At 49.2% G+C, this 57,671-nt stretch carries 18 protein-coding genes (2 of these 18 only partly in view); 13 read left to right on the top strand and 5 right to left on the bottom strand.

Annotated elements, in window-relative coordinates:
• Positions 1-38,478, bottom strand: the 5' portion of a protein-coding gene (locus ABEA14_RS07020) for an Ig-like domain-containing protein (protein ID WP_345339186.1). Its footprint begins 261 nt before the window's first position; the window shows 38,478 of its 38,739 coding nt (coding positions 1-38,478); the start codon lies at positions 38,476-38,478; the stop codon falls past the left edge of the window.
• 1,049 nt (positions 38,479-39,527) lie between these two features.
• On the bottom strand, positions 39,528-40,553 hold the full coding sequence (locus ABEA14_RS07015) for an integrase domain-containing protein (protein ID WP_345339185.1): 1,026 nt from the start codon (positions 40,551-40,553) through the stop codon (positions 39,528-39,530).
• 736 nt (positions 40,554-41,289) lie between these two features.
• Here ABEA14_RS07015 and ABEA14_RS07010 point away from each other — a divergent pair.
• From ABEA14_RS07010 to ABEA14_RS06965, 10 genes are all read left to right on the top strand, one after another.
• Entirely contained in the window at positions 41,290-41,727 is a 438-nt protein-coding gene (locus ABEA14_RS07010) for a hypothetical protein (RefSeq protein WP_345339184.1), read from the top strand.
• A 44-nt stretch (positions 41,728-41,771) separates the two neighbouring features.
• Positions 41,772-42,056, top strand: a complete 285-nt coding sequence (locus ABEA14_RS07005; protein WP_345339183.1) for a pyocin activator PrtN family protein — start codon at positions 41,772-41,774, stop codon at positions 42,054-42,056.
• Between the two features lie 421 nt (positions 42,057-42,477).
• A complete protein-coding gene (locus ABEA14_RS07000) occupies positions 42,478-42,861 on the top strand; it encodes a DUF3718 domain-containing protein (RefSeq protein ID WP_345339182.1) in 384 nt (127 codons plus the stop codon).
• Positions 42,862-43,057: 196 nt separating this feature from the next.
• On the top strand, positions 43,058-43,522 hold the full coding sequence (locus ABEA14_RS06995; RefSeq protein WP_345339181.1) for a chemotaxis protein CheX: 465 nt from the start codon (positions 43,058-43,060) through the stop codon (positions 43,520-43,522).
• Entirely contained in the window at positions 43,519-43,944 is a 426-nt protein-coding gene (locus ABEA14_RS06990; protein WP_345339180.1) for a secondary thiamine-phosphate synthase enzyme YjbQ, read from the top strand. Before ABEA14_RS06995 ends, ABEA14_RS06990 begins: the two co-directional genes overlap by 4 nt.
• A 61-nt stretch (positions 43,945-44,005) precedes the next feature.
• Positions 44,006-44,773 (top strand): type 1 glutamine amidotransferase, encoded by a 768-nt coding sequence (locus ABEA14_RS06985; RefSeq protein WP_345339179.1) that lies wholly within the window; start codon positions 44,006-44,008, stop codon positions 44,771-44,773.
• Between the two features lie 29 nt (positions 44,774-44,802).
• On the top strand, positions 44,803-45,768 hold the full coding sequence (locus ABEA14_RS06980; RefSeq protein WP_345339178.1) for a M61 family metallopeptidase: 966 nt from the start codon (positions 44,803-44,805) through the stop codon (positions 45,766-45,768).
• 80 nt (positions 45,769-45,848) lie between these two features.
• Positions 45,849-46,886, top strand: coding sequence for an acyltransferase family protein (locus tag ABEA14_RS06975; protein WP_345339177.1), 1,038 nt, complete (start codon positions 45,849-45,851; stop codon positions 46,884-46,886).
• Between the two features lie 132 nt (positions 46,887-47,018).
• Positions 47,019-47,420 (top strand): VOC family protein, encoded by a 402-nt coding sequence (locus ABEA14_RS06970; RefSeq protein ID WP_345339176.1) that lies wholly within the window; start codon positions 47,019-47,021, stop codon positions 47,418-47,420.
• A gap of 213 nt (positions 47,421-47,633) precedes the next feature.
• A complete protein-coding gene (locus ABEA14_RS06965) occupies positions 47,634-49,655 on the top strand; it encodes a methyl-accepting chemotaxis protein (protein WP_345339175.1) in 2,022 nt (673 codons plus the stop codon).
• 65 nt (positions 49,656-49,720) lie between these two features.
• Here ABEA14_RS06965 and sstT read toward each other — a convergent pair whose 3' ends face one another.
• Positions 49,721-50,938 carry a serine/threonine transporter SstT gene (sstT, locus tag ABEA14_RS06960; RefSeq protein WP_345339174.1) on the bottom strand — a complete coding sequence of 406 codons (1,218 nt, stop codon included), beginning with the start codon at positions 50,936-50,938 and terminating at the stop codon, positions 49,721-49,723.
• A 265-nt stretch (positions 50,939-51,203) separates the two neighbouring features.
• Here sstT and ABEA14_RS06955 point away from each other — a divergent pair, with 265 nt between their 5' ends.
• Positions 51,204-51,395 (top strand): MbcA/ParS/Xre antitoxin family protein, encoded by a 192-nt coding sequence (locus ABEA14_RS06955; RefSeq protein ID WP_345339172.1) that lies wholly within the window; start codon positions 51,204-51,206, stop codon positions 51,393-51,395.
• A 328-nt stretch (positions 51,396-51,723) separates the two neighbouring features.
• Here ABEA14_RS06955 and ABEA14_RS06950 read toward each other — a convergent pair whose 3' ends face one another.
• Both ABEA14_RS06950 and ABEA14_RS06945 read right to left on the bottom strand, forming a co-directional pair.
• A complete protein-coding gene (locus tag ABEA14_RS06950; RefSeq protein ID WP_345339171.1) occupies positions 51,724-54,987 on the bottom strand; it encodes an alpha-amylase family glycosyl hydrolase in 3,264 nt (1,087 codons plus the stop codon).
• 197 nt (positions 54,988-55,184) lie between these two features.
• On the bottom strand, positions 55,185-56,720 hold the full coding sequence (locus tag ABEA14_RS06945) for a helix-turn-helix transcriptional regulator (protein ID WP_345339170.1): 1,536 nt from the start codon (positions 56,718-56,720) through the stop codon (positions 55,185-55,187).
• Between the two features lie 164 nt (positions 56,721-56,884).
• Between ABEA14_RS06945 and ABEA14_RS06940 the strand changes: the two genes are divergently transcribed.
• Both ABEA14_RS06940 and ABEA14_RS06935 read left to right on the top strand, forming a co-directional pair.
• On the top strand, positions 56,885-57,430 hold the full coding sequence (locus ABEA14_RS06940; RefSeq protein WP_345339416.1) for a DUF1287 domain-containing protein: 546 nt from the start codon (positions 56,885-56,887) through the stop codon (positions 57,428-57,430).
• Between the two features lie 111 nt (positions 57,431-57,541).
• Positions 57,542-57,671 carry the 5' portion of a LysR family transcriptional regulator gene (locus ABEA14_RS06935; RefSeq protein WP_345339169.1) on the top strand. The gene runs 752 nt beyond the window's last position, so 130 of the gene's 882 nt are visible here — the first part of the coding sequence; its start codon is at positions 57,542-57,544; its stop codon lies off the right edge, out of view.

The following is a 57,671-nucleotide window of genomic DNA, read 5'->3' as shown; positions in this document are numbered from 1 at the left end:
AAGCCACATATCACCTCGGTAATATCTGTCGATAGAAACGGCATACGAGCCTGCTTCCGTTACCGTGAATTCAACAAAATCGACGCCATTGTATTCAACATCACGAGATTCTTGAATCAAGATATCCCTCACAGGAAGAGATGGGCGGGGAGCCGGAGCAGAGACGAGTAAGTTACCCACATCTAACTCACGTGTATTACCAGAGGCATCAACCACAATAGCCCAAACAGAGTAACTGCCCGTTGCAGACACACTCATCGGTAAAGAGATTTCAATAGACTCAGTTTCACTCTTAACAAATTGAGACATCCAAGCCGTTACTTCAGTGTCAGAGTGGCACATAACGCCAGTGTCACATTGACCAACATCTTTTATGGCGGACATTTCGCTGAGCAGTGAGATCTGTCCATCAAACTCAGCAAAGAGACCTATATACAAAGCATCCATATCGCTATCAGACAATGTCACATCGACAGTTCTGGTACTGTTTTGCTGAAGCTTAATGTCACCCACGGAAGCGACTTCTGGGGCCTGATTTGCAACAAGCTCCAGTGGCAATGCCAGCTCGAAGTACTGCTCACACTCTGTGTATCCATTGACTCTTATCGTTCCGTCGACAATAGCCTGTTCGAGCACATCAAACGTCTCAGTGAAGCGGAACAACTCACTATTTTCACGCTCGAAAGAGACCGACTTATCGATACCATCGACCTCATAAATGAGATTGAGCTCCATAAGTGGCGAAGTCTCTAAATAGAAATCAGGCAAAGCGCGACTAACAAGCGAAGCTTCTCGCAAATCCAATTCGGACAGCGTGTCTGAAAGATAGTGGCTGGCTGCTACAAACTCAGCTCCTACTGATGTGGGATCTAGGTTAACCCCCCATCGACTATCAACCACACCTTGAGCAAAAGCCTCTGGAACTCTTATATCGGCAGCCAAACAAGCGCTTCGAGGTAAAACATCAATCGCTCCGATAGGGAAATCTTGCGAACGATCCGAGCCTGGACTCATGTCCGTCACCCGAAGCGTAGCCTCTTTACCCGAATCCGTATGCTTGACAACATATGGTGCGACAGCAGAGGCGCTGATGATATAAGGAGAAGCCACATTCCCAGAGGAGGTAAGGCTCATCCAATGGTCACCGCCTGACGTCAACGCCAATACCGAATCGTAGACCCCCTGACCAACCGTTGATTTCAACCAGGAAGTTCCACCATCAGTAGATACAAGCACGCTGTTACCTTGGCCTGCCATCCATGTTTGACCGCCTGCATGGGTTATTATTTTAGACTCTTGAGTCGAACCAAGGCCGTAGCTTTGGGGCATCGCCTGCCACGTTGAACCGTTATCGTCAGAGCGCGCCAAATAGGCTTCGTATCCTACAACGGCTATCCAGGCACCAGAGCCATCGGTATCAATACTCCTGATATCGCCATACGGGGCACCGCTGTTAAGGTAATCAGGCAAAGGTGTCCACGAGAGTCCATCATCAATGGAAATCGAGGCTTTTCCGTATGCTACGGCTATCCAGCGACCATCAGCCCCCGGCACTACCTGACTCAGGTAGTTGAGCGAGTTATTAAAGCCTTGAGCAATCGCTTGCCATGTCAAAGCATTATCCGTAGAGATTGCCGCATACCCATCTCTAAAGCTTGCTATCCAGGTGCCAGCGTTGTTAGTGGTCAAAGTCTGAAGGTAAGAATAACCAAGCTGTTCAGCGCCGCTATTTAGTTCTGGAGGCAGTAGCTGCCAGTTGTCACCATCATTATCACTAACATACATACGATCATCGGATAAACGAATGACCCAGGTACCGTTTGAGTCCGTTACCAATTCATTAATGTAGCTGCCTTGTAGGTCTAGTGTTTCAGCCAGTGGCAGCCAGGTCTCGCCATCGTCAAAAGATCGATAACCAGGGCCACTTAACATCCATGTGCCCTTGCCATCTGTAGCGATAGCAGCATAGTCCGCGCCATATGGCATGTCAGTGGGTTTTGGAACAACCAATGGTGACCAAGTATTGCCGTCATCGTTAGAGCGATAGGCTAAATAGTTACTGCCAACCTCCCCACTGTAGTAGGTATACACTATTGACGTACTTCCAGACACAACCAGGCCGTACCCAGGCTTAAACACACCTTCTATGCCGGGATAGTCGCCCAACATTCTTGTGCCCCACGTGTCAGTAACGCTCACAGAAGGCATTTCTGTTATTGGCACATACGATTCGAGCTTTTTGTATGAGTATGAGGTTTCAAACTCACTGTAATGGGGAGCATATTGTTGTATCGCTACCGACTTTTCACCGTAATTTCTAACAGGTACACCATCGAGTAACAACTCAACTTTAAGTTGGCTGTAACTAGGGTCTAAAACTGTATAGTCGAGGCCGAATAGTTCACCTTCGACAAAAGTAGTAGAGGCGTCAGGCTCATCGAGAACAAGTTCAATCTCGGGGACTTCCAATACTGGAATGTTAACTGTGACCGTTTGAGGTACATAGACTTCCCCCCCATCCTCGTAGTCGACTAAAACTCGAAGTTTAGCTTGAAGCTCGCCTAGGGCACCAACATTATGACCATAAGGCAAATGGAGTACATAACGGTTGGATTGAACAGGGTAACTATCTGAGGCATCAGGATTAACATTGCTATTATGCTGCATTTCAGCATACACAATCACCTCGGAGTTAGCGTAACAGGACCTATATGGGTCAGATTCTCTGACACAATAGTACTGATTGACAGCTAGTTCTGCTTCATAGTCATCAAACAGGAACCCTTCAACATAAAACTGTGTGTTTGCTTCGATATCAAAGGTAACTTTGCTCAAACCCCTTCCCTGATAGAGAGCTAGTTGGTCTGCTGCCCCCGCCAACTTGATTCTAGCCTGACGCTCCACTTTGGCAGGAACAGGTGCTTCACTACCTAACCAGCACCCATCCTCCTGTCTGATGCTACTGGTTACGCCGCTAGCACAGTTTTCTATGACAAAATCGAAACTACCACCAAACAATCCAGGGTTGCTTCCCTCCAACGCATCCTCAAAACTGAAGTTATATTCACCCAGGTAAACTCTATAGTTGCCAGCATCGAGCTCTAAGAACAATGAGGCACGGTCACCAAATCTATCATCACTGCCAGCAATAAGCTGACCGTCGCTATCCACGACATAAAACTGTGAGTCAAAGTCAGCAGACAGCACTTGGAAATTTAATACTGCTGAGTCTTCCAGTGTGAATTCATAACTAAGAACATCACCTTCAGATAAAGAAGCACCAACTCGAAGGACCTGCTCTCTGATACTGTTTTGCACCTCCAGTGTACCTATTTGCTCAGATGTAACGTGTCCAGTGGTGTCGACGACAACCGCCCACAACGGATAACGCCCTTCTCTAACATCAGTTTGTACCGGCATAGCAACATCAATAGACTGAGTTTGATTATTGATGTACTGATACCAATTTCCGCCTTCCTTCTCTTCTATTCCGGAAATTTCTCCAAGCAAACGATACTGGGAGTCCTCGTAGTCAAGCGAAATAGATTCGTCGTACAAGAACAGACCTGAGTAGATTATGTTCTGCCCTTCATCTCTCAAACTTAAGTTTAAACTGGAGGCAGTCAAACGATTTATAACCACATCACCAACATCAGACACCAGAGGTTGGCCGTCCTTCTGAACAAGAAGAGGCAGTTGCAGATCAAACGGCTGCTCACATTCTCCATAACCCTTGACTCTTATCTGTCCATGCTGGGCTGCAAAAAGGAGTTGCTCAAATGTCCCTGTGAATTCATAACGTTCAGGGGAAACCTTCGTAAACGCTATGTTCTCCTCAACACCGTCGACTTCATGAACCAAATTCAACTCCATCAGTTCAGAGGACGACTTCAGATAGAAGTCAAATCGTTGGTACGACAAGCTTTCACTTATGGGGAATAGCAAGAAGGACTCTAGCTGAGAAAGGAACTGGCTCTCACGTCTTGCCAATACGGCTTGATCCCAATCGCTTGGCGTTTCGGTTCCCCAATCCCCCTCTATAACACCACCAGAATATACAACTGGGAGAGTGATGACAGGAGCTGGGCAACTTGCCTGAGGTTGAACGTCGATTGCACCCAAATCGATGATTTTGGTTCGGATGCCACTAAAGGTCTGCTCTTTAACCTCGAGAGAAATCTGTTTGCCATTGTCATCAATCGAGAATTGATACGGCTGAGCAATCTGGGAAGCGTTAGCTCCACAGTCTGGAACAAACGACTCTCCATACCTACCTCCGGAACTAAACCAAGAGGCATCACCACTAAGATGCAGAGACATGTCATAAGAAGCTTGCGGGCTCGGCAGTAATTGTTCAGCCCACTGGTCACCGTCGTCGAGCGTCAGAACCAGTGCTTTGACATTATATGATTCATCTCTTGTCGTTGTTGCTAGTAGCCACCCGCCAGCGCCATCAGTAGCTACTCCGAGAACAAATGTATTCACTACAGGCAAATCAACATTGCGCCACGTTTGTGCATTGTCAGAAGAGGTGACTAGCTCTCCGCCCATATAGGCGAACCAAACTCCACCAGAGCCTTGCACGATACTTAGCTCGGCATCAACGACATCAACAATACCTAAGCTGTCAGGCAGCGCGCTCCAAGTCGCTCCTCTATCAGCAGAACGATATAGCCCATGAGAAATCGTTTGTGCGACGATGACATCATCGAGCCCACCATATAGCTGTGATACATAGATATCAGGGTTGATAGCCTTGAGGCTATTTTCATAAGCCCATGTCTGTCCATTATCGAAAGAGCGAACCATTTCTCCGTCAACTGACATCAGCCATTCATTAGCCTGCAAGGCAACTATTGAAGTGATAACCCCGTCAAGGCCCAAGCCCAGTCCATCAGGCAGAGGCACCCACGAACTTCCGTCATCATTCGACACCAGCCCTTCACCAGCGAGCATCCACGTTTGACCACTTCCATACACTGGCGCACCTATGGTATTTACCCCCTCCCACTCACCATCACCGGCGACGATAACCCAAGCCGATGAGTCTAGATCGTAGCGGTAGATGCTATAGCCGCCGTAGGCCATTTCGACTGCTGCAAGCGCGGCAGTGTCAGAAGTTGCAATAAACGCAACGCCTTCTGGATAACGCCCTATCACATCGAAAGTCCAAGCTTTTGATACATCACATGACTTATAGACATTATCTAGTTGGTAAAGACGCGCATTTTCCAATGCGCTATATGCTGCATTGGCGGTTGCGACATACCCTTGAGACTCGTCACCGATGAATAGCTCTACTCGAGTCGAGTTCATGCCTTGGTCTGTAATCGCAATGCGATCGTTGAAGAATTCGCCCGAGTTAACGACATAGGCGGGCGTAATATCTCGATCAATGCTTATTTGAGCTTCAGGATCTTGCTCCAAAGGCAGCACCACAGACACGGGCGATAAGTACTCAGTTCCAGACAGGTCCTGTTGCAAATTCAGTATTGCAACAAGTTCACCCGCAACATCAGATGGGACACCCTCCGGGAACTCCAGTACAAATCGACTTGCTTGCGTATAATCCCAGTTCCAACCAGAAATGACATCTGGAGTGTTACTTTGTTGATCCACTCGTACAATGACCGACGGATTGCAATCAATACATAGCCACTCTTCATGATCACCATCTCTCGACAAAGTTACACCATCAAACTGGAACTCTTTTACCGTGAATGGCATATCAGTAATAAGTTCAAAAGCTATATAGGCATGATCACTACCGAGATACAGGGTGTGATCGACGTTCGAGCCAAGCAATTCGATTCTGGGTGTTTGTTTAACCGGTTCACTAGCGGCGTCAACGGTTAACTCAATAACACTGCTTAGCGATGGATTTTCAAGCAAGGACACTGTCAACTGAGCCTGCCCATCTTGAAAAACCTGCAACAATGCTCCGGGTTGCGACAGGTCAAAGTCAGCGACATTCGAGTTATCACTGTACAACTCAAGCAAGTCATAAGTGTTGTTCAAACTAACGCCATAAAACACTCTGTTATCAACTTGGACCGTAGCCGTAACGTTTAACTGATGACGGTTGTCACGATCCGCTTCAAATTCGAGAACCAACTCAGTTGGAACGACCTCCAAGTCGATGATATAGAAGGGATCAACTCTCGCGTCCAACACATTTGTAGGATCAGAACCGATGTTAACTTCAACATAATCAGGTACACCATCACCATCACTGTCAGCCACCAGTGGATTGGAGCCATAAATGACAACTTCTTCATAATCATTCAGGCCATCGCCATCAGTATCAGCAACAATTAGTGAGGAACCTGCGTCAATCTCATCAAGGTTCGACAAGCCATCACTATCTAGGTCATCTAATCCATCGGCAATGCCATTACCGTCTGAATCGACGACAACAGGGTCAAGGCCATTAGTAGAAAACTCCAGCTCATTGCTGAGGCCATCTCCATCATAATCACCACCGATTTGAAGTACGCGGTAACTGATGCGGTTAGTTGCCTGGTAGCTTTCTTCAATCGCATCATTAGAGGCGGCCAGGCGCAAATAGATCAAGGAGCCATCATCTGCGCCAAGCGGCGCATGCATAGGCGCGTTCAGGCGGATATCGGTAATATCAACATCAACATCGCTAGGTACAGATACGGCAGATTCAATCGAGACACTACCGCTTAGCTGTGCGAAATCGAGTTCATCTGCCACTTGTGCAGTGAATGTAATTTCACTCCCCTCAAGCACGGCATTGTATGCCGGGATATCAGAACGTAACGCCGCGACACAAGTATCAAGCAGCTGTGGTAGCACTGGATCGTTCGCCGCTTCACCCCAAAGTGAGGAAAGCTGAGTATCAATGCTGTAACAGCTATTCAACTGCAAAGGTTGCTCTGGCGTAAACAGGACAACATTGTTTTCAATGCTCCATTCACCGTCGACGACCTCGTCGTTGAGGCTCACAGACGCGATATTGCCGTCTATCAGATTTCCAACTTCAACCGTTTCATTAAAGGTCAACGATATTGGGTTGATTTCACTGTCATCAACAATAACAACTTGCGCAGATTCAATTGCCGGATACGGTTTCAAGAACTCAAGATCGAGCTCTCCCAGCGCCAACAGGTTGTCAGGCCCATCAAGCACTGAGACACCACGTACTTCTACGGTTTCAGTCGCTATGGCGCTAACATCAGCTGTCGCTGTACCACTTATGATTTGAACTGGCGCAGTTGTAGCAATGCCATCAATCGTTGCACTTCCTGTCACGCTGACGTTTAACGCAAAGTTTGCCGGCGTCAAATCGCCAGGCGTGAGCGTCGTTACAGGGTTGTAGTACTGATCACGCAGGGTCAATCGCAATGTGGCGACTTCACCCGCTTCCAGTCGGTCAGCGACACCTAAAGGTAAGTTGGTTTGAGACTCTTTCTCAAAGGTAATCAACGCAGCGGCATCAGGAACAACTTCAACCGGCAGGCTGGAAGCCAGAACATACTCTTCTGCTCCCATAAAGTCGTAGTATGTTTCAACGCCACTGAGGGGATCTGTCATGCTGAGCTGAGCACTATAGTTTCCAGATGTCGTTGCCGCAGTGACAGGCACTGTTGCAACACCATTGCGCAGTGTGATTGAGGCACTTTGCCCCGCATCATCCAGCGGTGTCACAGTGACTGCATCAGCAAATCCAAAATAGAAGCCGCTGTATGGCAGAGTGACTGTTACGTTGGAACTGCTATCAGCGGTGACAGGGTTATTACCCGCATCTTTTGCTCGTAACGTAAGCTCAAACACGTGGCCAGCAACAACCGCTGGCTGATGCGCAAATTCAATTTTGCTTGTTGCACCAGGCTGAACTCGCAAGCCCATCGAAACAGAAATACCTGATTCGGATGGGTCGGCATCAACCCAGGCCGCATTGAGCAATTCTGCGGTCAGCTTGTAGCGCCCCGCCGTCAACGCTGAATCAAATGCTAAACGTGACACCCCACCGGCATCAGACGCTTGTTGACCAAGCTCAACTGGCGCTCCCAGCTGCTCACCGGATGCCGTCTGCAAAGTCCAACGAACCGATTGCATCGGAATACGGCGGCCAGTACGGTCAAGAACTGCGGCGTGATACTGCGCGGCATCCCCTACGGTCACATAACTAAGGTTGACACCTTCGGCCTGCAAATCATTAACGAACTGGAGGCTATTCGGGCGGAACCAGAGCGGAATAGTGAATTCGTCCGACACCGCACTTTGACCCAGGTGATCAGTCAACTGGACCTTGAAGCGGTATTCGTTACCGGCCACTTCCTGCTCTGGCATAGGCAGAGTCAGTCTCAGAGGCTGAGCGGAATCGTCCGCCCCATACGGGGCATGATCGACTGCTATCGCTTCACTGTCTAAAGGCCAGGTGGGGATGATAGTAACCTTCACCTGATCCTTGCCGTCATTGGCCAAACCAAATTCGGTAAGTTCAAGACGGGCAATGCCACCATAGAATGACGCAGGGTCGTGCACCACACTCAACTTGGTGGTATCAGGTATCTGATCGCGCAGCACAGTGACTGGTTGACGGCGTTCTGCGACCTGACCTAAGTCGTCGGTCACGCGTAAAACTATCTCAGTAGCTAAGTCATCTACCAAGCGTTCCGCTCTTGGATCTCGCAGGCTTAACGCCAGGGTATCGCTGGAACCTGATACCGAAACTGGCGTAACAAAGCCGTTCCACTCAATTTCGGCACTGGCCAGCGCAACATCATCCTGCAGGTCCGCAGTAACGTTGAAAGAGCCCTGCTCCAAAATCTGAAGCGGCTGAATAGAGAAGTTGCTAACGGACGGAATAGTATCTTCAACAAACTCGTAGCGTTTAGTCTGAATCGCTGTGTTACCGGCTTTATCGGTGACAGTCAGTTGATATTCATACTGTTCACCAGCAATTGCACCAGACTCATTCACTTCAAGCTGTCCAGCACTGAACTGCGCAGCGATAATAATATCGTTCCGCTTAAGTATCGCTGACTCGATACCACTCTCAGGGTCATCAACTGACACCGCTAGCTTGAAGCCATGCTTTTCAATAATCTGGGTATCAGACACCATAGGACCAGTGACAACATAAGCGCCAATACGCGGCTGTATCGCATCTTCTTCTCGGGTAAATGCCACAGGAATCGAATCTGTTGTATTACCAAATACGTCTACTGCACGCACCTTAAGGAACTTGCCACTATCCTCAACACGGTAGTCACGATACAACACAAACTCAGGGCCATAGTGCTTACCAATCATCCGGAAAGGACCGTCGGCGCTGTCTGATTCGTAGTATTCGACCTGATAAACAGGGACTGTTACGTCGTTTACTTCGGCACGAATCTCCAGGGGCTTGGGCACATAAGTCGAAACACCATGGATTGGGTGCGTTAAGGCTACGCTGAAGGCATTACCAGGAAGATCTTCGCCCTGCAGCACCACCTTGACTGGCGCAGACTGATGCACTGCACCGGACACCAGCTCAACGGTTGCCTGCACTTCAAATGGCTGACCATTACGCAGACTTGGCGGCACCATGCTGGATGCAGTGAAAGGCGCGACATTAGAACCAGCGACCTCCATGCCGTTGACGAAGTAACGCGCCGCAACAACATTTTCGGTTTCACTGATGGCAAACTCAATCGAGTCTCCCTGAATAAACGAATGCCCTTGCACCGGAGACACCAGATCAGGCATGGCGAGTTGATAGCTATTGTTCAGGTCAATGACCTTCACGCCTGCGTCACCAAGCCCGGCCACCAATCGACCGTATTCAGCATCCAGAGAGGTAACAGCAGCATCGAATTCAAACGTATTCGAAGACTCCAGCTGCCAGTCACTGGCATCAACAACAGCGAGCAGACTCTGAGTCGCAGTACGGTAGGCCACGAACAGATGCCCTCTGTGATACTTGATAGCATCAACGGTCTGCAGACCCGGGATGTTCAATGTGACATCGTCGTAGTTAAACAAGCTCATACGGTGAATGTCGCCAGCCATAGTGAAGTAAAGCGCACTAGCTGACGCATCCAGATGCTCGATCGGTTCAACCGCTGCGTCGATAACACTGTCGACAAATTGGTTGATCGGCTCAAATGGCAGGCTACCGGTCGTAATCTTATAGAGTCGACGGTTAATAGTGGTTGCGAAAACCAGATCCCCCTGGCTGGCAACAGCTATCACCTGTTCACCCGCAGGCAATTCGACAACACCTTGCATGGTCAGGTCATTTCGTGATGCAAAGTGCAGTGAATTTCCATAGGCGGCAACGATGTGTGACTCTGTCAGTATCAGCTCACTCGCAGCTATGTCGTCAAACACAACCTCAATAACATCATTACCCTGAGCAATATCCTGATGACTTACTCTAACCACCTGGTTCAGCTCTGGCTGAGCGAGGTAGCTGAACTGGTGGTCAACAGCAACCGCGTCAATCGACAGGTTCCAACCCCTTTCCGGATAGCTGATGGTTGACCAGTTGTTGCCTAATCGGCTGAGCTGATAACTACCGTAGTAACTCGCAGCAGCCATGCTCTTACCACCACGGCTAGCCACATCCGCCACATAACCGCTGGTATCAACATTCAGTGTTTCTGATGGTTGCGCTTCCGGAAGCGTCAATAGCAACTGGGTGCCTTTCTGCCCACCTAACCAAAGCTTACCGTCAAACCATGATGCTACATTCGCGCTATGGTCTGCAGCGAACTCGAAGCTTCCATTTAGCTCAAGATGCTCTGGATTTGTTGCATCAACAATGTGAAGCACACCGTCCAGTGGGCTTACTGCCAGAAGGTAATCGCCAAAACGAACCAACTGATTACCGTTAGGCACATGCAGTTGTCCCAGGCGTTGTGGGCCTATGGCAGACACAATCTCGCCATCAGACGTCAGGTAATATGCAACCGAATCTTTATGCTCAATGCTGATGACATCCTGGATATCAGGGCGCATTGCGTCGCTTTCGATCAGTGCCTGATCAAAGACCATGACATAGTTCGCTGACGCGGCTGCAATACCTTGCTCTGTCGCACGGATCGCTGAAATGTCGCCATACTGATAGAAATCTGAAACGGTATTGCCTTGTTTCGTCTTAAGCTCTGACAGCTCGAGCGTATTACCCTTAATGGTGTAGGCCTGAATCTCTCCATTCACCAGCACCATCAAATGACTACCCGTTACAGCGAGCTGTGTAACACGCCCTTCTATCGTGGTAGTGCTGAGAATCTGGAACTGCTCTTGCGGGTCGACGATTTGCAAGCCAACGCCTTCTATCGCCAGAAGTAATCGGTCCCCTACTCTCACCATGGCTGTTATATCACCGTCGAAAGTAGCAACCCTGACATTCTGATGATCAAACAAGTCTCGTTCTGAGGACAGCCATGCCTGGCCAGCATCAGACAACATGACATCAAAGGCTGCGACATCAGCCGCTACTTCGAACTCAACACCGGTTCGTACCGTCACCCGATAATGGCGTTCAGCACTATTACCCTCATCGTCTCTGAGGGTTGCAACCAGCGTGAGGAACTGGGTGTCATCCGGTACTGTCAATTCAATCGTTGTCGAGTCAGACACCAGCAACGTATTTTGGCTGTCTAAAACGCGTAGCTCTCCTGTCAATCCCGCTGGCGGTGTCACCAGACGGTAGGAAACATCAGAGCCCGCGATGACGGTTGAAGATACACCCACAACTTCAGGTTGAGGAATACGGTTTCTGGGTAGCAGCTGAACCGCAATCTCACTGACATTGTGGTACGCGTGTTCACCCCAGTAACCGGTCGTGCGAACGTAATAGGTATCACGACTATCAACGGTTGGCATCTTAACTGCCAGGTGACCGTCGGCGTCAGCCATTAGCGTCCGAGACACGAGGTTTCTGTTGAAGTCGAGCAGCTCAACTGCAACATGGGTCAGTTCAGCCTTATGCTGCCCTGTCACCAGGTAAGCAATATCAATCTCCTCACCACTCTGTGCAACGATGTTGTTTGAAGGAGACAGAATCGTCACACCAAGCCCATCGGGCTGATTAGGCACAACAGTCAAAGACGTGCGACTGTAACTTTCCTGATTCAAGGTGAGGTCAAGCTCAATGTCACCGACTGCAGGCACCTTAATCCAACCAGATGCTGACGCAGAGGATGACGGTGCAAGCGCTTCTTGCACGCCATCGATACTCGCTTCCTGAGCGTTAACTTGAGCACCAACAGACATGGCCACCTGCAGAGGAAGAAGCGCTTTTTCAGCCAGTGTCTGACCAAATGCCGGACGCTGTTCGCTGACATCTGCTATTGGCGAAATATCAATGTCCAGGTTTTCTGAAACCTGACCATCATGACTCTTAGCCACCAACGTCAATACATTGCTATTTAACAGGCTACGAGGGATATTCACCTGGTAAGGCTGAGGCGCGCCCCACAAATCAGAGGCAACACCAAGCATCCTGTCACCACTGTACAGCGCGAGTTCGACACCTCCCGCAGGTTTAGACAACAGGCTTATATCTGCGATGACCATTGTCGGATCTTGCGAAACAGCAAAATCAACACTCAATGGGTTCGAGCTGACGGTAATTGCCCGCTTCGATAGGGTTGGTTTATCAGCGTTTCGTTCTGAGAAGTACATAGAGCCCGGAGCAAAGGCCACAATTTCCTGCTCAACAGGTAAGAACCCTGCCAGTGCATTATCTTTTATGGCTGCCCACTGAACTACGTTGTCACGGACTAGTTCAACCCAAACAATATCGCCATCGCGCTTAACATCGGTGACCTTTCCAGGCAACTGGACTTTATCACCGATAATGAGCGAACCATCTTCCAGTAACTGGTAGAAAGCAATTTCGCTATCGGCCCAGGTAACCAACGCCTGGTTATCAATATCGAAACCATCAAGCTGGCCAGCGAATGAGACAAACGAGTCCTTGATTACGCGAAGCGCAGGGTCAGCTGCAATGCCTAACTTGTATATGCCTGCGTTAGTCAACAGCATGAGTGTTCTGCCGTTTGACTCAGCAGAGACGATACGTTCCGAACCAAAAGATGTACCTGCGACTGGTACCAGTGTGTCTCCGGCATCTAAAAAGGCGACAACGGCTGATCCCTGCTGCAACCATACGACATCCTGAGATACCGCAAGCAGACGCCCCTGAACAGGCGCAGTTAAATCAGGAACACTGTCGACATGACCGGCAACGACATCAAAGCGTCTTAGCGTATTAACTCCGGCATCAACACTTTCCAGATAGATGCCCGATAAGCCCTGCTGAAGTGACTTCGCGGTACCTGTCGGCATTGCAAAAACCTGAGCGTCAGCGTTGACCAGCCGATAACCATTGGTTGCGGAATCAAATGCAACCAACAATCGTTTACCATCAACAGCGCCTGCGACAGTGGCAGAACCCACCAAGCGCTCATCCGAATTGTTGGCCTGAATGACCTGCTCAGGGCTGACATCTGCAAAGTATGGGGTTTTCGAAACCAAATACGGCTCACGTTTCTCGTGGGACGAGCGATCTCTGAGTACAGATTCAAACTTAATGTCACTACCCAGAGCTGTCACATCTACCAGGTTCGCATCGCTGGCACTGATTGAATATGCATCTTGTGAATCAGCGGGGTCACTGACGTCAATGCTGGATTCATCACTGAAATCTGGCATATCTGCAGGCAGGTTAGCTGTCACAAGAACCTGAGTACCCGTCAAGACTTGCAATTCAGGCTGGAGAGTTAGCGTCATCTGCTCATCAATACCGTCATCATTGACCACATTCAGATAGCGGTACCCTTTCAGATTCGCTTTCTGAATTCGGGCGAGCACAACAATATTTTCACTGACATCCGGCATCGCCAGCGTCACAAACTGGCGTTCGCTGTCTTCATTAGTGCGCGATACAGTGGCAACGGGAACTACCGATTCAACACCACCAATATCAAAGTAGATGTCGGCATCAAGCACATTACGCAACTGAACTTCGAATGTGACCAGCTCAGATTCGTGGAACGTTGCGCCGTTTGCAGGTGCCAGGAAGTCTACTTTAGGGGCACCCGCTTCAGCATCATATGGATAGATCTGAATACTCGCTGTGCTGCTCTGGTTGCCATTTGGATCAAATGCCCTAGCTTCGACCAGAATACCATCAGCTAAATCATCCGCAGTGGGCACGAGGCTGTACTTGGTAGGATCTGGAAGCACGTTCCAGATTCCGCCATTCACTCGTACTTCGACGGATTCAATCCCATATTTATCGAAGCTCTTAATCAGAACATCAGTGCGTTCATCTAATGCTACAAAATCCCCATCTCCAGGCGACACGATCTCTATTGTTGGAGGTGTGCGATCCAGATACAGGGTGTAAGGCATTTCAAACAATTTGGTCGCACCAAACCCATACTGCACCTTCAAGCGAGCATTCATTTCGACAGGGACGATATCCGCGCCTTCAGGCAGAAGAGATTTGATTTTAGGATTCAGGAACGAACCAGAAACTGAGCCATTAGCCTTGCTGTAGCGCGCGGTAACATCGACAGGAAAACCGCGATCAATCTGTTCAACGCTGATCTCAGCAGCGTAAACCATGTCAATATCGCCAAGCAGATCGAAGTTGATTTCAGCCCTGACGGACTCTTCAGGCTCTGTAGGGTTGGTAAAGAAGGCTTCCAGCTCTACCAGCGGATCCCTCAATGCTGAGCGTGCGATTTGTTCAGCAAAGTTGCCCGCGCTATCGGTCGCTCTTGTACGGAATTCAAGGTAGTCGTAGTTCTCTCTGATCTGCTCTGAGAACGTCAAATCATTGTTCACGCTCACCCACGGAGTCTCAGCCGCGTCGAATGCAGTCGAACGGCGGTAACTGTAGGCAATCTCACTGCCGTAGTTATCTGTCGCCTCAACACTAAACGCTACCGTCCGTCCGCGCGTCAGCAACATAGCTGGCGTAACTGGCTGGTGATCTGACAAGCGACTAACCAACACGTTTCGTGGTGCCAGAGTATCCGGAGCCAGGTAGTTGTACTCATAACTACCATTGCTGACACCAGTGCCAATAGCCAGGTTGTTCGCCTCATCAACGATGCTCTCAACCCGCACGCTATAACTAGCGTTGTTATCCAGTACCCCGTCTTTCAGGCGAAGCTGGAGGCTGTTGTCGGTGATATTCAGCAGCTCAAACCTGTTTGAGATATCGAGGTCATCCCGGTCCGTGTAGTCGAGGTAAGTCTGGGTCACGCTAAATACAGCAGATGTCACAGGCTCATTAAATGTCAGCGTTAGCGGCCGGATCACGGTGAGCCTATTAGCGTCTGCCAAGTTCGACATAATAGGGGCGGTGTCATCGATACCCACCAGTAACAGCGGCACTGGCGCATAAACAGTTTCACTGGTTGAATCTCTTACCACCACTACTTGATAACTCTCTTCCGGATTAACCACAGGAGAGTGCTGGATCACGATCTCATCACCAACCAGCCTGTGAGCCAACGGAGCAAGATCTTCAAGCTGGTAGCCTTGATCATATGGAAGCAGATATACCTTGAGTTGCCCCTCTAACCCAGCGCCCTGAATTCGGATGGTATTCGCCCCTGAGTCACTCAGCGCTTTATCGCCCCCCTTGGCGTTGTTGGTCACAACATCATTCAGTTCAATCGCCTGAGTGATCAGCAGTGCTGCTGGCAGAGACTTCTGTTCGTTATCATTGGCAAAGTGAACGTTTACCGAGTGAATACCGGCAATGCTAAAGCTTGCACTGAAACGTAACTCAGTACCGTCTGCCGATACGTTGAACTGTCCACTGTCAAAGGTGTGCCCACCTACGGTCAGGGATTCAACAGCAAACAAACTTTCCCCATACAGAACAAAGTCAGTCGCTCTATCCGTGATGGAGCCGGACGGGTACAAGTTGAACAGTCGAGGTTCAGTAACACCGAACACTGGCGCAGTGGTGAGCGCCCAAGGTATGTCTACATTTACCTCGGCGTTAGCAACACTATGGTTCGGCTGGTTAAACAGTGACAGTCTATAGGTCTGCCCTAGCACATAGTCATCATTGAAGTTCTGGAAACGAAGCTCTCGTCCGACGACATTAGTGCCACCTGCGACTGGAGTTTGTTGCCCATCAGCAATGATATCCAACGCGACATCCAGCCAATCCGTCACCTCTCCAGCAATAGTTGCCTGAATCAATTGATTCGCTGAGGTGATTCTGTTTGGTGCGACCTGAATCAAATTACTTAGTGGCAGAGCCAGGTTTCCGTATTCTGAACCATCAACCCACTCCAATAAGTCTCCGGACATTGCCCACGAACCTGGATCCGACACACCTACAACGTCGGTGATATGGTTGAGAACAAGTTGTTCTCCGACTTTATCCATATCAAACACGGCTAATCGCTCAGGGGCTTGCTGCATAACCAGCATCAACTCCCCAGCAATGCGCACATCTTCCTGACTTAACAGCGCCTTACCAAGTTGGCTTGGTTGCTCGGCGACAAAAAGATTCAGGTCAAACAATTCCAGCTCACTGGCAGAGCGAACCATCAATCGTTTGCCGTCTAAGACAAGCGCTTCGGGCGCAATAACCGAATGTTCCAACGTCTTCACATCGTTGAAGTGCTCTGCAACCCGGTACTCTACGCGGTCACCGTACAGGATGAAGATGCCATCCTGGTCAGTCACAGCATCCAGAGCGCCATTGTTCCAGGACGTGACTTTTGCAATATCCCCCTGAACAGGCGAGACAACAACTTGATTGCGATTGAATCCGAACCAGATATCTTCATGCAACCCAAGAGACTCAAAGGCAACCTGCTGAGTATTGGTGAACGAACGCACAACCACTGGTGCATAGATGTTCGCAAGGCTGTAAACATTCACCTCCGGCGTCACCCCGCCAAATGCGACAGCAAGATAATCGCTGTTCATAGCGACTGCGATAATGTCAGCGGATTCACTGCCTGTTGCCAATAGCTGCGGTTCATCAGCTTCAAGTGTCGACAACAATTGCCAGTTTTCGGCGTTGTATGTGACTAAGTTATGCCCAAATCGGGTCATACCAGACACATCCGAAAGCTTCGTCTCACCCTGAAGCACAACGGCTAACTCTTGGTTGCTGGCAGTGGCCAATGGATCCGAATTGCTGAGCTCAATATGTAACGGGCCCAGGAGATCGGCTGGTTGCCTGAACGTAATTGTGTTTGGCCCGACTAATTGAACCTCTGGTGCCAGCTCACCATTCACGTACAGGCGAGTCTGTGGGCTCAAGCCCCGTCCGTTGATCGCCAGCATTTCCTGGTTGCCAAAGAGCAACTGCTGGTGATTAGGGTTCAACACACCATTGTTCCAGACACCAACCTCATCGATCGCTGGATCGGCAATGTAAATGTAGGCGCCTCTGATACTGTCTTTGAGTTCACCATTACGCACCGACACTGACACCGGGAGGTTATCTGAAGGAGAAGCGGCGATCGCTGGCACTACAACGCGTACTTCATACTCACTGAGGACATCAACGTCATCACTCTGAAGCGTCTGGTTGCCTATTGAAACCTTGGTTTCATCTGTAAAGCCGCTACCAAAAATGCTAACTGCCTGGCCACCGCGCCAGGACCCGAACGCAGGTAGGATTTCTGAGATAGCAGGCTGAAGATCAGGCGCAGCGGTGAAGGTAAAGCCGTAATCTGAACCTAGTAGCTGCCCATGCAGATCCTTCAATCCTGCAGACAGATTTACGAAATAGCGCTTATCTGAAACAAATGGGGTATCTGGCGTAAACGTCAGTCTTGTCCCTACTGATGTGACTTGAGCATCAACGTTGCCCGCAACCTTCGCACCATCTAAGCGAATCTCAAACAGATCTGCCCCAAACTCCTGCACCAACTGAGGATCCAACAAGCGATTAAACTGAATCGAAACTGGCTCCTGATTAGGCCATATCGCACTCGCCGCTGGCGCATGCTCAGTAATCATCAACAGGTCATTCTGAAGTGTGCTGACACGCCCACCCAGTTGGTTAACGCCAGAGGCATCAAACACAGGGTTCTCGCCCGGTTCGCCATTGACATAAGGGAAAGCAGAGCCGGCATACATAACGTTTGGATGGAATGCCAGTGAAGTTGCATCACCGTTGACGGAGAAGTAATGCTTCAGTTCAACTTCGGTCTCAAATTGACCAGAGATCCAATTAGATATGTCATAGAGTTGAACATCACCCTGCCCTGCAGCGATGTACAGAACTTGGCCATGCAACTGCATTTGACCAGCAAACACTGTTCCGCTTCTCACCAGGTAGGCCAGATTCAGAGCGGAAACAGGCTCAGCGCCATCGGCTCTGTCTAACTGGTAAGCCACAACACTGGCGTTTGCACCGGAAGAAACCAGAACTAAATCATCGTAAACCAGCACGTCTTCTGGTCGGAATCGGTTGTCACCCATATCAACCGTGTCAAAACTATCAACCCGGTTGTATTCACCAGAAACTAGCTCCAACTGGATCAGTCGACGGGAATCGGTCATGGCAACCCATAGAGTATCCCCGTCTCTCGTTAACGCATATGGTGTTCCTTTCAGTACCGTACGATCGACAATAGCGATTGAATGAAGCGAACGGTCATTGCGACGCTGGAATACCTCTACGCCACCGCTATGAGAGACGTAAATCAGGTTGCGATCGACTTCGACGTCTCTTACCACGCCGGAAAGTTCATAGCTATTCAGCAACAAAGGATCAGTCGGCAGCGTCAAGTCGAACAGGAACAAGGTTCGGCCACCCGCGGCAAACAGATCGATCCCGTCAACCTTAAGCACTTCAAAGCCTTTGGTTCCTAGCCCGCCAGTTACGTCGAATGCGTAAGGGTAAAGCTGGTCTGCAAACTCTTTTTCCACAACGATGGGGCGTACAGGGTCAGAGACATCGGTCACCACCAAACGCGCCACATTCGTTCTTAACTTCTTACTTAGTCGGCCTTCGACGTTGTAAACATCATATTCACCACCTGTCGCTGAATACAGAACCTGATCCGAAAGCGCTATCGCAGAGATCGGACTGGGTTTGTCGTTGGCAAAGTCAACAACACCCGTGGCACTGCCTGTGTAGAAGTATGCTTCCTCGGCGAAAGACTCTTCCAATGCGAACTGTGGGTTAACCGCTTTAATATCTGCGTAACCGAAGTCACCCGCAGGCACCCGGACTTGAATCTGATTGCTCGAAATCAGTCTTATCTCACCAGCAGGCTTACCGCCAAAATATACCTGGGTGTTCGAGCCAAAACCTGCGCCATAAATATCAATGAAATTGCCACCTTGTGGCGGTCCGCGCAGCGGGTTTACATCTTGAATATCAACCGTAGGTAATGCGACAACAGCACCGTTCAGACGAACAGTCACGTCACCGCGAGTCACTTCGACAGATAGCGCCGTCGCACTTCCTGCAAGGAAGAGGTTTGGCAATTCAACCTGGATTTCGCCATCATCAATTAGCTGAATGCTATCTGATGAGATCTCGGTTTCGCCAACAGAGACCTTGAGGTTCCCTTTTACACTGCCGAACTGACTACCAGTGATTTGCAGGATCTCTCCGGCAATGCCATGTATGAATCTGCCAACGGGTTCGCCTGCCTCCAGGCGCATAACACGTTCAATCACTGGGCGGTTCGCTACCAGTGAATATGATAAGTGCACTGGCGAACGTAAAGGATCACCTGCCAGGTTGAGCAGATTCTGGTTCACCTCAATGCTGAGCATTGCGCGTTCTGCTGCACCAATATCAAAACCTGAGATGGACACCAATGCTCCGCGCAGTCTGTTCTCTGCAACCAGAGTGAATTGATCCTGGCTCAGCTCGACACCATCAACAGACACCTTCACTGCGGCTTCAAGGATTTCAGAACTTGTGTTGATCAACTGGCTAAAATGCAGCTCAACAGGTTCCGACAGACTATGCTCGGCTCCAGATTCTGGCTGCGATTTGGTTAACACCAGTTGCGTTTCTGGTAGCGAGCTGACGCCATCATCGCTGGCAATAACGACATCACCATCAACAACTGCCAGTGCTCCTTCAGCACCTTCGGTTTGACTCCAACTGCTCGGTTGCCACTCACCGTTTTGATCTTCGTGGTATACCACTGTCATATCGGCGCTTGTGATGATCAGTTGCCCGTATTGAACAACCAAATCTGCATTCAAGGACGCTGCATTAACCACATCCAGTTGCTGAATCTCGTAGTCATCTGACGTTGGGTCCTCAAACCTAACCAATGCTAAGTCATCGCCCTGCTTCAACAGGACAAACAGCTGTCCCTGATGCCACTCGATAGCCAGAGGCTGGCCTTCCAGCTCTCCAGACGCAAACAACTTGTTAGGTAGAGACAGTGGTGGTTGGAGCTGATCATCTGAAAGGTCGAAGAACCTGACAAATCCGGTACCCAGCTCACTAACGACACTCATCGCAAGCACGTTTTGAAGAGGGTCATAGCTCAGGTCTGTCGCCACAAAACCAGGTACAGGGAAACTCTCAATAAGTACCGGCGATGCAGGTTCACCGATATCAACCACCAGCAGACCGTCACTACCACTTGCGAAATAGGCAATATTATCAACAATTTCAACAGCACTAATGGTTTGCCCTGTAGGTAGCTGCGCTAACCTCACAGGCCTGTTTGGCAACGATACGTCATAGAGCTCAATACCGTGCAAAAGCAGACTAGGATTGTTTTGAGTCGCTTGTTGTCCATGCTTGAGTCCGACTACAAGCAGATCACCGACCTGCTCCATGGCTCCAATGACATGTGGAGGGTAGTTAGGCAATTCGTACAATGATTGTGACAGCAGCGCATAGGAAAGCTGCCCAACCAGAGTAAGCACATCATTCCGCTTCAGATAAACCGCATATGCGCCCGGCGCCACAACACCCGGAGCTCTGAACTCGAAACGGTTCAGTGTAACGACATCATCTTCCAAATCGTTAATCACGGCACCGTCAGGCGTAAACTCACTTTCAATAAACTGTCCATCAGGGGACTCAAGTACCACTTTGGTACCCGGCAGGATCACATCATGAGATGAAACCACTGAGATCAACTGCCCACCGGAGAGGTCCAGGGATTCGTTTGTCAGTGAGTATTCGGCAAATGCAAACTCTCCACCTTTGAGGATGCCTCCAGGATAGAAAGTCGAAACTTCGCCATCGATTAACTTCACATGATGCTGGCCTGTAGCCAGCGGCAATCGCTCTAGCTCGCCGGCAGGAATAACCAGCGTGTTTTCATTCAGCCACAAGTAGCTGACTTCATACTGGTCGACATACAGTTTTAACTGGTCGCTTGCTCTGAACCCTTCACCTTCAATCTTGATCTCGCCCTGCTCACCTTCGAGGTAAGCGCCATCGACAACGCGATCAATAGTCGGAGCCAAGGTTCCTGCAGAAGCAGTCGTAAAGCTCTGGCCAAAACCTACCCAGAGGCCGGTGCCTCTCAATGTAGCAACAGAGTTCACCTGGAGTGAGTACTGAGTTGACGCCTCTCGCCCAAACCTGATGATGAATGTGTCAGTCCCCTCTCCCTGAAGATCAACAGGTTCAATATCGACTGTTTGAGGCACGCCACTGTTAGCGTTGGTCAAGGTCAAGCCCGCCACAACCGAATCAAGGGTAACGGCTTCACTAAACTGCATCGTCAGCCCTTGGTTTTCCGCTAACGGCTGGCCAGGCGCTATGGAAACATCAGTAACCAGGGCGCCAGGCAAGTCAAAACTCTTAAGACCCGCTTCTTTAGAAGCTGCCAGTAATCGGCCCTTGAAATAATCGATAGATACTATGGGTTCAACGTTACCGGCGGAGACCACCACTGGATTCATTGGATCTCTGATATCAGCGACAACAACACCATAATCAGTTGATACAAACAGGGTGCTACCCAGAACTTTGAGCTTAACGGCCTTGCCTGGGACATGTTGCAGCGTATCGTCTACCGTCAACCTGATGCGTTGCTCTGGCGAGCTTTGGTCAAAGATCTCTACACCGTCAAAGCCCAGTGCTGCAATCACATAATTGCCATGGAACGCATAGTCATAGAGTGTATTGGTGAAATTCCACTGCTTGGTTAGATAGGGATCGTACAGGCTGACAGCCGTTAACGTATCGCTATCGTAGGACTTCAACGGTGCGACTGTCATATCCGCCCATGATGCAGGGCAGCGGATGCTCCAAACTGCCGCCATACCTGCTTCATGACCGTACAACCAACCTTGGTGGTAAGTTAAGTTGGTACCACCTGTAATACCAAGAGTTGCCGGTACCTCAATTGGATCTGTGGGATCGGTAAAGTTTGCAGCAAGTAATTTCGATGCTTGCCCGTCCTCGAAAGCAGAGGCACATGTGTCTGGTGTCTCAGCCGAACCTTCAACCGCGGCAGCAAATAGTGAATTGCCGGATTTGCTCAAGCCAGCAATAACATCCTGTCCACTTGACCAAATATAGCCCTGGGTTTGTAGCGCATTTTTATCATCAAGATTTAGCCAGGTGACCCCTGCCGGTCCGTTGGCGGTAAATAGCGACTTCCCTCCTTCGGGGTTTGTCGCCACTTGGATTGCTACGGAGTCGGCTGACTTTTGCAGCGCATAATCTTTGTTTCGCTCGTAATCCCGTCGTTCACTATCGCTGAGCAAGTCGAGATTAAACTCTTCACCATCAAAGGTTTTCGCCAATAACCTAGCACTCGTAGCGTAACGGGAGATAGCCAGTTGATGCTTTCTATCAGACGCCAGCGATGACGCACCACCCACTAACAATGGCCTATCCGGCTGTTGAACGTCGAAGCTTGCGGCCAGCCAGGATTCAGGCAAAACCGCGCCCTGCAAAATACTGGCGCGACCGTTATCTCTGAAATAGCCAGCGGCAGTCAGCGCAATGCCACTCTCCTGGTCGACAATCAAGTCCAATGGATGAACATATTTAGAGCTCACATCTGACAGGAAACGCAAACCATAGCCAAAGCCTTTATCAGCAGCTAGCTCAGTTGTCTGGCCATAACGATTCGTCGCTTGCAGCGTCTGTTTACCCGGAAGCCCCCGAGGTGTCCCAATTCGCAGCTCGGTGGACGATATGACATCGACACGGGACACTGGCACGCCGCCAATAGAAACCATAATGCCATCACTGACACTGCTGCCAGGTTCAAATCCCTGACCATAAACCGTTAGAGAGGTCCCGCCAGTGACAGGCCCCCAAAGAGGGGTAAACGAATCAAGAATCAACTCCGCATCAACGGTTAACGCACCTTTCATTTGCGCAGTTAAAGTCACTTCTTTCTGCGTTGCCTGAACAAACACGTCATAAGAGCCGGGGATTTCGATACCCGCAAGGCGCCCATAAACCAAGCTGACGCTTGAGTCTTCGCTGCTTGGTTCAATGCGTTGAATGTCGAGTTCCTGTCCACCGATAGCAATAGACAGCTCATCGGTCAAATGGGACACACCTTTCATAGCCAGGGTGATCTCAGCGGGCGAGCCCTGCATTACATGACGAGGCAATACCGATTCGATCTCCAGCAATTCGCGCTGATCTGTCGCCAGAACAAAAGGTAGCTCGATCGTACTAGCCAGGGTGTATAGCGTCAGGCTAACCGGGTTATCGTCAACCAGTACCGGTTTAGTGGCTTGCAAACCATCTCGGATGCGAACAATCAGTCGATCACCGGCAGCAAATTCATTGCTCTCCTGCAAATGAATCAACAAGTCGTTATTCACGAACTCCGCGGTGTAATCAACAGGCAACCCTGCCCCTGTTTCTACTTCGACATATTCGAAGTTTCGCTGATACAGATCGACCGCCTTATTGAAACGTAAACGGATCGATGCAATAGCATTCGCGGTCAGCTCCACAACGCCCGATTCTGGAGTGAAGCTATGCAACTTCAGCGTCACATCCGGGGCCGCCTGGATAACGCCACTTCCCCCAAACAGAACTTCATAAGGGGACGATACAACGGCTCTGGAGAAACTCGAATCCAGATGCTCAAAGCTGTCGATGATAATAGGAGCGGTTGAATCACTAATGTCCAGCGCAACAATGCCCTGATTTTCAGTCGCGATGTAAGCGATATGACCAGAAACAGATACGTCATATACATAACCAAACTGGCTGGTCCGATTAACCACTTCAGGATTAACGAGATCTGCGATATCGACAATAACCAGACCAGAGTCACCCGCAGCCAACAGAGCAAAGTTTCCATAAACCTTCACTCTTGAGGCAGGTATATCCAGTGATGACACTAAATGTCTTCCGTTGGTCGCATCGTTGGCGACGAGGTAGAAGCCCCCTACACCGGCTCTTTCCTCTGAGAGCAATCGTTGATGCTCGAAGTCATATTCGCCACCAACGGCCGCGATCACCTCTTCGTGTGAGTTTGAGAGGCGCTCTACATCGAGTGCGGGGAGCGTGCCAGGCAATGCGAACTTGTCTGTAACATAGGCCTTGGTGTTCAGATAAGCATCCACAAAGCCCAGGCCCTGATTGCCCATAGCGACAATCAACTGGTGATCATGGCGATCAATGCCTTTGGCGAAATCGCTTGAAAGACGCAATGAACGAAGCACGGCGCCTTCAGATAAGTCGCTACCGTCAACACCTATGATGAACAGCCGGGCTTCTTCAGGTTGACCTGCGACTAGCTTGGCGGCTGTAACAAAGAGTCTATTGCTATTGCGGCTGAAGGAACTGGTTAATCCAAGTGCATGGTAGCCTGCAGGCAGCGCTATTTGGCCTACAACGCGATCATCGATATCGTCGCCGTTGCGATCAATCAACTGAAGGAGTTCGTCTGGATTGGCAACATCCTCACGATCGGCCGTGTAGGCGGACGCATCAACATTGTAGATAAGTACGCCAGCCTCACCTGCGGCTGCCATCATGTATGTATTGGTGGGATCTAACGCGAGCTCATGAAGCGTATAAGGCTCACTTTCAATACGCATGTTTGAAGGCTGCTGGTATGTGAACGCATCATCAAGCACTGCAACCTGACCATCAGTATTCAGTACTGATATCGAAGCACTACCCAATTGACCGGCAGGTGTTTCAATTTCTATCAGTTCTGCACTAATGACATTTATCTTGTCTTCTGTAAGTTGAACCGGCCCGACTTTCACATTGGTGAATCCGTTGCCAGCAACAAAACCCCGGCCTGATATTACGACCTTTGTACCACCATTTACGCTACCCACTTTTGGCGCAATAGCATTAACCACCAGTGGCTCTATGTAGCGGATGGCGCCTAACAAGGTGTCTTTACGACCGTCATTACTTTCAATCGAAAGTGACGCAACACCCGGAGCATGAGGAGGCACCGTGATGGTATATCGTTGTTCATCTCCATCATTGAGCTGCTCATCTATGGCAGCCAGCTCATCACCAACCCAAATAAGGGCGTTTGATGCGTTTTGTGTAACAACGACAGCCTGACCGCCCTCTACGGGGACAACACCACTCTCAACATCTACAATTTGAGGGGACAAACCGGTGCCAGTTCCGGTTGTGAACTGAACCTTGTATGTAACAAGTCCCTCGCTTCTTCTTGCCGCCAGGTCTGGCGAAAGTTCTATGCGGTAATCGGTATCAGGCTTCAAATTCTCCGAAGGGATCAGAGAGAGTATTGAAGGGTCGCTGTCATTGAGTTCTGCCTCAAAAGCGACCATCAGTCCATCATCAGAACCATCTTCTTCTATCAGAGCCAGGTAGCGTGCCAGATAGGCACCCGCATCTTGATCTGAAGGCACAACAACGTTGTGGTTGAAGTCAAACGACACCACGCTGTCTAAAGCGACACCGGCTTCGCCGTGACCCGGATAGTGGTCAACCAAATCAGCTGTCAAAGTATCAATCAGCAATAACTTTGATCTTTTCTTATCGAGACCGACAGAGACTGCATAAACGCCATCGGCTGTAATATGTTGATTCACATCGCCTGACTCAATGGCCTTTGACTCGTACTGATATACGGTTGGTACAACTGAGCAACCATTAAGTTCTAGGGCGTCAAGAACCTGAACGTTTCCAGGTCGGCTGATATCGAGTAAATCCAACTCTGATCTTATCTCATCCTTGCCACGACAAGATCCCTTGGCGCGTCGCAATTGAGCAACCGAAGTCAGCGTTCCGTCCATCGCGAGTAATCCGATAGGAAGCGTAAACCCGTTGTCGATGTAGCGACCTAGCTCAGTAATAACTCGTGGTTGACGAATATCTAGTACAGCAGTTTGCTTGCCTGATGCAACTAACGCCAATGGCTGGCTGGCATCTGACAACAGCGAATCTGCGCCACTCGGGAGCCTGCGTGATGCGACTTGAGGCGCTGAAGGTCTGGATAGATCAAAATCAACCAGATACTTGCCACTGTTCGCTTGCGCAGAAATACTCAACGTATTGTTATTTATAGAAAAGTCAGATATCGAAATAGACTCAGAGTAACCTGACACATTGGCCGAGGAGATACGTTGCAACAGCGTCGGCTTCAGAGGATCAGCAAGACTGATGAGTAACAGTTCTTTATTTGCCGCCTGTGCTACCAGCAGCTTGTCAACCACCTGCATTTTGGTTGGTGCGTCCTCGGAAGGCAGGGGTATTGAGAACAGAATGTCCCGGTCTTTTTCTAACCCATCCAGTTCCGCTGGTAAACGTGTTTCTCGTTCATACACCAGCAGCCAGGGCTTGCCTTCATACTGAGTATCAATATGAGGCAATTCAAAACCATTGGCTGCAACATAAAGGTGTTTGTCGTCCAATACGATTGATGATGGAGACAGGTCCTGGGGTAAGTCGTAATAACCAAGCCCAAACATTGGTGCAGCATTATCAAGCGATTCCGTTTGGTAATGCACCAAAGACAACCAACCTGGGGTGATATAAGTGGTCAGCTGCTCTATATTAGTCACATTTTGATGGGTATATCTAGGGCTATAACTCTCCGGTACGGGAGCGCCCAATATATACAAAAGACCTAGATTGGCGTCAGATTCAATACCAACAATACGTCCAGGCGGAAGCTTGGTCGGATCTGGGACAATCACACTTGGAAGCCCTTCCCTTGCTCTTGCTAAATCTTCCTGCAGTTGGCCGTAGGTATAAGGCAAGCGAGTTTCGATAGTCCTGTTAATAGATAAACCACCAAGGAATAAGGCCCTTGGTTTCACTGTCAGTCGCCCTGACTCGCTACGTAGTTCGATGTCTATGTAACTACGAGAGGCCACGTCAAAATCGGGTAAAACCCACTCCAATTGCTCACTGCTAATCAGTTTTAATGAACTACCGTTAATCGGAGTTGTGATCGCACTCTCTGGCTGACCGTGTGGATAAGCGATCAGCTCAAGATCTGAATCAAATCCGTAACCAATAATTGAAATTCGCGCTCCTGCGCCGGCTTGTTTCAGGTCGAGCACTGCAGGACTTAACGCACTAATGTGAAGCTGATCAAGATAAGTAAAACCACCGATAATGCTGTCAGAAAGTGTCTGGCTATTCCGTACTTCTATCCCTGCTGGTCCCGCATAGTTAGGCGGTGTGACGATAGTTACCAGGGTGTCATCGCCATCCTTTTGCATATCCTTGATATAAGCTATTTGTCCACCAATCAGGACCTCAAGCTCTTCACCAGGATGCGCCAGGGTTAAGACAACCTCGTCTCCCCCGTCGACACCACCACTGGTAGGCGTTACTGACTTAATTTCCGGGTGTAATTGCGCTCCGGCTGGCGAAGTAGAGAAAGAGGAAAGGAAGTCATTTGCTAACACATACCCAGTTAGTGGTGAGAGTCCTTTTTTGACAATAAGGGTATAGGTTGTGCCTGCTTCCAGCGCTTGCGTTGGCGCTACAGCGACAATACGCTTGCTGTCGATATCTCTGTCAAGGAAACCAATATTGAACTGGTCGGTGACGTCCTCACCAACCATATAGCCACCCTCGCCATCAGCGATCACCTCTCCACGGTAGACAGAGAAGAAGTCGTTTAAATTCTGTGTGCTGTCGATTGCACCAGAAAACGCCACTTCGATGAGATCTATATCTGTATAGACCTCTGTCGAATCTGCCGCAGGAGATACCCGTACAACCGTCAGCTCACTCAGCTCTATGCGCGCAACGCCCTGTTTGCCCGAAGCCGCATGAACCGCACCATTGGCAAAAGCCAAATCGCGAATCACAAAACCATCAGCTTCTGGCTCACGATTAATCATTACCGGAACGGTCGCATCATCTCGCTCAATATCTACCTGCTTGAGGTCTATGATTTCGACAAGGCTCTGCGCAGGCTTATCTTCCTGATCCAGCGTATGTGCAGTGATGTAAGCTAAGTTGCCTACCACCTCAACATCATAAACGCCTGCACTACGCAACTCTGGACGCCCTGAAGTAATGCTGATTGCACGCACAAATGTCGGATGATAAGGGTCTGCGATGTCAAACAAGCTGAGCTGCGCAATCTGACCTTCTGAAGACATTTCAGTCACATAAGCAGTGTTGCCAACGACGGTAACTCGATTTGCAACTCCCAGCGTATCGGCGAACGCAATAACCGGCATAGATGGATCGGCGATATTGGCGACGACCAGACCCTGATGGCTGGCAGCAATAAAGGCGAAGGAATCCTTAATTACAACGTCTCGGCTATAACCATCTGGCTTGATAAAGCCAATTCGACGAGGTTGCTCCAGATTGGCCAGGTCAACGACTTGCACCCCCCCATGACCGTTGGCAACAAATGCCAGATTGTCTTTACGTGCGACACCGTATGCCTGTGGGTAGGGTAATTCGTAACGCCCTTTCAATAGATAAGGCAAACCAAACTGAGCATCACCATTTTGTACAGAGAAGATGAGAAGCTCACCAACGTCGGCGCCCTCATAATGAGCCCCTGTCTCGGGTTCCTTGGCCATCTCCAGCTCCAACAGCAGAGAAAAGCTGACTTTTGGAACCCAATCGACTTTTAATGTAGTTACGCCATGTTTAGAAGCCAAGACGAACTGAGAATCAGCCTTGATATCACTGATCACCCCATCAAAAACTTCAGAGGCTCCATTGAGTAACTCTGAATAGACAAATCGTTCACCATCATCATTTACATCATCGACAAACTCAGACAGGAAGATCCCTGAACACGCACCGCAAGCTATTTCAGATTCAGCACCGTCGATGACAGTAACCCCTTGCTCCAGAGTTACAGGGTCGACAGTTGACCAGCTCGCAATGAGAGCGCCCTGTTTAGTATCAGAGCTGAACTGATCCACAGCGCTGTAATAAACAGTTTTAGCTTCTTTTTGTTGCTGGTAAACGTTTTCGCTTCCCGGTTGCAGATAGGTTCGATCCGTAATTCCCAAGCCCACTTCGTAGTGGCTCTTCTGAGTGACTACGTGCTCTGGCGTAGTCACTGTCAGAACCGCACGAACACGCTCATTACGGTTTCTCTGTCGAGCGATAACATTGCCATCCGCGACCTGCGCCCAATAGACATACTGATGCTCTTTCGGCTCACTTACGTCGACAAATTCTGGTCGTCCATCAAGCAGGTCATTTCGGAATAGCTCGATGGTCCGGCTATTGAGCACTTGCCACTCACCGGTCGCAAGCTGATACTCCCGAATAAGTTCAGCATGTACTGTGCGCTCATCTTCAACGCCGATATCAGTCACCAGCGTAGATAAAGTAAGGGTTTCGCCTTCTGTTAATACATCTCCGTCAAGTGGATAAAGAATTTCTAGCTGAGGTTTAACGGTATCCTCAATAATCCCCACACTTACAAGTTCAGAGCTGCCTGACTGATTAAGCTTATCGTAGGCTATTGCCTGTACGACAAATCCATCCACCCCCTGGGGTGGCAAGATATCCAGCTGATACAAATCAAACTGACCGATACCACCATTTACCTCGGAAATACTGCGATAAACTGTGTCAACAGCCACACCATTGACATGGAATTGCACCCGGTCAACACCCTCTTCGCCAAGGTCATCACTCACTCGGGCGATAACTGACAAAGTCTGACCATCGATTACAACAGCATCGGAATCGGGCTGAATAATGGTCACTTCTGGAGCCATATCTTCGCCAATGGTAATCGTTGACGCCAGAGACAACTCAGACTCGTTACCGTCTACATCTTTCGCTGTTGCCTTGTAACTCAACTTCTCTCCAACATGCCCCTTAGGTACTTCAGCATGGAACAGGAATGGAGACGCCGAGTCTGTTGCCACTGCAACATAATCCAGTTGTTCAGGGTCTGCAGAACCAACCGCTTGATACAAAGTAACTTCGGCTACACCTACTTCTATATCACTTGCCTGAACATCAACAATGATTTGCCGGCCTTCAGCAATAACATCACCGTTGTTGGCAAATGCCTCACCTTGCGCGTTCAAGAAGCGGATTAGATCCACTCTTGGCGGCTGATTTTCAATCAAATTGATACTTTGAACGGCTGTTGTTTCGTTGCCAGCGCCGTCTCGTGCGGTGACAAACAGTTGCATTGGCAAAGACGCCGACTCAAGGCTATCGGCCAGGTAAGCATCAATGGTTTTAACATCTAACTGTCCTGACCAGGGCGCAGACAGAAGAACACTGCTGGAGACAACTTCAGTTTGCTGATCCAGGCTGCCGTCCAGGTTCTGATCGGCAACCAATTCAACGCGTACACTCGACACATTGACATTGTCTGTAACAGCGAGCTGATAGGCTAAAGGTCTTTTTTCTGCTATCGAACTTCCCATTCCCGAAGGTGACAAGATCACGAGCTCCGGCGCGATATCGTCTTTGGTGACCACGACGGTCAACTTGTCGGCTGCGGAGACAACTCTTGCCTCCCCGATGCCTTGAACCTCTTTTACTGAAGCGACGAACTCAAGATCCTTCCCTGCTTGCCCATACGGAACAGGAATGTAGAAATCATAGGGAGCACTGGCTGAGACAAGTGTTTTGTCTCCTGTTACCAGCCCTGAAACAGCGAGGGATACCGAATCAACACCAATATCATCCGCTGCCGCGACCTGAACCAAAAGGTATTCACCTTCCGTCACACTGCTACCAGCTGCAGGATTAGCAATGGCTACGGTAGGTGGAGTATCACGCTTAATTTCAACCAGCGCTCTCTCAACGGCAACATGTCTGTCAAGATCTCCATACTTGGCACCATATGTATCAAGCGCTTCAGCAGTAATAGAAACTATATTGTCATCAGGGTTCTGAGCATTGAAAGCGGGAAGCATCAGGCCAAACGTATAAGGAGGCTGATGTTTCTTCATGTCGAGCAACTGCACTCCACCCCGGTTTACGACAACGCGGACAGAGTCAATGCCAACATCATCAAAAGCGTTAACCTGAATAGTTTGAAGTGCGCCTTCAACAACCCGGGAACCATCTGTAGGGGTTGTTAAGTCGATGACAGGGCGTTCATCAATAGTGACTGGCAGGCTAAACTCTCTGGTAGAAGAGTTACCTGATGCGTCAGTAGCAACAATTTTAATCCAAACGTCAAAACGCGCGGTCTCAACATCCGTCAACTGGTCAAACTTTTCTGCTATCTGGGCCAGACGTTCTACATGCAACAGCTGTTTGTAGAGAGGCGTATCAACATTATTGGTAGTGATAGGATCTGCATCTACATTGGCGATAGATGAGACTCTGCGTACCAGTTGATAGTCGCTATCCAGACGACGGTAGTCCTTATCGGATTCCCATACGCCATAAGTGGTGTAAACCTCCATAGAAGCGACTTTGACATTGTCATATGCTCGCCAATCCAGTGTAAGGTCTGCATTCTCAACAGCGCCGAGACCAACACCAGGCGCTATCACACTAATTTCTGGCTTAATTTCATCGACTGCTGAAACAATCGACACATCATCACTGCCAAATGCATTGTCAGAATCAGTCACTGTCGCCACAAACTCGACTTCCTGATTCTGCTGATACACTTGCGCCGGTAACTCATACATGAAGGTTTTTAACGTGATGAATTCGCTTTCACGCGTTCCGTAGTCATCCGCAACAGAAACCGAATACTTAGCTTCAAGCGCATCGTAGATATCGTCAATAGCCTCAGTGACCTGACTATCATTCATCGTAATATCGTTATATCTACGCTCTGAGACCCGACCAAGTTCGACGCCATTGGCGCTAACCCGGATCTGGGAGTCACCTACTCTTCTATCATCAGCAACAACAACACCCACTTTTATCTGGAAGGTGCCCGAGACAATGAATTGATCTTCCGCAGGGGTAACGATTCGAACTTCAGGGGCGATGTTCGCCAACGGGTGGACAATAAAGTTCTTTTCAGTTGTGACGCCGAGTTTATCAGTGACTCGAAGCTGGTATTCAGTTGGCTCAACCTGCTCAAAACGCAGTTCAAGTGCTTTACCCAATACGGTCTTTATCTCTGGCTGAGGACACGACTGACCGAAATGTTCGCTATATTCGACAACTCGCTCACCATCGCGAGTAAAGCGACTCAGGCTAATATCCGATAGGCCGACATCGTCAAGCGCATCAAACTCAATTTCAAAAGTTTCTCCAGAGCGCAGCCAGAACTCTGCGTAATTAAGCCGAGCTGCATCATCAATAACTTTTTGGTACTTACCGTCGACAATGTATGAGGACAAAGAACGAAGGTGAAGTTGCGGCGCTTCATTTTCCACCACAGGTACGGTGACTTCTGCAGAAAACTCTCTTCCTGAACGATCTTTTGCGACGGCAGTTAAGCTTAGTGTAGAGCCGCCGCGGTTATCTGGGATCTCATATTGGAAACTAAAGCTATCTTGCTGGGGCCAGGCGGCGACCTGAGTATAGAGCCCCATCTCATCTCTAAGTGAAATTGACTCCAACCCTGCATTATCACTGCCTTGAAGTTCAACGTTTATCCGCTCACCTTCAGTAATGCGGGTTTCAATCCCTGGTGCAGAAATAGAAATTTCTGGCGCTGAATTGTCATAGGCCAGAGTTTCGGTAAGCAAACTGCTGAGTGCCAGAGGATCGCGATCGAGTGCGCGCCAGTCTGCAGCAAATGCATAGAGATTTAACGTCTTGTTTGTTGGTAAAAAGGGCAGCAGCCATGGCTGTTGAACATAGAACTCCTGTTCACTCTGCTGCCACATGGGGAGCACAACTATCTGCGATTCTGCAGACGGAGAGTGACGGTCCATAACCGTCAATTGAATCTGAGTTTTACCCGCCAGTTTATCCAGCGGAGACTCTACCGCGAAGGGTTCGGCCAAATCTAAACGATCCAGCTTGATACGCTTCAGATAAGTCAGTTCCTCTTCAGCACCGACAAATGGCGTAATCTCAATAAAAGCAGCACCTTCCGGGATCCAGTTACTAAAAGTCAGAGTGCCATCGCTTAACAGCAGATCGTCATGGGACACTGTTAACTCAGTCTTTTCAACTGGGCATATAGTCGTCAGCTCATAGCGAACTCGATAGCCAACCTGAAGACCTTCCACGTCAACTTTGAGCGAGTGAATACTTTCAGAAGATGGCGGGGTTATCGCCAGTTGGTCTGCACTAAATAGTGCAAACTGGGATGCATTCAGATAAATCGTGGCTTCGGGCCCTGAATGCTCATCAAAACTTGTTTCTAACTGAACACTGCCCAAGCCATCATCCAGAGCCTTGCCCTGCCAGCTTCTGGCGTTGCCCGTGCCATCAGCCAACATGTTTGAAGCAAGCGTTGCACCGCGAATCGGATAGCCTGGTGCGACAAAGTCATCGCTGACTTTGAGTTCAGTGAACACCAATTGTCCATCTATCCAGTTGGATAAAGGCAAACGGCTATCAATGACAACCTCAGGTGGCTCATCCTGCTTTATTGTCAGATTCTCTGTGTGAATAGATTCGTTACCGGCCAGATCTTTGGCTGTTACTTTGAGCGCTACTTTTACACCATCCTCGTCTACAGGAGAGAAACGAGAGGTATCGAAGATATCGTCATGAGTTACCCTAATCAGGCGTTCATTCAAACCTGTTTCGATTAGCAGAGGTTCTGCGTTATCTGCAATCAGAGTTACGGTGTAACTTGCTACCCCGATATTGTCGGCCAATTGCAAATCAAAAACGAAAGGCTGCCCTTCTACCAGGGATTCAGTAGGTGATGCGAAAGTGATCTCTGGCGCCTCGGTATCAGCGAGGATCTCAATGGGGATCTCAAGAGTTTGACTAGTGTTAACCCCCAAGTCTTCGACGACCACACTGAACCAGAATTCGTTGCCCCAATCGGAAATGTTTTCCGGGACTTTAAACCTGGCATTGAAATCTGAGTAGAAACGTTCGGCTATTACTGTGTCTGCAAAACTCTGATCGTTACCAACTTTTATCTGTTCAACGCGGTCTTTTTTGACCAGACTATCCCAATCAACATCTACCACACTGTTGTCTGACGCCCGCAGTTTTGGAATGACGCGACTAACAACGCGGTTATCGGAAGCTATGCCCGCGACCTCAAAAGACTGCCCTGGCAACAGCGATACTTTTTCAAGTGGCTGACCCAATGCGACTGTCGGTGATTCACGATCATCTTCAAAACGAAGTTCAAGGATGTTGGTAGTTACCAGACCATGGATATCTGTTGCTTTCACTCCGATGGCTACACCATCAGTGACGGTAGGCACCCGCACTGTACTGGTGAAATACCCACCATCGGCTACGACTGAGTTCAGTCCTTCACCCGAATAGGTTTCAACAACATCAACCTCTACACCACTGTCGGTAAAGAAGCTGACCTCCTCTAATCCCAGGTCATCCGACACTAATGCAGTGATGACAACCTGCTCACCTTCAACAACTGAAATGCCCGCTGCTGGCTGGCGTATTGATATGACCGGCTTCTCATTGCCAGTGACGTCAAACTGCCAGTCATGAGTTTGGCTATTGCCATACGTATCTTCGACGATGAGTGACAGCGTTAATTGAGACTGGACCTCATTCGGAGTGACATCAATCGTTTTACTAAAGAGCAACGGACCAGCCAGATCTTCAGACCAAACAAGCCCGCCATCAACACGCAACTCAGCGTATTTAATGCCTGCGGGGTCCTTAGCACTAAAACTGACTCCCGTCTGTTCGTTAGCAATCAGCATTCCGCCAAGGGAAGGCGCTTCCAGGGATACATTTGGCGGCAATTTATCTTGCAGCAATGCAACAGTATGTCTGAATGTCTCAGATACATTTGACCCACTATCAAATGCAGTGACATCAATATGGATTTCATTCGCTTCATTGGGAATGTCAAATGAAGTCAGATCTATGGTATCTGTAAACGACAGATCTGGTGACGGAATAAGGCCGCTGCTCGCATCGAACTGATGAAGAGCAAGCTCCGTATCACCAAGCAGGTACCTGAATTCGATACTTTGGACAGCACGATCATCCTTTGCCAGAACACTTACGCTCAACGCATCGTCTGGCCCCAACGTGTTGGTATCGGCGATCACTTGAACCACTTCTGGGTTCATATCCGGGAACACCGCGATCCAGTATTCGACGATAGAGCGATTACCACTCTTATCCCATGCCGACAAAGTGACGGGATAGCTGTCAAACTCTCGTGCTGGCTCGTTTGAAAATGAGGGAGCTTTAACAAGTTTCAGCGCAGAAAACGCGCTTAGTTCTCCGGGAATAGCCTGCGGCTGTAGTTCTTGCCCGCTTAACGAATCAGCAGGGTCACCTGTCAGAAGGTAGGTACTCCCGACTTTTCTAATTCCAGTTGCTTCAAGAGCCACGACCTCTACATTGTCAAAACCTGTGGCCTTGAGCACAAAATCGCTGTTTTCGATCACTTTTGCGAAGTCTTTTCCAAACTCTGCAAATGCGATTTCAGGCGAAGCAACATTTAGCACTGGCAGTTGCTCGTCAAAACCTAAAGTGACATTAACCACATTACTTTCGGTAACAGCGCCAGCCGAATCAGTCGCGATAGCTTGCACTCTCAGCGGCTGCTCATTTTCAATTTGATTGGGTGTTTGATAAAACGCTGCGTATGGCTCCGAACTATCACTGCCAACTAATCTACCGTTAACGTAGAAATCCACTTTTTCTACACCAACGTCATCGATCGCATCTGCGCGCACCTGTAGCGCTACCCCAGCGGTAACAGGAGCCCCCTCAGTCGGAGAGGTAATTGCAACAGATGGCGGATCATCCGCTTTAACTTTTACTTCTAATACCGGGCTATTAATTGACTCCTGATGAAAATCAGTCGCCTGGACCTGTATATCCAGCGTGGAGAGCAACGCTTCATTGTTGATAACGTAAGAAAAATTAACGATGCCTGTGGTTTGGCCTTCTTCAATTCCTTCATCATTTATAGATACGGTCTGCTTACCCTGTTCTTCACCATTGACCATCAGACGCACTTCAGTACCGAGGGGCAATGTGTCGTCACTGATTTGAACAGAAACAGGTAGTGTTTGGCCAACGGTTGCTAAACTGCCAACTTGTGGCGATAAGATCTGAATACCAGGTGACTGGTTTTCAATGATGCTAATCAGCCGCGCATCAGAGCGTACCTCTGATCCGTTATGACCATAGACTTTGACATACACATTTCTTACGCTGTCTTTTGTCGAGATGCCCGGAAGTTGATAAGTCACTCGCCAAACTTCAACCAACTCCTCTCCGTCAGGATGAGGTCTTATCTGTATGACAGGGAACAGGCTTTGGCCCACCATCTGGCCATCAAAATACAGTTCTGTCTTTGATATCTGACTGGAGTCAGAAACATAAGGCAGTACACCCAGGGAGTGACTGACATTTGCAACAAGATTAGTCCCTTCGACTAATCGACTCCCTTCATCGGGGGATTCAAATACATATTGTGGCGGTGTCGCTTGACGCTTACTAACGAGTTGCACCACTGAACTTGCGGATGTTGTGATCTGCCCTGCGACATCCGTCACCACGGCTACCACTTCTAAACTTCTTCCAACCATTGAGTCTGGGAGAGGCATAGATACTTCATAGGGCGCTTGTTGACGCGTTCCCACCGTCACGCCATCGACGATAAATTCAACCTTCGATACGCCGACATCATCCGTCGGTTCACTCTTAACAATAAGATCGCTCGGTAGCGCCAGCTCTTCTGGTACATCCAGCTCAATTTGGGGGGCAGCGTCTTCTGCCGCAACACTCAGCACGGCCTCAATTGAAGGTAGCGCTGAGAAGCTCACTCTTAAAACTGCAGGAAAATCATCTGAGATCGGCGCACGAGCTGTGAGTTTGCCATCTTGGTGCTCTAGTATTGACGCATAGCTATCGGGAATAGAAAGCTGGTACTTCCAGTTGGTGGGGATAGCAGCCTCTGTCCCATCCGAGTAGCGCCCCAGCAGGTTTGGCAAAGAGACAGGTGTATTTAAAGAGCGAAGTGTTAGCTGAGAACCTTGATCATCAAGATCGAAAAAAACGCCTGTGAGCGTCTTGCTGTAATCAACGTCAATGGCAACGTTCAGTTCGGGCAACCCGGGGTAACGAAGCGTAACAAATACTTCTTCATCCAGCGTTTCTGCTAACGGATAAACTAATCCGGCTGATGTAACTGCCACGATATCCGGGTGACTTGAGCTGTATGTAACTCCCTGCCCCAATCCACCAACATTAACCGAGCCCCTGAACTGAAAATCGATAACAGGCTCTAACTGGACAGTTTGCAACGCTGCAGTGATAACTACTCGCTCACTTGGCAGAGTCAGGGATAAGGCTTCTTCCTTGATGTAATCACCTGTCATCGCAATCTCTGAGATCGAGGACTGATTACCCGAGGCGTCAATAGCTGTAGCGTCGACAAGTACGATGACATCTGTTGCGATGGCTTGTGCGCTCAAAGCCTCATCAATATCTAAAGAAAGCGTGAATTCTGATTGCTGGTCGTTCGTGGGGTGAAGGGAGACAAAGCCGGATGTGCGGGCAAACGAGTTTTTTCTCGCTTCGGAGATAACGCCGCCAGCCGCCCTGATATCAGAAGCCCGCAGAGCCGTCGCATTTACCTCTAATTGACTTAGATCCGAGTCATCACTCGCTTCGAAAGTAATAGCGAGCCGTTGTTTCCCATCGGGGGTCGTATTGATGTCGGCACTAACTAAGCCGATTGAGGGAGCAGCCTCCTCCCAGATAAAGCTCTCTGTATAGTCTTCTACGCTCGCATCAGAGCGTACAATTTTTACTGTGGGTTGAAGGCGGTCGGCAGAATCGAGCGTAAAAGAAACAAAGCAGTACCCCATCGGTTCCAAGAGGGGAGTAACATCGTCACTGGTGTATTGCCTTAGATCCGTAGCGCTACCAGCTTCAAGCCGATCCATACTTCCACAATCGGAAATAACTGCGCGGTAGCTTACCTGCGTAGCCCCCTCAATAATGGGGGATGTAGCCTGGATATCTGTTTCAGCAACAGCTTGGCTTGCGAGGAATAGAATGGCAAAAAGGCTAAATTTTTGAATAGACATCCATGCTCCCAAAACAACAGTTAAGTTGAGGGCTTATCCATAAAATTGTGCCTAAGTCATTAGGAGGAGATGTTTATGCGCTCGACTTCCTTGCTGAGCCCTGGTTTGCCGAGAACGGCGGGAGGGGGACAGGAACTTCGACACCTACAACTCCATTAGGCACCGTTTGTTTGAGCGCATACTACAACATGTACAACTTATGCTGCAATAACAACCAGTTTTCATTTTTGTTTAACTTGATTTACAACAATTCAAAGAGTTATCAAACTCAGTTGTCTTTCACCCCCCCCAAAAAAATCAGTCAATTGTTCTCTGTTGCAGCCAAGCCGTTACTCCGCCCTATTCCGATAGTTTCAAAGAATCCTGCTCACCCGTTCCAGCAAGAATGCCCCTCGCTGGCAATTTGGTGACTAATTTCCCTATGGCCATGTCAGGTCGCTGGGCTACATCAGTTTCTACTCCACCAAATTTAAGCGTCGCAAATATGTCATGGACGATCTCCATTGGCACTTAGTTATCTACATACGAAACCAAACACAGAGAGACTTCGGGAGGACTTACTTGGAGTCCCTCTTCATACAGTTGCACTTGGCGCCCCTCAGATATGTTGACCAGGTCGTAATTGCAGGCATACAAAACATCGGCTGATTGCAGCGCTAAGGTCGGCTCCTGTAGGCCATAAACGGGGGCTTCCTCAACGATGCGCCAGTAGGCGAGTTGAATGAAAAGGGTGTTGTCGAACAAGAACATGACGCCAGAAGATCACTGGGCCGTTAACAAGTTTGTCTAGTCAGATTGCTTACTGCACCAATGCCCTCTAAGCAGTGGTATCCAGTGAGGCTTGTCACTTGCTTCGCATATGCGGATGACACTTCGCCATTTATCGTACGCAGTTGTGGGGGTGTTGAATGATTGCAGGAATGATCTTAGATGTTTGACTTGCCAAGCCTCAGGAAATTGGCCAAAGCGTTGATAAATGTGCAGCGCCGCTTGTTCGGCATCTCTGATAGTTCTCTTTTTAGTCGCTGGATTTCCTGTAAGTCGGTGGCTCAAGTGCGTGCGCATCCTAAAAACCTGAAAATTAAGGCGTGTTCATCGTTATCCTCCCGCTTCAACTTTGCCAGTGAGCCTATGTAACTTGAAAGCACCTCTTTACGACCATGTCCCAATTCGGCAGTTAGGGTTGCCGTCGATGACTCTAATAAGTTTTTTTCAACAACCTCCTCCTTGCCAAACACTGGGGCTGACACCCCGGCAAGATTTTTGAATTTCCGACATGCGTAAGCCGCTCTTCTATCCTGCTGATGCCCTAATCCAGCAGGAGACAGAAAGCGCTGACGCGCAACTCTTATACGGCGAAAGAACTGTATAAGGGATAGATCGATCGGTACAAGATTCTCCTCTTTGCCCTGTATTGATGACGCCCTCAGCAATAGCTGAAGACCCGATTCATCAACTTCAACCCAACGTTGAACCCGGTTGTTTGTTCCTCGCCCACCTTTGGTGCCTTTGGTGATACGGACTTTTCCAAGCCTCAGAGCCTGGCGTACTGATAACCTGCAATTGAGTAAACACGCTTCGCGTCGTCTCAAGCCAAAGGTGTCGCTGAGCTCTAAGCAAATCTGTTCACGCTCGAAGCCCTCTGCAACCATGTCATCAAATACAGTTTGTAATCCCTCACTATCCAATCGTGGCGGCTTCGTTCGAATGCGTTGCCGTCGCCCCAACGCCTTCGAAGGTTTGATAAAGATCCGGTGTTCTTGACCCAGGCATGAATACACCACATTGACTGAACTCAAAAGGTTATGACCGTAGGTAATCTTCAACTGGTTGCGTTCAATACGCTGCCTAAGGTAGCCGGCGTAGTTGTAAATAATCTCCATATTTATATCGGACAAATCGGCCACTTTGTGCTTTGTTTTCGCCCAATACCAAAACTTTGAAAATCGATCGGTGTGCGACGCCAATGTTCCAAAACGTCGACCCTTTGCACGTTTAAGAGCTCGCTTAGCGGCATTTAGAGCGGCTCTTCCAAAACCATAATTTTTAGATGAATTAAATGGTGGTTTGATCATTTCAATCTCCTAGAAGGATGAGTTTGTTGAGACAGATTCTGGTTACGCTATGGCTCGTGGCCATTGGGTTTAGTGAGAACTCGGCTGAACCCGCCGGCGAGGGTGATCTGTGATGTGTTGTGTGACGACGACATTCCCTGAATGCTAAAACCAATTTCATATCGGGCGTTATTGGCTGCTAATTTGTCGCAAAGCGATCTGTCGTTTCGTTGAAGTATTTGGGTGCAAACCCCTTGTTATATATGGGTTGCAGAGAGATTTTTCGATCCGTCTCTGTGGAGACGGCATAAGTAAACAACTGGGTTATGTAGCAATAGCTCTTTAACGAGAGCAGTACAGATGTCAGTGGTAAAAACCAAAGAAATGAAATTTAAGAGCGGCAAAATTTAGCAGCTCCATTGTTGGACTAACTGTCCAGCACTCCGGAGAGTTTAGTTTCTGAATTTTGGAAGTAGTGTCCCCTTGCGCCGCAGTACCGTTTGCCTGCTTTGCAATGAGATAGATAAAAGCCCTGGAGGGCGAGATGCCTGTGAAAGGCATTAAAGATTCCTCTTCAAGATAGCGCCTTCAGCCCTACAAGGCCAGCGGGGGCTAGTAAGATGTTTGTGACAAACACAGTCAGTTGGACAAACCGAACGCCCCATTTGTTTGGATTCCGTTTGCACTAAAAATCAAAAGTTCCTCAAATCGCCAAGGTCAATATCCCTGATCTTGGCTCAAATCGATGGGATTACTTATGATTATTTTTCAAACTGTGAAGCAACAATTGTCAGCCAATGAACTGTGTTTGGAGCACGCTGGTGAACTGCGTCTGGCTAGTGATGGCAGATTGGTGGGCATTATAGTCATCGGAAAAGGTGTAACAACGATTGAACTGCCCTTGCTTGGCAACAACTGGCAGCGGCATTTTGACAATATGGGGCTCAAATTCGGCGCTTCAGATATACCGACCATTATTGAATTTGATGATGTTGTTAGAGGCTTTTCAACTAGATTGGTGATCGCACTACCCCACGGGGTTCCTATCTCACGGTTAGGCAGCGGCCTTGAAAAAAAAACGACGCACTTGAGCTCTCTCGTCACCCCTGTATCTAGGTACGACACAGATTTAAGCTGGCGTTTGAGTCTCACTCTGGCGTCGCTAAAAGACGCTGAGCGCGAAGTTCGACAATAAAAAGTGAAGAACCAAAAATTGGAGACATAGAAGGGGACCAATCAATGAATATGCAGGCCCAGCAAATGTTTCTAAAAGCAGGATTATTAATGACCTATGGCGCGCCTTTGGTCGAACTGGATAAGATCGCCAACGATCTTCTAGGGCTTAGCCCCCGCGTAGCCGCTAGGAAAGCGGCTGCTGGCCAACTACCCTTTCCCGTGATTCAATTGGGAAGCAGTCAAAAAAGCCCGAAATTCGTCAATCTTGAGCACCTAGCGGAATGGCTCGAGTCCTTAAGTAAGGAATCGAAAGCCGAGTTTAAAGCTATGAATACCGATTACTCATAAAGCTGACGGTTCAGAAGATGAAGGGGTAGGAATACAGCGTGTTTCTGCTCTTTTGTCACAAGCACGGGGTCCCAATAGGGTCCCACAGACATCACACGTGGACAAAATATTCAACAATAACAACTAGTAAAAGACGCTATCTCTCCCATCGAGCATGGGCGCCACACTAAAGCGGCGAGATAAAGGTTTTGCAGGCATAGCACAAACAAGTAAGCAGGAGTAACTCCTCCGCATTGTACCATTTGCATGAAGCAAATAGTCTTTGTTCGACTGACCCGAAGCTCAGCACTCAGGGTTAAGCGGTCAAATCTCTCAGAAACTGTTATCAAGACGTCACAATTTTGTAATTTTCTTGATCATCATCACGCCATTGTTAGAGTGAATGCTTCTTCGCAATGCAGTGATTTCAAGGGAGTAGATCATGTTGTGGCGTTTTGCATTGACCCTCTTTCTCAGCCTGTGCGGTTTGAGCGTTTCCTTCTCTGTGTCGGCCTTTGATATCAAAGTGGCCGAAGGCTTGTGTTACGGTGTTGCCGAGGACGATGCCAAGAAAATTAAAAAGACCCTGCGAAAATACAAAGTGCGGCTACCCAAGGTATATCAGGAAGTACAGTGCAATGGCCGTAGCTTATTGAAGTTCGCGCTTGAGCGTCATGCTTACAATGCTGGCAAGTATCTGGTAGAAAAACTGCCTGATGAAATGCTCAATGATGCGGGGCCTGATGGATATATGGTTTTATCCTGGGGTGAATTTAACGGTTACAAAGATTCCCCTATTCTAAAAGAGATCCGCCGCAGACTCTGACTTTGATGTTTTTTTAAGCAGGCCAAACGCCTGCTTTTTCTTCTTACACCGCATCCAGCTCACTTTTTTGCCCTATTCCTCGCTTAAGCGCCGATTGCAAGTTGCGTCACCCCATTTAGCGGATAGAATAAAATTAACTGTACCAGCCAGTTAGCAGCTGCTGGCAAGCTATCGGAGCATCAAGGCCCCTTTTCCTATGAATGTAGAATTTATCAACCCGTTTTTAGAGTCGCTAAATAACGTGCTCTCCACCATGGCTTCGCTCGAACTTACTCCAGGTAAGCCACGGTTGAAGAAAGATGAAAAGGCGCAAGGCGATGTCAGCGGCCTGATCGGTATGGTCGGCCCACAAACCAAAGGCTCACTGTCTATCACCTTTGACGCAGCGTTGGCGCTGGAAGTGATGCAACGTATGCTTGGCGAACGTCCTAATGAGATCAACGAAGAAGTCACCGACATGGTCGGTGAGATCACCAATATGGTTACCGGTGGTGCAAAGCTTATCTTGGGCGAAAAAGGCTACGATTTTGATATGGCGACCCCAGTCGTTGTATCTGGTACAGGGCACACCATCAGCCACAAATCAGATGGCGCCAAATTGATCATGCCATTCACCTCTGACTTTGGTAATGCCCATATCGAAGTTTGTTTCGATAAATGATCTGGCAACAGAAAACGATAAATCTAAAGCCGCGTTCTCGCGGCTTTCATTTAGTTACCGATGAACTTATTTCCCAGTTGCCTGAACTAGCGGACTTATCCATCGGGCTTTCACACTTCTTTATACAACACACCTCTGCCTCCCTAACCATTAACGAAAATGCAGACCCTACGGTACGCACCGATATGGAGTCTCATTTCAATCACTACGTTCCCGAACGCGCCAGCTATTACCAGCACACCTACGAAGGCGATGACGATATGCCCGCTCACATCAAAGCAAGCCTGCTGGGCAGCAGCATCTCGATACCAATACAAAATGGCAGATTAGCTCTTGGGACATGGCAAGGGATCTACCTGGGTGAGCACAGAGATCATGGTGGCAGTCGCAGGATATTGGTCACATTGCAGGGTACCGACTGATCTGATCGCTTGATAATCGTGTTATCACTGCAAATAACCTAAACCGAACCACGCTATCGATATGCCCCACCGCCAAAAAGCCAAACCCAAAAGCAAGCTTCGTGTGCTCTTGCTTCAGATCCGCAATGACAGCGTCACTCGGCTTGAGGAGTTAACCAGTTTTGCGAGTTTTTCAGGGCTGGAAGAGCAACAGATATCGATACTGAACGTTTTTGACCGACCACACTTTGAACCAGAGGTGGTGGATCCATTCGATGCTGTTTTTGTTGGAGGCTCCTCTGACGCCAGTGTACTGGAGCCGATCGATTATCCCTTTGTTCCGGATGCTGAAGCCCTGTTGCGATACTGCATTAAGATCGGAAAACCCACATTCTGTAGCTGCTTTGGTCACCAGTTAGCAGTGACAGCACTCGGCGGTACAGTTATCAGAGATGAATCGGATTACGAAATGGGCACCTTACCCATCTCGCTAACTGACACGGCAAAAGATGATCCTTTGTTTCACGACACACCCAACCCCTTTATGGCGGTATCGGTGCACAGAGAACGCGCCCCGCAGATCCCCGAGGGTTGTACTTTGCTGGCAGAAACTGAAGTGTGCAGTCACAGCTTCAAGGTTGACGGAGCCCCGTTCTGGACAACACAATTTCACCCAGAGGTAGACAGGAAGGTGTTGGTGGAACGGCTGACGCTCTACGCACACAAATACACCAAGGGCGACGGCCACCTGCAGCAGGTATTGCAGAGTGCGGTAGAAACACCAGAGTCCAATCACCTACTGAAAAAATTTATTGATCGTGTAGTTATGGCGGCGAGTAGGTCAGAATAGACAGCATCATCAGGCTTGGATTATTCACGATGAAAATGACCTCCCGCAACGTCGCGATTGCACTGGTTTTGTTCGGTAGCTCTCTCTTCACGGCAACTAAAGCAGCCGAGCATCGTGAACAAACTTACCCTTTGGCGGGCACAACCTTTACCCTGGCACTGGACACACGTTTCACCCCTTCCCAAAAAGAAAAGCTGACCCAATGGATCAATCAAACGGCTCATGGGGTCAGTTTGATCTCTGGTACATTCCCGATCCCCCAGACCCGTATCGAGGTGAGCAAAGCTAGCTACGGACAGGGGCCTGTCCCATGGGGACAGATAAACCGAGATGGCATTGAAGGGATCACCTTTTACGTCAATGCCAATTACCCGCTCGATGCATTTCAACGGGATTGGACCGGCATGCATGAGTTCAGTCACCTGCTGATCCCCTTTCCCGGCCACGATGACATCTGGTTATCTGAAGGACTGGCAAGCTATTTTCAAAATATGTTGCGGGGACGCCAAAAGATATTGACTGAATCTCAAGTCTGGCAGGAGATGCATGCAGGTTTTCAAAGAGGTTTGCAGGATGCTTTAAGACAGCAACGGCCACTGCGAGAACTTAGCGAATCCATGTGGTCCACTGGCAGCTACAAGCGAGTTTATTGGTCTGGCGCAGCTTACTTTTTGATGGTCGACGTTGCATTGCAAAAAGCCAACAGCCGCCATTCAGTGAGCAATGTGTTGGCCACTTTTCAACTATGCTGCCGTATGCAGGACAGGCGCTGGACAGGCCCTAAAATGATCACTGAATTTGATCGACTCAGCCAAAGCACAATTTTTTCAGACACCTACAAAAAGATTATCGATCAAGACACCTTTCCCGACCTCACTTCAGAATACCAATGGTTAGGATTGGACCTCTACGGTGGCAAGCTGGTGCTGAATGACAGTGAAGAGCTACGCCAACGACGCCACAAGTTACTGTTTGATCTATCAGAAAGCGACTAACTGCATCATAGAATTAGCCAGATAGCCTATGGTTAAATGGGCCCGCAACAATTAAAGCTTGCCAAGTAGAGAGAGGTTAGATGTTTCTCAACAGTATTAATCAGTTTCGGGGCATGGCGATCCTGTTTATTGTTTTTGCCCATGTCTACCGAATGGCGGGCTGGGAAATCGATACCGTCACCGAAGGTGCGCTCTTCAACCTGATGATGAACGGCACCGTATTCTTTGTATTCATCTCAGGGTTTCTGTTCCACCACGTGTTCCACCACCGCCGCGGATTTGGCAAATACTTCGGCAACAAGTGCAAATTTGTACTGTTACCCTACCTGTTGCTATCCCTACCTTGGATCATCTGGCATCTCACCAGCAGCGAAGGGCCGATGTTCCATCAAGAACTGGCTGGCATCGACAACCCGGCACTCGCTGCGGGCTGGTACGTTATTACAGGACGAACACTCACCGCCTACTGGTACATACCGATGGGCATGATGTTGTTTGCGCTTTGTCCGGTGTTTAAATGGCTCACCAACAAAGGTTGGGTGATATATACCGCCATTCCGTTGCTGATCGTAGCAGTGTATGTGCACCGCCCAATCGGGAACCTGAATGCGATCCAATCTTTAGTCTATTTTCTTCCCATCTATCTGATCGGCATCTGGGTATCAGCTCACAGGGACAAAGCCTTCCCTTGGATGGATAGATACTGGTGGTTGTTGCTGGTGGTAGCTATTGCACTGGCCTTTATTCAAAGTGCTTTTCTTGAAGCCGGCCCGATGAATAAAGCCGCATTTGAACCGGGCCCGCCGGATCTGATGCTGTTGCAAAAGTTAGCACTTAGCCTGGCAATCATGGCGTTACTGAACAAGCTTGGCGAAAAAGAGATCCCTCTTTTCCCTCAACTCGCTGATACCAGCTTTGCTATCTATTTTATCCACCCTTGGATAACTACCCCTTGGTGGATGATTTTCGACGAACCGGATCTGTTAGGGATCCAGCAATATGGCGGTTGGGTAACTGCGGTACTGCTTACCTTAGTTATCACCCTTATCAGTATGCTCATTGCCATGGGGATCAAAAAACTGATGGGCAAACGCAGCCGTTACCTGATTGGTTGGTAAACACTCCCCTTTGTTATTATGAGTAAATAAAAAGTGCCCTTTGTTCGAGGGCACTTTTTTATTCTTAGCCCATACTTGCTGTGCTGTTTCACTCTCCAGTCACCGATGACATAACACAGCAAGGACCTATTTATGAGCGATTACAACCCGTTTGACACCCATGGCGCGCCCAGCTGGCTTGAGCTGATGACCACTGACACCGAAGCTGCAAAAGCCTTCTATGGCGAGCTATTTGGTTGGCAAATGGAAGATGTGCCCATGGAAGGCATGACCTACACCCTGCTTAAAAATGCCGATATTCAATTTGGTGGACTAATGACACTGCCACCGGAAGCAGAAGGCGCGCCACCTCATTGGGGCAACTACATCACTGTCGATGACACCAATGCAATGGCCTCAAAAGTTGCAGCGCTGGGCGGAAAAGTTTTGATTCCACCCAGAGACATTCCTGATGTTGGTCGATTCAGCGTTATCCAGGATCCTCAGGGCGCAATACTTTCAATTATTTCTTATTTTGAGAAAACACACTGTTAGTCCAGAAACGAGGCCTGAAAACCGAAAGCAAACGGTTTTAAAGGCCTCTATTTACAGTTCATCAGCAACACTCAGATAACAGATTTTCATTAAGTTGCATCTCAAAATCCTATTTGGATCTCAGAATACGTATTCTTCAATTACCCACACTAAAATAGCTGTTAAATTTTTTGACATACACATTGGAATTCTCTACTGACAAAGGACGTTATCATGGCAATGGCTTTCCATAAGCTCACGATCAAATTTCAGCTTGCATCTGTCCTACTGCTACTCCTGTTTCTGGTGTTTTCTATCGGTGGTTGGCTCAACTATCGAGGCGCTGCATCCGCACTGCAGGAAACCGCACAGCAAGGGCTAGAGACTCAACTGCAAACCGCTGACCAGCTACTTCAAACCCAGTTTCAGGCATTGGAGATGATGGTAGGTAGTTTGGGGGATGTGTTGGACAGCTACCTTGGTGGTGACATCAAGATCACCAGCGACCGAACGGTGGTTAACGGCCACCAGGTACCCGTCGCGACAGCGCTGGGCAAAACGATTAATAACGACTTCTCTGTGCCGGATAGCTTTACTCAGGCCACAGGAGCCACAGCGACTATCTTTATTCGCCAGGGTCAGGATTTTCTCCGCGTATCCACATCACTTCGAAAGCAAGATGGCAGCCGAGCCTACGGAACCTGGCTGGGAACACAACACCCGGGTTATGAACAATTGATAAAAGGTCAAAGCTACGTTGGTCACGCCCAGCTGTTTGGTAAAGATTATATTGCCGAATACCGCCCCATCCGCCATGGTGGTGAAACCGTTGCCATCCTGTATGTCGGTGTCGATATTACGCCAATCGTCAAACAAACCATGGACGACCTGGCGGCTATTATCATTGCCAAAACCGGACACCTCTATGTCACCGACCATCGCGGCATGATAGTTCAGCATCCCACGATGAAAGCCGGTACCAATCTACTTAACTACCTCGATGATCAGGGCAACTACCCTTACCAAAACCTCCTCAAAGAGGGCAATGGCACCATCAGATACTTCCAGCAGGACAAGTCAGGCGAATCAAGTGCCAGACTGGCTGCATTTAGAAAAGTAGATGGCTGGAACCTCTACCTGCTTGGTGGATCATTTGAGAAAGAATTTACCTTTGCCTCATGGGGCGTTGCTGTCACCACATTCTGGGTCGCAACACTGGGGATCCTTATCATTACTGTCATCGGTGGTTTTGTTCTGCAACGCTCTCTGGGGTCACTGCAGGGACTTAGTAAGATCCTGGAACAGATTGGGCTGGGTAAAATCAGTAACTTGAAAGTCACCTCAGTAGAGCGGTCTCGCAACGAAGTTCATCGAATGGCAAGCTCGGTTCATGCGATGGCGGAGAACATGACCGGGTTGATCCACGGCGTTAGAGATTCGGTAGGTCGTGTTGATAATTCTTCCCACCATATCAATAAGTTGGCAATGCAGCAGCAGGAAGTGGCAGGCGAAGTGAAGGATCAGTGTATACAGATCGCCTCTGCTGCCGAGCAACTGAGCGCTTCTTTTGATGAAGTTGCCACCCGTGTAGAAAACTCTGCATTGGCGTCGACAGAAGTGGACTCCTCCACCAATCTCGTGTCAGACAAGGTGGCGCAGATGCACCATGCCGCCAACGACATGCAATCTCAGCTCGCTGAAGCGAGTCAGAGTGTCGATGCCCTGCATGTCAGTGCCGAGGATATTGGAAAAGTGGTAGAGATCATTACTGGCATCGCTGAAAAAACCAACCTGTTGGCACTCAACGCCGCCATTGAAGCTGCACGAGCGGGAGAACAGGGACGCGGCTTCGCGGTGGTGGCTGACGAGGTACGACAGCTGGCACAACAAACGCAGGATTCCACGGCACGGATCACCGAGATTGTTGATTCACTACAGCGCAACGCGCAAACCACGGTAAGCCAGGTCAGTGAGGCGCAGCAACAAGCTGTCACAACAGAGTCTCAGGCCGCTGAAGCGAACGATGCGCTCAGTCAGCTTTCAGAAAACATCAGCGCAATTGCGGAACAGCTCACCTCCATTGCCGCCTCTGTGGAAGAGCAATGCACAGTGACGGAGTCACTGACTAAGATGCAACAGCAGTTATTGGATAAATCGACTCAAAGTGCCGAAGATGCCAATACCGTCAGTGCCTCTGCTTCAGATCTGGCCAATGTGGCCAAGCACTTAAATCAGTCAATTGGTGTATTTAGTTAACAGCCCGGTAATGCTCAAACAAAAAAAGCCGCTTCATGCGGCTTTTTTTCTATCCAAGTTCAGAGTTACTTGGGCACTTCGGTCTGATTACAGGCGGCTGCGGTAAAGACGACGTCGGTAGAACTATTCAACGCGGTTTCCGCTGAATCCTGAACCACACCAATAATAAATCCCACAGCAACCACCTGCATTGCTACATCGTTGGAGATACCAAACAGGCTGCACGCCAGTGGGATAAGCAGTAAGGAACCACCCGCAACACCGGATGCGCCGCAGGCGGAAACGGCAGCAACAATACTGAGCAATAATGCAGTCCAGATATCCACTTCCACACCCACGGTATTCACCGCTGCCAATGTCAATACGGTAATGGTGATCGCGGCACCCGCCATGTTAATGGTGGCACCCAGCGGGATAGATACTGAATAAGTATCTTCGTGCAGTTTCAGGCGATCACACAGGCCCAAGTTAACGGGTACGTTAGCCGCTGAGCTACGGGTAAAGAATGCAGTTACGCCAGACTCGCGAAGGCACATAAACACCAGTGGATATGGGTTTTTACCTGTTTTCACAAAAACAATCAGCGGATTAACCGCCAATGCAATTATCAACATGGCGCTAAGCAGCACAGCAAGCAGGCGTCCATAATCCGCCAACGCATCAAAACCGGTTTCTGCGATGGTGTTGGCCACCAAACCAAAGATACCCAGAGGTGCAAAGCGAATCACCATTTTTACGATTAAGGTGACGCTCTCCGACACGTCATGGAACATCTGCTTGGTGCTGTCAGCCGCTTTATGCAAAGCAAGCCCCAACGCCACAGCCCATGCCAGAATGCCAATAAAGTTACCGGTCAGAATCGCATTAATGGGATTATCTACCACCTTAAACAGCAAGGTATTGAGTACCTCGACAATACCTCCAGGAGGAGCCATTGCCGCTTCCGGCGCTGTTAAAGCCAAGGTAGTTGGGAACAGGAAGCTAAGTGTCACCGCCACAAGCGCAGACGAGAACGTACCGATCACATACAGCAGTAGTATGGGCCGCACATTGGTGTGTTCACCTTTCTTCTGGTTGGCGATAGACGAGGCGACCAGAACAAACACCAATACCGGAGCAACCGCTTTCAAGGCACTGACAAACAGAGAGCCAAGAAATGCGACACTCAACGCCGCTTGGGTTGATACCGCAGCAAGCGCAATACCTGCAATAATCCCGACAAGGATCTGTAGCACCAGGCTACCACTCATCAGTTTTTTAACGAGGGAGGTTTGTGTCGTCATTCTCACCCTTTGCCATTCAGGCTCTGGAAATTAAAGGCTGAGGTTTTAGCAATTGATAATGGAGGCTGTCCAGCGATACCGGCTGCTAGTTTGATCTGGCACTGCACAAATGCTGGTCATGGTGTAATATGCTGGCCGCGCCATCGACACCTATTTTTGCCTTACTTTAAGCAGGGTATCTGTCAGGGAAGCTCTCAGTGTCGCTGGTCTTGAATAACAACCAACAGAGAGCCGACAGCCCAATAAGCCTGTCGAAGAAAACCGTATGAAACGACTCGAAAAGCTTGCAATTCAAATCCTTGGCGATGCCGATCTGGCAGCACGTTGGTGGCAGAAAGAGAACCCACATTTTGCAGGCAAAACCCCTGAAGTTGTGGCTGCAACCCAAGAGGGCAGCTCAATGGTTGAGCGCTACCTAAACCAGATTTCCAGCACCATATTGGCCGCTAGTCGCTAGCGACTAGCTCCCCTCACCCCAACCCTCTCCCTCTGGAGAGGGGGTAAAGATGAAGCAAACTTTACTCCCGCGTTAAAGCTCACCCAGTGAAACGTAGTGGGTATCAACGCTCCTGTGCATTGGCATGCCCCACGCAGTGTTTTGGGTACCATGCACCCGCGTCATACCGTACTTCCTGTACATCGCCGCTCCTGTGCATCCGTGCACCCGCGTCATACCGTACTTCCTGTACACAGCGTGCCCCGCGAAGCGTAGTGGGTATAAAAAAGGCCCGCGTAAGCGGGCCCTACACGAAAAGTTGTAAGCTAGCTAATCGCTAATCAAACAACTAAGGGAGGCTAATCATTACATCGTCCTGCACCTTGGTATCCGTCGGCTGACCGCCGCCAAACTCCCACTGTGCGTCTTCCGTTGAGATGCTGCGATAGCTATCTGAGATGCCATCGATATCCCAGGTCGTAATATAGATTTGCGCGCCATCAACACTCAGCGGATTGCCCAACATAGCAGCGCTGAACTGGAAGGTGATGGTACCCGCTTCTTTGTTCACACTAATCGCTGGCGCTTGCGCCACTGGCGCACCCCACTCATCCGCAGTGGCGCCTTCGGCACTGTATGCGGCATTGTTCCAGCCGTAGCTACGTGTCATCACGTCCCACTGCATGCCATCCGGTACACTGCCATTGAGCTTTGGCATCACAGTGGCACCTTCACCTTCATTTACGTCAATGAAGATTGTAAAGCTGACATGGTCAAAGCCATTGGTGGGATTCCAGGTATCCGTCACCTCTGCCATTTTCACAGTCAATGTAATATTACTGCCATTGGCGCTGGCGGATGCCTGAACTATGTCCTGTTGTTGGCCATAACTCTCATCCTGCGGATAGCTGTAGGCTTCATCGCCTGTTGCATCGTCCACTCGCACGCCGGCAAAAGGCACAGTGATAGGCTCAATGTCATCCATGATCTTCGGCTCACTAGCTTCACCGCCACCGAATTCCCATTGCGCACCTGCAGGGCTAAGTGTACGCAGGCTGTCCGAAATGCCGTCTATATCCCAAGTGGCGGCATAAACCTTAGCATCGGTCCAGTCAGCAACTCCTAGTGCATTACCGTCGTAGCTGAATGAAATAGTGCGTGCTTCAGCATCTACTTCTACCGTCGGAGCAAAACCCAGGTTTTCACCACGAGTATCGGCATCAGCGCCTTCGGTGCCGTACATCAGGTTGTTCCAACCATACACACGGTGCGCTAGGTTCCAGCTAAAGTCAGCCGGTGCCGCAGCATTCAACTCAGGTAATACTGTCAAACCTTCCTGACCTGGCAGGTCAAAGAACAGGTGCAAGGATGCATGATCAAAGCCGTTGGTTGGGTTCCAAGTCTGGGTGATCTCTTGCATTTTCAGTGTCACAGTCAGGTTGCTGCCAGAGGCCAGCAAGGACACCTGCTCAATATCCTGCTGTCGGCTGTAGCTTTCATCCTGTGGATAGGTGTAACCGCCGTTCGGACCGTTATCATCATCCAGCAAATCGTCTTGGGAAACTTCAACACCTGTTGGCGCGACATCAGAGGTAAAACGAATCTGCTCGCTGGCCACCATCAGGTCTTCAGCAAACACTTCCACTTGGTGCTGACTGACACCGGCAACGAAGTTTTCAACCGGGATCACCGTCTGCCAATCACCGTTACCGTCAGCAGTCACTGGTATCGCCATATCCAGATTACCGTCAACGACCAGCAGTAGTTCGCTGTTAGCCGCAGTCACAGATCCTGTCAGCAGAGTGTTTTCAGTTAATGTCGTACCATCAATATCTTCATTCACGGTAACCATCTGATCGCCCGGCGCGACATCACCGGTTTCGGTAGATTGCATCAATACCAGTGCTGCACGAGGATCCAGTGACATAGTCACTTTGCCATCAAAGCCAACAGTGACATTTTCACTGTGGTTTTCACCGGCTAAAAGAGTCAGCACTGTGCCATTTGGCAGGCCGGTATCGAGACCATTTACCAAGGTGGCATTGTCTGCCGTATTGAAAATAATAAAGGCGTTTTGCCCCTCATAACTACGCTGATAAGCCAGTACGCCAGGCGCCGCGACGTTGTCCGCCAGCATGGTCATATCACCGCGGGTGAAGACAGGGTTTGAGGTACGGATCTGGGCCAGCTCAGCAATAAACTGGAACATCTCTGATTCCATATCAAACTGGTCTTCGTCACTCAGATAACCACCGGCAAACATCGCCTGACGCGGTTCATTCAGTGCCTGCTCTGTGCCCTGCCAGATCACTGGAATACCTGGGATAGTCAGAATGGTCGTCAGCGCCTGCTTAAGTCCCGGCAGCGAGCCCTTCGACAGGAAACGGGCAACGTCATGGTTATCCACAAAGTTGGGCACGATCCAAGGGTTCTGGTATGCCGTCATATGTTGGTCAAGGCGGTAACTCAGGAACTCACTGGGCTGGCCTTCAGCAAAAACACGACTCAATTCAGAGTAGAGCGGGAAGCCAATCAGTGATTTAAATTCTGGGCGTTCTGCCGTTCCCTCATAACTAGCTAGCTTCAGCTCACCGTTATTCATCAAAGGATCGGACGCTTCAAATACTTCACCAAAATAGTGGAAGTCTGAACGTCCCGTTGCCATTGCAGCGGCTTCAATACCGTCATCATCATGGAAGAAACTGTGCCAGAAATCGTGCCCAACAAACTTGGCTGTATCTACGCGAAAAGCATCAACACCCACTTCCTGGATCCAATAGCGATAGTTTTCTTTCATCGCCGCCAGTACAGCAGGATTTTCAGTATTCAGATCATCCAGGCCAGACAGTTGGTAATAGAGCTCTTGCTGCTCATCCTGAAAATCACTGATGTCTGGCGTCCAGTGGTAAATATCAGCCGCAACGTGATCTGGATTGGTCCTGTCATTCTGATCGAACGGGGCCTGCACAGGCGCGGTGACTGGAACATTGTCTGCGATTAGAGTGAAGTTCTCTGCTGTGTCGTCAGGATTGTAAGTGCCGTCATAGCGGAAGAAGTTACCGGTGTGGTTGGCCACAATATCCTGAATCAGATACATGCCGTTTTCATGCAGTGCATGAGACAGGTTTTTATAGGTTTCCAAGTCGCCGTAATGCTCATCGACGGCCATAAAATTGCGGGTCCAGTATCCGTGATAACCGGAAAACTGATTGAAGGGATCCCACCACTGATTAGCCACTGGTGGCGTGATCCAGATAGAGGTCGCACCCAGCGCCTTAATGTAATCAACTCGCGCCTCAATACCGCTTAAATCGCCCCCGCTGTAGTGGCTTTCTCGACTGGGATCGTAGTAACCAGCTTGGTCATTATTTGAACTGTCACCATCATTGAAACGGTCGATCATCAAAAAATAGATAATCTGATCACGCCAGTCGGGTGATGCTACATGAAGATTTCGCCCCTCGATGCACTCATTTTGGGCTTCATTCGCGACCTGCGGCCACTCACATACGACCGGATCATCGTCGTCATCATCGGAGCAACCGCCGAGCAGTGCGACGGACACAGAAAGCGCTAGAAGACTGGGCTTCAGCCATCCATTTTTGGCGTTCATAGCATATTTACCTTTGCTTGTTTTCCAATAATCCGCTTTGGTCCGGCCGAACACCATCGCGGTTGCCTAATAAATCGACAGCAAGGATAAAGCATGACAAGCAAAACAAATTGTCATATCACGACAAATGCATGGTCTTATTACGCAATCAAAAAGCGGTTGTGATCAGGTTAACAATTTAGGGAAAGGTAAATCTTTTAGAAATCTCTTGGGCGATAGCCTTCGCCACCATTATCGTCAATCAGCCGTCCCTCCTCGCTATGATGCTCAAAGCGGAGCCAGAGTTGCTTACCGGGTGGCAAAGTAGCGGCAAACTGCCAACAGATGACACCACGCTGATTGTGGTTGGAGATCTTAGCTTCAAATTCCTGCGGTGCAAGCCAGGCATGGTCACTGGCGATTCCGCGTAATTGGTCCTCACCGTAACTATGGGTCAAAACCCGGCCAGTAAGCATTCTCTGACCGTCAGGCAATTCAAACTGCTCCAAAGACAGCGGCGCAATCGCCTGCTCACCGAGCAAATAACGCTCTTTGGCGGTCAAGCCATAGCCATGGCCATTGTTATCATCTACATACAGGCGATTATCAGCACGAAACTGCAACCGAAAGCGAAGCGGATCAAACACTGCAATGTTTCCACTCACCCAAAGCTCTCGCCCTGGACCTAACCAGCGTTCAAAGTTGGCTGGGTAGCCACGCCATACCCCATCCAGATCCTCACACAACACTTCCACACTCTTGGTAAAAGCAATGTTCCTGACCTCCATCCAAACTCTTGCTCCCCGTCGGTTATTACGCCACTCCGTTTGCAACAGGTTCTCAGCGTAAAGAAAACGAATGGGAAGATGTTCGGGGGAAATTTGATGTTGTTTTACCAGTTTCCGATAGTCACTGGGCGAGCAGCCTTCAAGCTGGCGAAATGCACGAATGAAGTTACTGGGTTCCGAAAACCCCAACTCGGTCGCCAAACGGCGCACTGAGATATCAGTATCTGCCAGCCTTGCACGCGCCTGGATCTGCCGGACTTCCGATAACAAGGCACTGTATGAGACCCCGGAAAGCTTCAATTGCCGCTGCAGATTTCGGCCCGACATGCCAAGTTCACCCGCTAGCTGCTCCAGTTGCAGCACCTGCGGCAATGCCTTGGTTAACGTTTGCTTGCACTGTTCTACCAACGATAACGATGGGCCGGGATCTTTGAGGAGTTGTTGTCGATAGTAATCAAGTAACTGAGGCACCTTTGGAAGCTGACCACCATACTCAGCCTGCTTCAGAGCATAGGGAACCAATAGCTGGTTCATCTTCCCCCGGCTACAGTGAGTTAGTCCCAGCTTACTGGCTTCCTGCCAACACTCCCGCTGGACAAACTCCCACTGCCAATTCTCTGATTCCTCCTGGTTAAACTCGGACAAACGCAAATCCAAAGCGCGGATAAGATGCAGCAACCACAATGGCAACGGCTGTTCGCTCTCAAACCTAACCGCAAGACCACTTCCATGGTGACGAATAGAGATAACAATACCGCTGGTAAGCAAAGTGAAAAGTCGGGCCCATGCATGCAGCCCATGTTCCAGGTTTGGCCAGGCCAACAACTGGTAATCTGCGTGAGACAGCAGGTTGTCTAAGGTGTAACGCCCATGGGTCAGCTCCATCGATTTAATGGGCAGGTGCTGATAAGACAAATCCAGCTGCTGCTGCACCAATAGCTCTGTGCTCTGACTCTCTGATGTCACCTGATTTACCTTTGTCTGACTTTTTACGTCGAATGGATCTGATTGTAATTGCCCCTATCTCTTAGTTAGGGCGTTTCAAACCTTATAGTGACACTTTCAGACACAGGACAGGAGGTCAATCAATGTTGTTTTGGCTTATGTCACAGTTAGTTACTAATGCGGCGATGTACGACCCCATTTATGCTGCAACGCCTCAGCTGGCCGTGGTGCAAGCTGCATACGCTAGAACTCAGCATGAAGTGACTTATGATGGCAGCTACATCGCTATTCCCTATCCCAATGGGGATGTACCCGCAAACATAGGCGTGTGTACCGACGTCGTTGTCCGCGCTTATCGCATGCTGGGCATAGATCTTCAGCAGAGAGTGCATGAGGATATGACCTTGCACTTTTCGAAGTACCCTTCCAATCGCATCTGGGGGCTCACCAAACCTGACCCCAACATCGATCACCGCCGGGTTCCCAATCTTCAAGTGTTTTTCAGTCGTCATGGAGAATCCATCCCGGTCACCAAGGAAAGCAAAGACTATGAGCCGGGCGACCTGGTGACCTGGATGCTGCCAGGAAACCTTCCCCATATTGGCATAGTGACCAATACCTACGATGAAGACAGTGGTAGACCGATGATAGTGCACAACATTGGCCGGGGACCGGAGCTGGACGACATGCTGTTCGACTACCCGATCACGGGGCATTACCGCTACTGGTAGCGAACAACGAGCAGACTGGCAGTAACAAAAAGCTGCACAGGTTTGAACAATCAGTCGTCTCAATTACACTGTTTTTAAAACAGATAGCTGATTATTTTTGTAAAAACTGCAATGAAAGCTCGCTCAGATGATATTGAACTTCTGCTTGCTGTGGTCGATAGCGGCGGCTTTTCAGCCGCTGCTGATGCGTTAGACCTGCAAGTCGCCAAGGTTTCCAGAGCCGTTAGCCGGCTGGAGCAAC

It is taken from the genome of Corallincola platygyrae (assembly GCF_039544265.1).
Taxonomy (GTDB): Bacteria; Pseudomonadota; Gammaproteobacteria; order Enterobacterales; family Neiellaceae; genus Corallincola; species Corallincola platygyrae.
The sequence above is the reverse complement of the archived record's forward strand: the minus strand, read 5'-3'. Positions and strand labels throughout refer to the sequence as shown.

Bases quoted from the DNA above. Each gene is read 5' to 3' on its own strand.
- ABEA14_RS07015 (WP_345339185.1), bottom strand. From the start codon at position 40,553: ATGATCAAACCACCATTTAATTCATCTAAAAATTATGGTTTTGGAAGA.
- ABEA14_RS07010 (WP_345339184.1), top strand. From the start codon at position 41,290: ATGATTATTTTTCAAACTGTGAAGCAACAATTGTCAGCCAATGAACTG.
- ABEA14_RS07005 (WP_345339183.1), top strand. From the start codon at position 41,772: ATGAATATGCAGGCCCAGCAAATGTTTCTAAAAGCAGGATTATTAATG.
- ABEA14_RS07000 (WP_345339182.1), top strand. From the start codon at position 42,478: ATGTTGTGGCGTTTTGCATTGACCCTCTTTCTCAGCCTGTGCGGTTTG.
- ABEA14_RS06995 (WP_345339181.1), top strand. From the start codon at position 43,058: ATGAATGTAGAATTTATCAACCCGTTTTTAGAGTCGCTAAATAACGTG.
- ABEA14_RS06990 (WP_345339180.1), top strand. From the start codon at position 43,519: ATGATCTGGCAACAGAAAACGATAAATCTAAAGCCGCGTTCTCGCGGC.
- ABEA14_RS06985 (WP_345339179.1), top strand. From the start codon at position 44,006: ATGCCCCACCGCCAAAAAGCCAAACCCAAAAGCAAGCTTCGTGTGCTC.
- ABEA14_RS06980 (WP_345339178.1), top strand. From the start codon at position 44,803: ATGAAAATGACCTCCCGCAACGTCGCGATTGCACTGGTTTTGTTCGGT.
- ABEA14_RS06975 (WP_345339177.1), top strand. From the start codon at position 45,849: ATGTTTCTCAACAGTATTAATCAGTTTCGGGGCATGGCGATCCTGTTT.
- ABEA14_RS06970 (WP_345339176.1), top strand. From the start codon at position 47,019: ATGAGCGATTACAACCCGTTTGACACCCATGGCGCGCCCAGCTGGCTT.
- ABEA14_RS06965 (WP_345339175.1), top strand. From the start codon at position 47,634: ATGGCAATGGCTTTCCATAAGCTCACGATCAAATTTCAGCTTGCATCT.
- sstT (WP_345339174.1), bottom strand. From the start codon at position 50,938: ATGACGACACAAACCTCCCTCGTTAAAAAACTGATGAGTGGTAGCCTG.
- ABEA14_RS06955 (WP_345339172.1), top strand. From the start codon at position 51,204: ATGAAACGACTCGAAAAGCTTGCAATTCAAATCCTTGGCGATGCCGAT.
- ABEA14_RS06950 (WP_345339171.1), bottom strand. From the start codon at position 54,987: ATGAACGCCAAAAATGGATGGCTGAAGCCCAGTCTTCTAGCGCTTTCT.
- ABEA14_RS06940 (WP_345339416.1), top strand. From the start codon at position 56,885: ATGTACGACCCCATTTATGCTGCAACGCCTCAGCTGGCCGTGGTGCAA.